The sequence below is a fragment of the Vibrio sp. TRT 21S02 genome, assembly GCF_050113675.1.
Lineage (GTDB): Bacteria > Pseudomonadota > Gammaproteobacteria > Enterobacterales > Vibrionaceae > Vibrio.
Genome location: NZ_JBNJOI010000009.1, coordinates 113,895 through 171,565 on the forward strand (window position 1 = coordinate 113,895; position 57,671 = coordinate 171,565).

Annotated in this window: 53 protein-coding genes (2 of these 53 cut by a window edge); 32 read left to right on the forward strand and 21 right to left on the reverse strand. The window is 42.9% G+C overall.

Annotated features, from left to right (window positions below; all coding sequences use genetic code 11):
• Together ACQEXU_RS13515 and ACQEXU_RS13520 are read left to right on the forward strand one after the other, a co-directional pair.
• Positions 1-32 carry the final stretch of a sterol desaturase family protein gene (locus ACQEXU_RS13515; RefSeq protein WP_427011210.1) on the forward strand. The gene continues 757 nt to the left of window position 1, outside the view, so only the last 32 of its 789 coding nucleotides appear in the window; its start codon lies beyond the left edge, outside the window; its stop codon occupies positions 30-32.
• Positions 33-269: 237 nt separating this feature from the next.
• On the forward strand, positions 270-812 hold the full coding sequence (locus ACQEXU_RS13520) for an NlpC/P60 family protein (protein ID WP_367989100.1): 543 nt from the start codon (positions 270-272) through the stop codon (positions 810-812).
• On the opposite strand, the gene ACQEXU_RS13525 is transcribed toward ACQEXU_RS13520, so the two are convergent.
• Positions 809-1,153, reverse strand: a complete 345-nt coding sequence (locus tag ACQEXU_RS13525; protein WP_367989099.1) for a DUF3802 family protein — start codon at positions 1,151-1,153, stop codon at positions 809-811. The genes ACQEXU_RS13520 and ACQEXU_RS13525 overlap by 4 nt on opposite strands.
• Positions 1,154-1,490: 337 nt before the next feature.
• On the opposite strand from ACQEXU_RS13525, the gene ACQEXU_RS13530 reads away from it, so the two are divergent.
• Together ACQEXU_RS13530 and ACQEXU_RS13535 are read left to right on the forward strand one after the other, a co-directional pair.
• On the forward strand, positions 1,491-2,357 hold the full coding sequence (locus ACQEXU_RS13530; protein WP_367989098.1) for a fructosamine kinase family protein: 867 nt from the start codon (positions 1,491-1,493) through the stop codon (positions 2,355-2,357).
• A 189-nt stretch (positions 2,358-2,546) separates the two neighbouring features.
• On the forward strand, positions 2,547-2,750 hold the full coding sequence (locus ACQEXU_RS13535) for a CPXCG motif-containing cysteine-rich protein (RefSeq protein WP_367989097.1): 204 nt from the start codon (positions 2,547-2,549) through the stop codon (positions 2,748-2,750).
• 47 nt (positions 2,751-2,797) lie between these two features.
• Here ACQEXU_RS13535 and ACQEXU_RS13540 read toward each other — a convergent pair whose 3' ends face one another.
• Entirely contained in the window at positions 2,798-3,412 is a 615-nt protein-coding gene (locus ACQEXU_RS13540; protein WP_427011211.1) for a riboflavin synthase subunit alpha, read from the reverse strand.
• A gap of 134 nt (positions 3,413-3,546) precedes the next feature.
• Between ACQEXU_RS13540 and ACQEXU_RS13545 the strand changes: the two genes are divergently transcribed.
• Entirely contained in the window at positions 3,547-4,920 is a 1,374-nt protein-coding gene (locus tag ACQEXU_RS13545) for an MATE family efflux transporter (protein WP_427011212.1), read from the forward strand.
• Between the two features lie 95 nt (positions 4,921-5,015).
• On the opposite strand, the gene ACQEXU_RS13550 is transcribed toward ACQEXU_RS13545, so the two are convergent.
• The 6 genes from ACQEXU_RS13550 to wecB all read right to left on the reverse strand — a co-directional run bounded on the left by ACQEXU_RS13550 (position 5,016) and on the right by wecB (position 14,302).
• Positions 5,016-5,867, reverse strand: a complete 852-nt coding sequence (locus ACQEXU_RS13550) for a DNA ligase (RefSeq protein ID WP_427011213.1) — start codon at positions 5,865-5,867, stop codon at positions 5,016-5,018.
• Positions 5,868-5,985: 118 nt separating this feature from the next.
• Entirely contained in the window at positions 5,986-6,711 is a 726-nt protein-coding gene (locus ACQEXU_RS13555) for a nitroreductase family protein (protein ID WP_427011214.1), read from the reverse strand.
• Positions 6,712-6,721: 10 nt separating this feature from the next.
• Entirely contained in the window at positions 6,722-7,633 is a 912-nt protein-coding gene (locus tag ACQEXU_RS13560) for a DUF4434 domain-containing protein (protein ID WP_427011215.1), read from the reverse strand.
• Positions 7,555-10,626, reverse strand: coding sequence for an NfrA family protein (locus ACQEXU_RS13565; protein WP_427011216.1), 3,072 nt, complete (start codon positions 10,624-10,626; stop codon positions 7,555-7,557). The genes ACQEXU_RS13560 and ACQEXU_RS13565 overlap by 79 nt, the downstream gene beginning before the upstream one ends.
• Before the next feature lies 1 nt (position 10,627).
• Entirely contained in the window at positions 10,628-12,835 is a 2,208-nt protein-coding gene (locus ACQEXU_RS13570; protein ID WP_427011217.1) for a glycosyl transferase family protein, read from the reverse strand.
• Positions 12,836-13,228: 393 nt separating this feature from the next.
• The gene (wecB, locus tag ACQEXU_RS13575) at positions 13,229-14,302 is read right to left on the reverse strand and encodes a non-hydrolyzing UDP-N-acetylglucosamine 2-epimerase (RefSeq protein WP_427011218.1); all 1,074 of its coding nucleotides are present in this window, start codon (positions 14,300-14,302) and stop codon (positions 13,229-13,231) included.
• Between the two features lie 363 nt (positions 14,303-14,665).
• On the opposite strand from wecB, the gene ACQEXU_RS13580 reads away from it, so the two are divergent.
• The 21 genes from ACQEXU_RS13580 (at position 14,666) to ACQEXU_RS13680 (ending at position 39,195) form a co-directional block, all read left to right on the forward strand.
• Positions 14,666-14,986: an STAS domain-containing protein gene (locus ACQEXU_RS13580; protein WP_367989087.1), complete on the forward strand. Its 321-nt coding sequence runs from the start codon at positions 14,666-14,668 to the stop codon at positions 14,984-14,986.
• A gap of 30 nt (positions 14,987-15,016) precedes the next feature.
• Positions 15,017-15,853 carry an OmpA family protein gene (locus tag ACQEXU_RS13585; RefSeq protein WP_427011219.1) on the forward strand — a complete coding sequence of 279 codons (837 nt, stop codon included), beginning with the start codon at positions 15,017-15,019 and terminating at the stop codon, positions 15,851-15,853.
• Complete coding sequence (locus ACQEXU_RS13590) at positions 15,840-17,933, forward strand: SLBB domain-containing protein (RefSeq protein WP_427011220.1); 2,094 nt, start codon at positions 15,840-15,842, stop codon at positions 17,931-17,933. The genes ACQEXU_RS13585 and ACQEXU_RS13590 overlap by 14 nt, the downstream gene beginning before the upstream one ends.
• Positions 17,933-18,622 carry a chromosome partitioning protein ParA gene (locus tag ACQEXU_RS13595; protein WP_367989173.1) on the forward strand — a complete coding sequence of 230 codons (690 nt, stop codon included), beginning with the start codon at positions 17,933-17,935 and terminating at the stop codon, positions 18,620-18,622. The genes ACQEXU_RS13590 and ACQEXU_RS13595 overlap by 1 nt, the downstream gene beginning before the upstream one ends.
• A gap of 11 nt (positions 18,623-18,633) precedes the next feature.
• Positions 18,634-19,428: a phosphate/phosphite/phosphonate ABC transporter substrate-binding protein gene (locus ACQEXU_RS13600; protein ID WP_427011221.1), complete on the forward strand. Its 795-nt coding sequence runs from the start codon at positions 18,634-18,636 to the stop codon at positions 19,426-19,428.
• Between the two features lie 32 nt (positions 19,429-19,460).
• On the forward strand, positions 19,461-21,761 hold the full coding sequence (locus ACQEXU_RS13605; RefSeq protein ID WP_427011222.1) for an ATP-binding protein: 2,301 nt from the start codon (positions 19,461-19,463) through the stop codon (positions 21,759-21,761).
• Between the two features lie 28 nt (positions 21,762-21,789).
• Complete coding sequence (locus ACQEXU_RS13610; protein WP_427011223.1) at positions 21,790-23,241, forward strand: sigma-54-dependent transcriptional regulator; 1,452 nt, start codon at positions 21,790-21,792, stop codon at positions 23,239-23,241.
• Positions 23,222-24,301, forward strand: a complete 1,080-nt coding sequence (locus tag ACQEXU_RS13615; RefSeq protein ID WP_427011224.1) for a glycosyltransferase family 4 protein — start codon at positions 23,222-23,224, stop codon at positions 24,299-24,301. Before ACQEXU_RS13610 ends, ACQEXU_RS13615 begins: the two co-directional genes overlap by 20 nt.
• A 116-nt stretch (positions 24,302-24,417) precedes the next feature.
• Positions 24,418-25,647: a glycosyltransferase family 4 protein gene (locus ACQEXU_RS13620; protein ID WP_427011225.1), complete on the forward strand. Its 1,230-nt coding sequence runs from the start codon at positions 24,418-24,420 to the stop codon at positions 25,645-25,647.
• Positions 25,648-25,661: 14 nt separating this feature from the next.
• The gene (locus ACQEXU_RS13625; RefSeq protein ID WP_427011226.1) at positions 25,662-26,873 is read left to right on the forward strand and encodes a glycosyltransferase family 4 protein; all 1,212 of its coding nucleotides are present in this window, start codon (positions 25,662-25,664) and stop codon (positions 26,871-26,873) included.
• A complete protein-coding gene (locus ACQEXU_RS13630; protein WP_427011227.1) occupies positions 26,870-28,303 on the forward strand; it encodes a lipopolysaccharide biosynthesis protein in 1,434 nt (477 codons plus the stop codon). Before ACQEXU_RS13625 ends, ACQEXU_RS13630 begins: the two co-directional genes overlap by 4 nt.
• A 4-nt stretch (positions 28,304-28,307) precedes the next feature.
• Entirely contained in the window at positions 28,308-29,711 is a 1,404-nt protein-coding gene (locus tag ACQEXU_RS13635; protein ID WP_427011228.1) for an O-antigen ligase family protein, read from the forward strand.
• A 73-nt stretch (positions 29,712-29,784) separates the two neighbouring features.
• The gene (locus ACQEXU_RS13640; RefSeq protein WP_427011229.1) at positions 29,785-30,528 is read left to right on the forward strand and encodes an acyltransferase; all 744 of its coding nucleotides are present in this window, start codon (positions 29,785-29,787) and stop codon (positions 30,526-30,528) included.
• Between the two features lie 3 nt (positions 30,529-30,531).
• Positions 30,532-31,647, forward strand: a complete 1,116-nt coding sequence (locus ACQEXU_RS13645; protein WP_427011230.1) for a glycosyltransferase — start codon at positions 30,532-30,534, stop codon at positions 31,645-31,647.
• The gene (locus tag ACQEXU_RS13650) at positions 31,644-33,062 is read left to right on the forward strand and encodes a GumC family protein (RefSeq protein WP_427011231.1); all 1,419 of its coding nucleotides are present in this window, start codon (positions 31,644-31,646) and stop codon (positions 33,060-33,062) included. Before ACQEXU_RS13645 ends, ACQEXU_RS13650 begins: the two co-directional genes overlap by 4 nt.
• A gap of 178 nt (positions 33,063-33,240) precedes the next feature.
• Positions 33,241-34,056 carry an ABC transporter ATP-binding protein gene (locus ACQEXU_RS13655; protein WP_427011232.1) on the forward strand — a complete coding sequence of 272 codons (816 nt, stop codon included), beginning with the start codon at positions 33,241-33,243 and terminating at the stop codon, positions 34,054-34,056.
• Complete coding sequence (locus ACQEXU_RS13660) at positions 34,056-35,027, forward strand: ABC transporter substrate-binding protein (RefSeq protein ID WP_427011233.1); 972 nt, start codon at positions 34,056-34,058, stop codon at positions 35,025-35,027. The genes ACQEXU_RS13655 and ACQEXU_RS13660 overlap by 1 nt, the downstream gene beginning before the upstream one ends.
• Before the next feature lie 3 nt (positions 35,028-35,030).
• Positions 35,031-36,038, forward strand: coding sequence for a FecCD family ABC transporter permease (locus ACQEXU_RS13665; protein ID WP_427011234.1), 1,008 nt, complete (start codon positions 35,031-35,033; stop codon positions 36,036-36,038).
• Positions 36,039-36,252: 214 nt separating this feature from the next.
• Entirely contained in the window at positions 36,253-37,359 is a 1,107-nt protein-coding gene (locus tag ACQEXU_RS13670) for a glycosyltransferase (RefSeq protein ID WP_427011235.1), read from the forward strand.
• Complete coding sequence (locus ACQEXU_RS13675) at positions 37,356-38,543, forward strand: glycosyltransferase family 2 protein (protein WP_427011236.1); 1,188 nt, start codon at positions 37,356-37,358, stop codon at positions 38,541-38,543. Before ACQEXU_RS13670 ends, ACQEXU_RS13675 begins: the two co-directional genes overlap by 4 nt.
• A gap of 10 nt (positions 38,544-38,553) precedes the next feature.
• Positions 38,554-39,195: a sugar transferase gene (locus ACQEXU_RS13680; RefSeq protein WP_427011237.1), complete on the forward strand. Its 642-nt coding sequence runs from the start codon at positions 38,554-38,556 to the stop codon at positions 39,193-39,195.
• Positions 39,196-39,232: 37 nt separating this feature from the next.
• Here ACQEXU_RS13680 and ACQEXU_RS13685 read toward each other — a convergent pair whose 3' ends face one another.
• From ACQEXU_RS13685 to ACQEXU_RS13730, 10 genes are all read right to left on the reverse strand, one after another.
• Positions 39,233-39,811, reverse strand: coding sequence for a DUF1294 domain-containing protein (locus tag ACQEXU_RS13685; protein ID WP_427011238.1), 579 nt, complete (start codon positions 39,809-39,811; stop codon positions 39,233-39,235).
• Between the two features lie 119 nt (positions 39,812-39,930).
• Complete coding sequence (locus ACQEXU_RS13690; RefSeq protein WP_427011239.1) at positions 39,931-40,842, reverse strand: dihydrodipicolinate synthase family protein; 912 nt, start codon at positions 40,840-40,842, stop codon at positions 39,931-39,933.
• Entirely contained in the window at positions 40,839-42,536 is a 1,698-nt protein-coding gene (locus ACQEXU_RS13695) for a dihydroxy-acid dehydratase (protein WP_427011240.1), read from the reverse strand. The genes ACQEXU_RS13690 and ACQEXU_RS13695 overlap by 4 nt, the downstream gene beginning before the upstream one ends.
• A 2-nt stretch (positions 42,537-42,538) precedes the next feature.
• Positions 42,539-43,696 (reverse strand): galactonate dehydratase, encoded by a 1,158-nt coding sequence (gene dgoD, locus ACQEXU_RS13700; protein ID WP_367989064.1) that lies wholly within the window; start codon positions 43,694-43,696, stop codon positions 42,539-42,541.
• A gap of 21 nt (positions 43,697-43,717) precedes the next feature.
• The gene (locus ACQEXU_RS13705; RefSeq protein ID WP_427011241.1) at positions 43,718-44,998 is read right to left on the reverse strand and encodes a TRAP transporter large permease; all 1,281 of its coding nucleotides are present in this window, start codon (positions 44,996-44,998) and stop codon (positions 43,718-43,720) included.
• Positions 44,998-45,543 (reverse strand): TRAP transporter small permease, encoded by a 546-nt coding sequence (locus ACQEXU_RS13710; protein ID WP_367989062.1) that lies wholly within the window; start codon positions 45,541-45,543, stop codon positions 44,998-45,000. The genes ACQEXU_RS13705 and ACQEXU_RS13710 overlap by 1 nt, the downstream gene beginning before the upstream one ends.
• A gap of 55 nt (positions 45,544-45,598) precedes the next feature.
• The gene (locus tag ACQEXU_RS13715) at positions 45,599-46,582 is read right to left on the reverse strand and encodes a TRAP transporter substrate-binding protein (RefSeq protein ID WP_427011242.1); all 984 of its coding nucleotides are present in this window, start codon (positions 46,580-46,582) and stop codon (positions 45,599-45,601) included.
• A gap of 23 nt (positions 46,583-46,605) precedes the next feature.
• Positions 46,606-47,247, reverse strand: coding sequence for a 2-dehydro-3-deoxy-6-phosphogalactonate aldolase (locus tag ACQEXU_RS13720; protein WP_427011243.1), 642 nt, complete (start codon positions 47,245-47,247; stop codon positions 46,606-46,608).
• Positions 47,240-48,130, reverse strand: coding sequence for a 2-dehydro-3-deoxygalactonokinase (locus ACQEXU_RS13725; protein ID WP_427011244.1), 891 nt, complete (start codon positions 48,128-48,130; stop codon positions 47,240-47,242). Before ACQEXU_RS13725 ends, ACQEXU_RS13720 begins: the two co-directional genes overlap by 8 nt.
• Before the next feature lie 103 nt (positions 48,131-48,233).
• Entirely contained in the window at positions 48,234-48,950 is a 717-nt protein-coding gene (locus tag ACQEXU_RS13730; RefSeq protein ID WP_367989058.1) for a FadR/GntR family transcriptional regulator, read from the reverse strand.
• Between the two features lie 299 nt (positions 48,951-49,249).
• Here ACQEXU_RS13730 and ACQEXU_RS13735 point away from each other — a divergent pair, with 299 nt between their 5' ends.
• Positions 49,250-50,224: a DUF6929 family protein gene (locus ACQEXU_RS13735; protein WP_427011245.1), complete on the forward strand. Its 975-nt coding sequence runs from the start codon at positions 49,250-49,252 to the stop codon at positions 50,222-50,224.
• Between the two features lie 482 nt (positions 50,225-50,706).
• A complete protein-coding gene (locus ACQEXU_RS13740) occupies positions 50,707-52,161 on the forward strand; it encodes a DUF3360 family protein (RefSeq protein WP_367989056.1) in 1,455 nt (484 codons plus the stop codon).
• A 47-nt stretch (positions 52,162-52,208) separates the two neighbouring features.
• Here ACQEXU_RS13740 and ACQEXU_RS13745 read toward each other — a convergent pair whose 3' ends face one another.
• Positions 52,209-52,784 (reverse strand): GNAT family N-acetyltransferase, encoded by a 576-nt coding sequence (locus ACQEXU_RS13745; protein WP_427011246.1) that lies wholly within the window; start codon positions 52,782-52,784, stop codon positions 52,209-52,211.
• A gap of 169 nt (positions 52,785-52,953) precedes the next feature.
• On the opposite strand from ACQEXU_RS13745, the gene ACQEXU_RS13750 reads away from it, so the two are divergent.
• Positions 52,954-53,355 carry an MbcA/ParS/Xre antitoxin family protein gene (locus ACQEXU_RS13750; RefSeq protein ID WP_427011247.1) on the forward strand — a complete coding sequence of 134 codons (402 nt, stop codon included), beginning with the start codon at positions 52,954-52,956 and terminating at the stop codon, positions 53,353-53,355.
• The gene (locus tag ACQEXU_RS13755) at positions 53,346-54,029 is read left to right on the forward strand and encodes an RES family NAD+ phosphorylase (RefSeq protein ID WP_427011248.1); all 684 of its coding nucleotides are present in this window, start codon (positions 53,346-53,348) and stop codon (positions 54,027-54,029) included. Before ACQEXU_RS13750 ends, ACQEXU_RS13755 begins: the two co-directional genes overlap by 10 nt.
• 4 nt (positions 54,030-54,033) lie before the next feature.
• Here the strand turns inward: ACQEXU_RS13755 and ACQEXU_RS13760 are convergent, their stop codons facing one another.
• Together ACQEXU_RS13760 and ACQEXU_RS13765 are read right to left on the reverse strand one after the other, a co-directional pair.
• On the reverse strand, positions 54,034-55,590 hold the full coding sequence (locus tag ACQEXU_RS13760) for an ATP-binding protein (protein ID WP_427011249.1): 1,557 nt from the start codon (positions 55,588-55,590) through the stop codon (positions 54,034-54,036).
• A gap of 77 nt (positions 55,591-55,667) precedes the next feature.
• Positions 55,668-56,411 carry a substrate-binding periplasmic protein gene (locus ACQEXU_RS13765; RefSeq protein WP_427011250.1) on the reverse strand — a complete coding sequence of 248 codons (744 nt, stop codon included), beginning with the start codon at positions 56,409-56,411 and terminating at the stop codon, positions 55,668-55,670.
• A gap of 212 nt (positions 56,412-56,623) precedes the next feature.
• Here ACQEXU_RS13765 and ACQEXU_RS13770 point away from each other — a divergent pair, with 212 nt between their 5' ends.
• Together ACQEXU_RS13770 and speG are read left to right on the forward strand one after the other, a co-directional pair.
• A complete protein-coding gene (locus ACQEXU_RS13770) occupies positions 56,624-57,154 on the forward strand; it encodes a chorismate mutase (RefSeq protein ID WP_427011251.1) in 531 nt (176 codons plus the stop codon).
• A 156-nt stretch (positions 57,155-57,310) separates the two neighbouring features.
• Positions 57,311-57,671: the 5' portion of a spermidine N1-acetyltransferase gene (gene speG / locus ACQEXU_RS13775; RefSeq protein WP_427011252.1), read on the forward strand. It continues 164 nt past the right edge of the window; 361 of the gene's 525 nt are visible here — the first part of the coding sequence; it begins with the start codon at positions 57,311-57,313; the stop codon falls past the right edge of the window.

The window sequence follows — 57,671 nt, forward strand, 5'->3', positions numbered from 1 at the left end:
AAATGCTGACTCAACCGTTTCGCAATCAATAATCATGAAGATCATTAATAGATTTAAAATTTTATGTATTTGATCTTTATGGTCTTTGTCGCATCTATCAGAAACTATGTATCAAAACGGAAACGAAGTTAAAAGCGTGAGCTCGGCACATGACACTATACGAATATCACATTATGGTTAACGACTACTTGAGTAATTATTATTTGTCATAAAAGCTTGGGTTCGAAAATAAAAATTAAATAGCTTGATAAGCACAGACTGCCAGTTAGATGAAGAAAAATAGATTGAGAATTACCTGCCTTTTTTTATTAGGCACGCTTGCCGGTTGTAGCAGTATTAGCTCAGATGAGCAGGCAAATACGAAAAGTCCTGAGGAAATGCTCGCTCATTTCCAGCAGGCAAGATCGCCTTTACCCCAAGATCAAAGCATAACCAGTAGCTTTCTTCACTTTTTTAAAGGTTGGGAAGGTGTTCCTTACCGCTTCGGGGGAGAAAACAAACGCGGCATTGACTGCTCTGCGTTCGTTCAGCAAGCCTATCGTGAAACGATGAACATGTCTTTACCAAGGACGACCTACTCTCAAGTGAAAGTCGGTAAACAACTAAATTACGATAATGTGAGAAGTGGCGATTTGGTTTTTTTCAGAACATCACGCACAGATCGCCATGTCGGAGTTTATCTCGGCGATAAGCAGTTTATGCACGTGTCTACATCGAAAGGAGTGATAATTTCTAGGTTGGACAACCCATACTGGGCTTCAAAATTCTGGCAGTTTAGGCGGGTAATGATGCACCCGCCTCTCGCTGATTAATCGTATTTCGCGACTGCAGTATCAAATAGATTTTTAACTAAAGCGATATATTCATCTAAGAAAACGATTTGTTCATTCGTAGCGGGCTTACCCCATACGCCCGCTAGCACTTCCCCCAAATCCTCAACAACAGAATCCGCTTCTTTCAATAATTGAAAACGCACGCTGGAGTGCAGTTCCGGATTTTGTTCAAAAATTGCCATGATGTTACTGGCTACCATATCCGTAACTACGTCTTCGACACTTTCTTTACCTGTGTCGCTATCGTCCGCTGCAAACACATCAAGATTGAAAGCTAAATGCTCAATAAGTGCAAGATAGCCATCTGTTTCTACAACCACAGTACCTCTCCATCGAAATTCTGGTTCTTTATTATTACGTCTTCATTAATACTAAGACATATAAAGAAGTTTTCACAAGCAAAGCGAAACGAGTTGTTGTGAATTTCGCCTGTTCGCCACAAATTTGAGTATTTAATGTCCAATATATCAGTTAAACAAATCGTTTGAGGTAAGAAAGATCAACCTTCATGCTTTTTTCTTAGAAAATTGGCGCCGGACCTATTCAATCACGAGCAACTTTTCGTCAATTACTTGAAATCTTTGCACTATACTCCAGAAATCTCTAAATACTTGTCCTACACTAAACACTGTGTCGATTACGGTGACAGGGTGAACTATGTGGCAAGCTATCTCTAAGCAGCTTTCAGAAACACTAATGTTTTCATTCGATATTACTGAGAAGGTCAAGGTACATGGCGGTGATATAAGCAACTGCTATATGATCAGTGATGGCGAGCAACGTTATTTTATCAAGATTAATGAGCGCGACTTTATTTCACGATTTGAAGCTGAAGCCGAGTGCATTAAAGCGTTAAGAAAAAGCTCAACCGTATCCCTTCCCGAACTTGTTCATGTGGGCAAGTCTAAAGAACATTCATTTCTTATTCTCAATTACCTTCCAACAAAGCCAATGGATGATCCAAAACAAAGCTATTTATTTGGTCAACAGTTGGCAAACCTGCATGCTTGGGGTGAGCAGAAAGAGTATGGTTTTGACTTTGATAACTATCTCGGTTCCACACTTCAACCTAATAAGTGGGACAAGAAATGGTCACGCTTTTTTGCAGAGCAGCGTATTGGTTGGCAACTGCAACTGATGCGAGAGAAAGGTATTGAGCTGGTTGATATCAGCGACTTCACGCGCTTAGTTCAAGATCGCTTACAATCGCACACTCCCCGCCCTTCACTGCTTCATGGCGATCTATGGAATGGCAATGTTGCTTGTTCTGCTTTTGGCCCCATTTGTTATGATCCAGCCAGTTATTGGGGAGATAGAGAGTGTGATATTGCGATGACTGAGCTATTTCAAGGTTTTCTTCCTGAATTCTACCAAGGCTACCAAAGTATCTTGCCACTAGATTCGAGCTATGAAGAAAGAAAGGACATTTATAATCTTTACCATGTCTTAAATCACTACAATTTGTTTGGTGGGCATTATCTTGATATGGCAGAACGTGCAGTGAATAAGATTTTGACGATTTGAAACGTCTTAAAAGTTAGAGTGTGTTTGTTTTTTATTCATCTTGTTTATACTTTGTTTCATATTAAAAACGGGCTTAATAAGAAGCCCGTTTTTTTATGTTTACAGTCAAACTTTATACTTAATTCACAACCATTAGTAACTTCGCAATTTATGATTGAAGTATCTCATCAAGGACGTAAGGAGAGAGATATGCGAAATTACACAGAGAAAATGGTGACTTGCCCACATTGTGGACATTCTATTGGGATCACTCTCGACGCCTCAAACGGTAGCCAAGAGTTTTATGATGATTGCCCTGCTTGCTGTAACGCTATTCATCTTAATATGACGGTCAATGAGCAGATGGATTCCATTGAACTTTATATCGATGCAGATGATGAACAAATCTTCTAACGTCCATGTTTGCAGTTATTAAAGCGCGTCCTAGTGACGCGCTTTTTTCATTCTGGTTGCCTTGCGGCCAATACACGCTCAACTGTATCTACAATCGCTTGAGTTTGCGGATCAAATTCAACGTTAATCAAATCACCAACCGCACGTTTACCAAATAAGGTTCGTTGCAATGTTTCTGGAATCAAGTGAACGTTGAAGCGGTTACCTTTTACTTCTCCGATGGTTAGTGAGCAACCATCTAAGCCGATATACCCTTTGGCAAGCACGTACTTGATGGCTTCCTGAGGAACTTCAAACCAAATCGTACGGTTATTCGGAGAATCAATCACATCGACAATAGTCGAGACTAAACTAATATGGCCAGACATGCTGTGCCCGCCAATTTCGTCACCAAACTTAGCCGCACGTTCGATGTTAATATGCTCTCCAACCTGTAAAGCACCAAGGTTAGTCAGCTTGAGCGTTTCTTGCATTAAGTCAAAATCTACCAAGTCTCCGTCAATGTGCGTTACGGTTAAACAGCAACCATTGTGAGCGACTGAAGCCCCAATTTCTAATCCACTTCGCATGGTGTTGTTGAGCCTGATAGTATGCGTTTGAAAGCGCTCTTTCTTATTGATTGCGACCAATTCTGCTGTGCCTTGTACTATTCCCGTAAACATTCTGTTTTTTCCATCATTAAGTCATGGCACTTAGTGTGACATTTCTTTATCATGCGCGACAACATCAGTTAGTTAAAACTTCGTTTTCACCCTGTGTTTTCTATCCTTTTACGCTTCACTTTCTGGAGTACAACGTGCATCGTTATAAAAAAGAAGCTTCTCAGCTGATAAAACTCGCCACCCCGGTACTTATCGCATCGGTGGCGCAAACTGGTATGGGGTTTGTAGATACTGTCATGGCCGGTGGTGTTAGTGCGACTGACATGGCTGCGGTTTCTATTGCCGCGAGCATTTGGCTACCTTCCATCTTATTTGGTGTTGGACTATTAATGGCATTAGTTCCTGTTGTTGCGCAGCTGAATGGCGCTGGTCGAAAACATAAAATTCCATTTCAAATTCAACAAGGTGCCGCACTAGCATTGGTGATTTCTTTACCAACCATTGCCGTATTATTCCAAACGAAAACAATCCTTGGCTTAATGGATGTAGAAGTTCTGATGGCCGAAAAAACCATTGGTTATATGCACGCAGTGATGTTTGCGGTACCTGCATTTTTGTTGTTTCAAACCTTACGTAGTTTCACCGACGGTATGTCACTAACCCAACCAGCAATGGTGATTGGGTTCATCGGTTTAATGATCAATATTCCACTTAACTGGATCTTTGTTTACGGCAAGTTTGGAGCACCTGCTTTGGGTGGTGTGGGTTGTGGCGTTGCTACGGCAATTGTTTACTGGCTAATGTTTTTTATGCTGCTCTTTTATGTGCTCACCTCAAAGCGCTTGGCACATATCAAAGTCTTTGGACAATTCCATCGCCCCGAATTAAAAGCACAAATCAAACTGTTTAAGCTTGGCTTCCCAGTAGCTGCTGCTCTGTTTTTCGAAGTCACCTTATTTGCAGTCGTCGCTCTTCTCGTTGCACCACTTGGTTCATTGGTCGTTGCAGCACACCAAGTTGCTATCAATTTCTCATCTTTGGTGTTTATGTTACCGATGAGTGTGGGTGCGGCTGCAAGTATTCGCGTTGGCCATCGTCTTGGAGAAAACAATGTTGATGGTGCAAGAGTGGCTTCTCGCGTTGCTCTTATGGTCGCATTAGCAATGTCACTATGTACCGCCCTGCTTACTGTTCTCTTCCGTGAACAAGTTTCTTATTTGTATACAGACAACCGAGCCGTGATTGAATTAGCGATGCAATTATTATTGCTAGCGGCAGTCTATCAATGTACAGATGCAATTCAGGTGGTTGCCGCTGGTGCGCTTCGTGGCTACAAGGATATGTCCGCGATTTTTAATCGTACTTTCATTGCGTATTGGATTTTAGGTTTACCTTGCGGCTACATTCTCGGTATGACGGATTGGATTGTAGAACCGATGGGTGCTCATGGTTTCTGGTATGGCTTTATCATTGGTTTATCATCTGCCGCGATCATGCTTGGCTTACGTTTAAGATGGATGCATCGTCAACCCGATGAAGCTCAACTTGCTCTAGCGAGTTTAAAGTAACCAAGATGAAAGGCCAGCAAACTGCTGGCCTTTCATCTTCTTTCATTATGTAAGATAAATTTTTCACTTCAGTTAGAAATATCTCTTCGTTGGTGTTATTCCGGCCGTTCTCGTAGATAACGAGCAAATTTTGGTATGCCATTTTGAGTGTATCCATTGTATCGAAAGGTGATGGTACTACCCAATGGTGGTGGGTTTTGCCGTTGGATGTCAGTAAAACCACTGCCAATGTAAAACTCAAGGCCTGAGTCCAACCTTACTAACAATGCTCCCATCATTCCTTTGTATTTACCCATACCGACTTTATGCCCAATCACCGTCGCTTCCGCATCCTGATGTTTCTTTAGTTTTAATAGATCACTACTTCTCCCCGCTTGATATCGGCTCGTGATCTTTCTTAACATCAACCCTTCTCCTTTTGCACCATCAACACTATCTAAATGGGAAAAGAGTTCTTTTTCTGAAACGATCGGCGTGTGTTCAATGTACTTGATATGATCAGAAGCCGCTTTACTCACAAAGTGGATCAAGTTGTAGTAGCGTTTTTGATAGTCTCCCGCAGCGCCGGGCATATCAAACAGCATGAAATCAATTTTCTTCCAAGAAGCATCCACCGGTTTTTGATCTAGCACGGTTTGTTGCACTAAGTGAAAGTTACCGCGACCAGCCCATAGCTCCCCTTCTAGCGGATGCTGTGGTAATGGTTCGACAAACCATTTTGGTGCCATGATGGGTTTACCGCCGCGCGTGACGAGTTGAGAACCCGTCCATATTGCACGAATACCGTCTAGTTTTTCACTTTTCCAATATTCGGTGACGGCCACTCCCTCTTGATACGTTTTTGCTTTAGCAATAAACGGAGGGAGTAAATCATCGTGAGGTGAATGTGCTTGAGTAACACTTGCAGCCATCATACTGGCTGCGATAAGAGAAAGACGTAACTGCATATAAAATCCATTTCATAGGCTTGCAATTACATTACGTTCACAAATAAGACAGATTCAATAGTTAGACATAACCAATTCGACCTAAATCTTAAAGTACACAGATTTCTTTAACATGGTATTAGTGCTGAAATATCACGCTGTCATTAGCAACTCGATGACGCTCACTGTAAATACCGTCTTGAGCGCGAACACCGCAGCTAATGATCATGCAAATCTGATCACTGCGCTTTAACCCGAGTAACTTCTTAGCTCGTTTCGAATCAAACCCTTCCATCGGGCATGTGTCGTAGCCTTTTTCGCGCATTGCGTACATAAATGTCATCGCTGCTAGGGAGACACTCTTGTGCAAGCATACACGTAGATCTTGTTTACGCACTTCACGAAACATGGGTTTCTTGCGCCCAGCCCATGCGGAAAACAGCTGTCGCATACGACCAAATATGCCCAATGCATCATTTCTATATACGAAAGGAATTAACTTTTCGTAGTATTTCAGCGCACGTTTCGCAGTTGCATCCTCTCGTCCCGTAAAAGCATTACGGATAATAGATGCATTGTAGTTTGCGCGCTGCTTCCAGTTATGTGGTGTCGCGACAAATACAACGAGCTCATTTGCCGTTTTCGCTGCATTTTGTCCCATGCATATGTCGGCCAACGCTGTTCTTTTCTCTTCACTGATCACTCGATGGAACTCCCACATCTGCATATTGCTGCTATTCGGGCTCAGCGTTGCTAGCTCAAGTGCTTGTGCGACGTGCTCATGGTTAAACTCTGCATTGGAATCGTATTTACGTACAGAACGTCTTTCGTGAACCAGCTGTTCAAAAGAAAAAAATGATGTCATTGAGTTTCCGTTATTTGACTAACTTAAGTGGATTGTTATCGGGGAAATACCGAAGGGAGAACAGTATACTACTGTGACAGCTTTGCTGGGTAACAAGTTTCAGAAACGCCTGCTTATTCATCTTCTTGGCTACAAACTGACTTGATTGCTGCTCTTGCACAAAAACTTCCCTAACTAACCCAGTTTCGCATGACAGTGAATTTAAGTAATCGCGTCGCTGCTCATCACTCAAGCTTTGTGTACCGGCACCATCTTGAATGTATAGAGTAATTCCTGCTTGCCTTATTTCTTTAGTCCACTTGCTAATGACATCAGAGTCGTTATTGGCGGCAAGATAAAGCGTGACCATCAAAGGCATCGGGTATTTTTTTACCTGCTGCGCTAATACATTGGTAATTAAGTCACGTTGCTGCTGCGTGACAAAGTCATAGTCGCTCAGTTCAAGTGGTAGGTATAAGCCGTTAATTTTTGGCTGATGTTGATCTATCCACGGCTTCCAACGTTGGTAACTCTTTTCTAACTCTTCAAAATAACGTGTTAAGTATTGCTGTTGCTGCTCAACACTAGCGTGGATCCGCTTAAAATAATTTGGGTCGGAATATAGTCCAAGCCATAACTGGATATCATTGTCGATCAATGTTTCTAGATTTTGAGCTAACCAACCGGATGGACCACCGAAAGTTTCATCACCATATTGAGTCCATTGGACCACAACCTGATTCAGCTCATAGCGCTCCATTGTTTTTGCAATAGAGAGCCAGTCTTGTTGTTTCAGTGTTTTATCTTGATTTAAAGGCTGGTAGAAAGCCCCTGAAGGGCTTTCTGAGTGCTGATTACATCCGCTTAAAATGAAGATGAGAAACGAAGAAGATAGGAGTCGCCATGCCCTTCTAGCGTATTGCTTTCGTTGATATGTTGCCACTCTAACCCCACTTCCGATACGACTGAGTACCCATCGTACGCACTATTAAACCATTCCCAAGTCCAAGAGACCCCTAATCCCAACCGTTTGTCTTTATCCGGTGAGTCGGAATTCTTAATCGAGCTCCATTGACCAAAGCCATATGGGGTGACACGTTGGCGGTGATTGTCAGATATTTTAAAAGTCTCACCGATATTGTAACGGGCAAAGAGAAAGTAGTCTTTCTCTTCATCGATATATTGGGTCGCATCAACATATAAAGAATTGTACAGCCACATGTCTCGATCTGGTTGCCATGCTTTGCTCCAGTCATCTTTAGAAAAAACGTCGGCGCTAAAGCGAACATAACCGCTTGTATCGAAATCACCGTCGTCATTCCATACGTCTTGAACAACACCTGCTTTAAGATAGTAACTCCAATTCTTGAGTGGTTGAAGCTGCATACCAATATCCACTTGGCTGTTAAACCATGACTGGTCTTGCTCCAACAAACCACTATGCAGCGCCGTCGCGGAAAAAGCTAATCCTGGAACCCATGGCTGATCGAAATAATATTTTGCTTCTTCCATGACAAAGTAGTTACCTGTTTGACCAGTGTAGCCAGGAGCGATTCTGCCTGAGCTGTCACCAGCCCAACCTGAAATAGCAAACCGCCATCCCTGCTCAACATCTCGATGAGCACGTTGTAGGTAGTCTTTTTGCGCGATTTCTTTTTCGGTTTCAGGTCTTACGTTAAGTTCATCAATGCCAGCTTCATATAATGTTAACGCTTTAACTCGCTGACCATTATCTGCTGATAAACGCGCGTATTCACTCATAAGATTCACGTCATCACGATAAGCTGGAAACTCATGGGCTTTTTCTAAAAGTTGTACCGCCAGCGTTGGATGAGAATGTGATAATAGATAACCCAACTGAGCACTGATATGGCCGCTGTTATCACTCTTAATAACATCATTGACGTAAGTTGGCAGCTGAGTTGGTTCAGTTTCTAGGTAATAGTTTGCAACTTCTGCCGCGATCTCACCGGATTGTGATTGCGCCAAAGCACGTTGATACCGGTGACTTAGAAGTTCCGAATTATCTAACTGTTCAGCAATTTTAACGCCCAACAACCACCATTGTGCGTTATCAGAATTAATTGCTGCGTCTTGCCATACTTGATTGGCTTCTTGATACTGACCCGATTGATAAAGAGAATCAGCATATAAGTAGTAATCGTAACTGCTTAAATTATCAGCCATTTGCCAATGAGATTGTGCTTTAGTGTGTTGCTGTCCTTGCGCATACCATGTTGCCAGTTGCAAGTGCTCAGCATTTGATATGGTTTCCTGAGCTGCTACAGCCTGTTCGTACATTGACGCCGCAACTAATGGACTACTCTCTCCATAGCAATGTGCTTCAGCTTTTCGGCTGAATGCGTCAGTCGCAAAGTGTGGTTCCAGTACGTTACATGCATCCGCTTGTTGCCAAATGGCAGCGTTGATTTGTGCTTTCTTAGCCAAATGCATATTGAGTCGAGCAATGTCGTTCGGTTGAAATAGCTCTGGCTTTTGCAACACAGCCTCTGCTACGCGGTTGAGTAACTGTTTATTTGCAAAAAAACGTTGTGGCGTCTTGTGCATACCGACATTCGATTGCTCTGCCAATTCTGATGCTTGCTTCTCTTCATCAACTACTGCTTGTTGCAGCAGATACGTAGAACGATCTAAGTATTTGATTTTCTTTGTATGACGATAAACATCAAAATAAGCCTTAGATGCATTAAAATCATCCCCTAGATGACGATAAGCATTCGCAAGCTCAAGCCTTTGAGCAGTATTGGTAGGCTCGGCGAACAGTTCACTCACACCTTGCCAATTACCCTTTGCTTTATAGTGATTGGCTAGAATTTGTTTACGCTGACTCTCAAGGCGCGGTGTTTTAAATCGAGCCGCCTGCAAATTTCGATATGCGCCTAACGATTCAGCCATGATTAACCATGACGATGAGTTTAAATTAGGATTGCATGAGGAAAATTGTTTGAGTGCCAGCGTGCGCTTACCTGAATCAGCCAACGTGATGACCTCTTTCAAGCAGTCGTTCATGACCACTCGCTCTTTTTCTAATCTGCTTAACTGAAGCTCATTAAAACTATTGAGGTAATCGAATGTATGTTGTTGCTCTGAATTAAGTTCTGAACGCTTGGCCAGTTCTTCAAGGGCTGACTTCGCAGCAACTAACTTATTTTCATAGATTAAGTGACTAATGTAAGCCGTTTGAACGTCTTCATAGAGTGCTTCACCTTGCTTGTCTTTAGTTAGAGCAAGTGCCTTGCCGTATTGGCCAAGGTCCAAGTACATATAAGATAAGAAGCGCAAATCTTGCTTTGTCTCTAACTGCTTCGCTCTAAAACCTTCCAGTATGGAAATCGCTTGTGGGAGCTGCTTACTCTCGTATGACGCGTAAGCTTCGAAGCGTAAAGCGTCGATTGATTTATAACGTATCGGCTGAGAGATACTCCATTGCAATGCAGCCCCTTTCCCTTTGACACGTTCAATCATATAAACGTGATTCATAAACCAACGTTTAATTTGTTTTTCAGTCATTCCTTTGGTCAGGATGCTCACTTCATGAGGAGTATACAGTTCCCCAGCTTGAGATTCTTTTTGACGAAGTTCGAGTAAAAGATCACCACGTTCAGACGCGGGGATCTGTTTTAACAGTGCTTCAAGTTCACTATTGGGCTTGTTCGCAAGCAAACTCAGCGTGTAAGCGTATTTAATGAAAGGAACATGATCAGGCACAATGGCCATCGCCTGCTCAATTTCATCTAATGCTTGGAGATATTGTTTATTTTGCTCACGCTCAAACGCTTTATCGACATAGGGGTAGACACGAAAGTGTTGGAAGTCGGATAAATCAGCATAAATATCATTCGGTGTCGCTGCATGAACGTCCATCACCGGATGGATCATAAGCAGAGCAAGCAAATATTTGGCTCGTGTGTTCATGTTAATTCAATTCCGGTTGTTTGATGCATGTTTCTACAAGTTGTTCCAATGGCATTTGTTGCTGTTTTTGTAACATCAATGCTTGTTCTAAGGCGTCACTAGTTACATACCCTCTTTCAACAAGAAATTGCCCTAAACTTACGTCATCCTCTGTTTCAAATGCCAAAATAGCCTGATTCAACACAGCGGGTTCAATTAAGCGTGCTGACAATAAACAAGAACCAAGTTGTGATTGGCTAGCAAAATAGTGGTCGTATAATCTGGCCCATTGCTCAGGAGAAAAAACATTACGCTCAAACTCCGCTTTCAATGCTATTTTGGGATTGAGCAGCTTTCTATCCAAATACCAATAGCGTAGACCTAATGTCACCGAACCGTTGGTTGTGATCACCCACTTTACAGGGCATTTGATGCGTCTTTTGATTGCTGCATGAGCCACCGGGCTAAGGGCGGATTCTTTGCCTAACACAAGTGTTTCACTTTCCATTGCAATAGGAAGCACTGAATATTTCAAAGCCAGTTTCTTTGGCAAAAGACTAACGGTATGACCATCCAATGAAAACGGATCACTTGCTAAAAATTCCGCATCACATTGGTTGGCTATCGCACGGCTTAATTGCTCGTTAGTAATAAGTCCAGATGTGACTAAATGCATGCCAAGGAGCCGATATTTAGGACAGTTAATCACAGCATCATTCAATGTTTTTTCATCTATCCATCCCTTCTCCACTAAAATTTGCCCTAATGGTTTCTTTCGTACCTCTGTGGATACTGAAGGAAAGTCGTGAGTAGTTTTATCCCATGCAACACGACGAGGATCGCCTTGTTGAATGACTTGACGAAGAGCACGCAGGTTAGCGGAAAAGTTAATAATGTTGCCCCAGAAGAGACGAAGAATCGATAACGCTCCTTCTAAGTAACCATAATATTGGCTGACAAAATAAAACCGTTGCGTCAGTCGATTCATTAGCAAGAAAAAATTAAGCGTTAACAGAGCCTTTGTGGTTGGGTCTTCTGAGATTATTGACATAAAACGATAGCTGTCTTCCACAAACAAGCTATATAAAGACAATGCAACCAGTTGGATCAGCAACAGCATTGCAATAAAACCAACCGTGTTATTAATAAGTCCACGACGGTCTCGCCACAAGAAATAGTTCACTTTCCAGTCTTTGGTCCACTTGTGGTTCTTCATTCCCTGAAACACAATACCAATGATCCAGCGGCTTTTCTGTCTTACTGCTGTTGAGTATGTTGTAGGGAAATATTCTCTTACACAAACCACGCTACCTTCACGCAAAGAGACACCTAGCGCTTCCTCTTTCAGCGTTATTTGTTCTTTATCGATAACAGGAAAACGAACGAAAATTTCGTTCATTCCCCATTGTTTCAAGCGAAAACCAATATCGTAATCTTCTGTCAAGGATTGCACATCAAATGGAAGGCCATCACCTTCAACCAGAAGGCGCAAAACGGCACGGCGGCTGAAACAGGTACCCACGCCGGCGCTGGGAACTTGACCTGCTATCGCTTCACGTACAACAACATCTTTACCATGCAACTCGGCAAACTCGTCAGCATAGTGTGCTGGCGTCATTTGATACCATTTTCGGGTATATGGATAAACTGGAAGTTGGATCAGATCTTTGGCAGGAAGTAAGTAGTTGAATAAACGTAGCTCCATTGACGAAAGAACATCTTCGGAGTCATGGAGAATAAAGCCGGAAAATTCGACCTTCGCTTTTTTTTCAAACTCGATAATAGAAGCAATGATGTTATTTAAACAATCTGCTTTGCTCGTTGGCCCTGGACGTGCGCAAACCACTTTATGGACGTTGGGATACCTTGCACAAACTTTTTCTACATCGGCTTGGGTTTCAGGATCATTTGGATAGGTACCGACGAAGACTTGATAGTTTTCGTAATCAAGACGAGAAGCAGCCAGCTCAGCCATTTTGCCGATAACACCATGCTCTTGCCAAGCAGGAACCATGATCGCTAACGGTTGCTCTGTTTTACCATATAGGTCTGCCGCTTGTTTACGGTCGTATTTTTTATAAACCGTATTTCTTCGCCAAAACCGTCTACACCAATAGTAAATATCGATAATGAGGTCATCAAGGCCGCAAATAGCTAATGCAACCATGATGACAAACAGCACATACTTTAAGCCAAATAAGTAAACAACAAATATATCGAAAACGCTCATTGATTGCCCGCTAGTCTAGTTTAATCACCCAACAACAGCACTAAAACCAAGCATCCATTGCTTATAAGCATGAGTGATTACACATTGACAACGCTTTCAACACATCTTGTTGAATCTTTTTGACCCAACGGTATGTCAACTTACTTCACTCAATCATATTTCCATGTAAACTTAGGTTGAATCACCTTATCGTTGATCTAATTACATGAAACGTAAGTTTAGCCACTTCTAAAGAAGCGTCACATTCTGTGATATACACCCAAAGATTACAAGTAATTTTGTGTTTATGTCACAAATTAGAATTAAATTATAATTTAAACCCATATATCAGCATTATTCATAACCACCAACACTGCATCATCAAGCATGATAAAAACCAATTTCATTAGAACATTAGTTTAGCAGTAGCTTTATTTGCTCTACGATTCTGCTTGAAGATTGACCATCGCCATATGGGTTTATGGCTTGAGGATCATTCCCTTCATCCATGAGCGCTAATGCTGAATTTAAAATTCGATTTACATCCGTCGCACCCGCAAGTTGAGATAGCCCCATATTCACAGCTTCTGGCCGTTCAGTCGTTTCACGTAAAACAACCACTTTAGTTCCAAAGGTTGGAGCTTCCTCCTGAATACCGCCAGAGTCGGTCAATACTAACCTTGCTTGAGCCAGTGTTTGTTGAAGCTCCATATAATCCAATGGCTCTACTACTTTGATCGCTTGGCAATCTTTTGCATTTGATAGTACGGCCTCTTTAACCACTGGATTCGGGTGTGTGGCTAGTACAAATTCCAATTCCGGTTTCTGTGCACTTAACGCTTTAATTGCTGAGCAAATCGTAGGGATCGACGCCCAGTTCTCGCGACGATGAGCGGTCACAAGTACTGTGTTAGTCTCTTGTTTGATGATCTTTCCGCTATCAAGTAAATACTGCTGCGCATCAACCGCGGTATTTCCAGTAACCAAAATATGTTCGTGTGGTATCCCTTCACGCAACAGTGCATCTCGTGCCGCTTTTGTAGGCGCGAAGTGCAAGTTCGCTATTTGAGCGACCAAGGTACGATTAGATTCTTCAGGGAAAGGATGTTGCATATTGCCCGAACGCAGTCCTGCTTCTACATGCCCAATAAAAGGCACTTGATTGTAAAAAGCGGTCAGCGCACCTGCTAATGTAGAACTTGTATCTCCATGGACCAACACACAATCAAACTTCTTGGCTTGTATGACAGATTCAATATTTTTCATCAAACCAGCCAGCAAATTCGTTAAACCATTCCCTTCAGGTCGAGAAAAAACGTAGTCAGGAGCGATTCCAAATACATCAAATGTTTGTTCTGCCAACGTGTCATGTTGACCTGTGTGACACCATTCAATGGAATACCCTTGAGCTTTGAACTCTTTATAAACTGGCGCCATCTTAATAATTTCTGGACGAGTGCCAGTAACAATCAGTACATCTTTAGCCATTAGCTTTCCTTTTAAAGAATATTATTCTATAAAGACAATTCTTGTGTGCGGGTCTAGGACATAAATACTGTGACAGTGAAAGTTATAATACAAGACCCTGTTTATAAGTTTATTGATTAAACACTCACCATCTCATTAACAATAGCAATAAAATTCAATCAATTAAGATTAAGACTCGCCTTCATTTTTGCGTCTAATTTATGAGTCAATCTTATTAACGTTCACAGATTCATTCTCAATTTGAGAATAACCATCTTTCAAATTGAGAAATCTGCCAACTGAGCATATAAGCACCTGTTATTTGTTCACTTTTCATTTGGCATAGCTCCTGCACTACTTGAGAAAACAAAAAGGAGAAGCGCTATGGAACTTAAACAGATCGAAGCAAGCACCACCATCCTGACTTTAATGATTAATGGAAATTTGGATGCTGATGGTAGCCGTGATGCCCAACCTCATATCGACGATGTCATTGCCAATGATTGCCATCAAGAAATTGAAATCGACTTTAGTAACGTTGAGTTTTTAGATTCTTCAGGTGTGGGCGCACTTGTTTATCTCTACAAGCGCTTGATCGAACGCGAAAGAAATATGCGACTAGAAAATGTGACTGGTCAGCCTTTAGAAATCATCAACTTATTGCGGATCGGACAAGCGATTCCAGTGAACTCCAGAACACACTAATAATAACGATCACTAACAAGGACAGTTGGCATGCGAACTCTATACTACATAGCCCTAATTGCGGCTTCATTTTACCTAGCAGGTTGTGCGAGCCACGCACCGCAAGGGCGTGGTGGCTTAGCAGAACACTATGCAGACGCTAGTTTCTCTCCTGTGATGCCTGATGAGCCATTAGGTCCGGAACACGGTCTGCGGTTTGACTGGAAGTTAGCAAAATTACATCTGGATTCATTAATTCGTGAAGGGGCAAAATGGTGTTTCCCCGCTGCAGTTGTACAAGCAATAGAAAAACAAAATCGCATTGCACGCGAACTTGAAGGTGGATTGTTGCTAGATGCGGCGAACGATCTGGTTATTCAAAGAAAACGCCTCAATCAACTTGAGTTACAGTTGGACTATGTAACATCTCAAGCAAATTGCACTCCGCCAACAAACCAATTTCAGTTAACGCAGCAGTTAGCTGTTATCGACCAGTTGTTTAATCTGCTTAATGTCGATAATCAATTTGCATTTAATTCCACTGAAATTAATCCTAAATATATGGGACACCTTGCCCAATCAGCCCACATTCTTCGTGAGCATCCTACATTGAATTTGAGTGTTACTGGACATGCCGATGCGATTGGTGGTGAAGAGTATAACCAGCAATTAGCGATGGAAAGAGCTAAGCAAGTTAAACGCTACCTTACGATCTTTGGCTTATCACCTAGCCGAATCACGACTCAATCACTTGGTGCTTCACTACCGCTATTCGAAGGGGATTCTGATGCTACCCGCTTAACCAATCGTCGAGTCAGCATTGAAATCATATCTACTCAAGACAATTCAGCGAGCCATTCGCAAGGAGGCTTTTATGAAATGGATTAACCTCATTCTGGTCATCCTTTTTGTTGGCTATGTTAATACAGTAAAAGCCCAAGAAACCAAAGTACAAGTCGGTGATTTGGTGCAAGTCAATTTGCCCGGAGAAGAAGCACTAAATAAAGGGTTTCAAGTGGACAAGCGTGGCCGTATTACTCTGCCGGAAGTTGGGCAAATATACGTTGCAGGTTATGACGAGAACCAGCTCGAAACCAGTGTAAAAGAAGCATTAAGTAAAGTGTTTCGTGACATCACCAATGCCGATGTGTTTATCGCGCAACAACAAATTTTGATTTCCGTACAGGGTTATGTCAATGCACCGGGTGAATACACATTACCAATATCGACTGATATCCAAACCGCGTTGCACGCAGCTGGCGGACTGCGCTCAGGTGCGCAGTTAGACAATATGTTCTTAAAACGTGGCGGACAAAAACAGCGGTTCAATTACAAAGCATTTTTAGATTCCGGTGACGACTCTATGCTGCCAACGCTGCAATCACTCGATACTCTGTTTGTTCCTGCCTCCCCTTTGGTTGGCAATATTGAGCAGCAATTTGATGCTGCGAAGCTTGCCAATTCGGGCGACAGCGCCGACAACCGTCGAGCGATTAAAGTGTTTGGTGAAGTGAATGCACCTGGCTCATTTAGTTATAAGGACAATACTGACCTCGTTGATATTTTGATGCGCTCGGGAGGTGTCACCCGCTATGCCAGTGTTGAACAAATCCGTGTGATAAGTGATAACACACCACAGCTATTTAACTTAAAACAGTACCTCGATAGTGGTGATGAGTCTTTACTGCCCACACTCACTCCGGGCACCACAGTATTTGTACCCAAACAAGAAGAAGAGATTAAATCTGGGGCGAATACCGTCTATATTATGGGGGAAGTTGCACATCCAGGAGCTTACGAAGGTAACAAAGGTGCAACGTTTATGGACATACTTGCGAATGCCGGCGGACCGACACGATTTGCGGAATCACGTCAAATCCGTGTGCTAAAAGCCAATGGCAAAGTGATTCGATTTGATCTCACTGCTTACACTGAAGGGTTGAACGGCACCAAGCCTCCTCAAATAAAGTCGGGTGACGCGATTTTTGTTCCTGAAAAAACAGACATGAATGAAAAGTCGTGGTTAAAAATATCGCCTGATCGCGCCGTCAGCGTGATGGGTGAAGTGGTTCGTCCTGGGCGAATTGAATGGTCGGATGAAATGGATCTGATCGATCTTCTCGCACACGTTGGTGGGCCAACACTCAGGGCTGACACCTCAAAAATTGAAGTTGTAACTCACACTGGAAAAATGGTCGTATTTAATTTGGACGACTTTATTATCAAAGGCGCCCCTTCATCAGAACTTCCTCAAATCAGTGCTGGTTCTATCGTTCGCATTCATGATTTACCACAAGATCCCAGTGACAATAAATCTCAGTGGGTACGCCAAAGCTCAGATGCATCAATTTATGTCTTTGGTCAGGTCAATGCCCCAGGGCGTTATCGGTTTACCAAAGATATGCACTTCCTTGATATTTTATCCGCAGCAGATGGGCCGACAAAAGATGCAGATATACACAATATTCGCATTACTCACCGTGATAAAACGTACTCACAAGTAAGTAAGCTCAACCTGTCGCTGTATTTTGAAACCGGAGATGAAAACTTACTTCCGAATGTCACTATGGGCGACACCATTTACATTCCTGAAAAAAATAAAAATTGGCTTGATCGCTCTAAAGAATCCACGGTTCGTGTTTTAGGTGCCGTCAATAACCCTGGCCGCTACGTTTTTAACGACAACATGACCATTCTCGATATTTTGGCAGAAGCCGGAGGACCAAACGATAGAGCCTATCTTGAAAAGATCTCGATCGTAAATATGTCTTGTTGCCAAGGACAGGCACGCACTTTTGACCTGATAGAATTTAGTAAGACCGCCAATATTTACCATCTGCCTGTGCTTCGTGCTGGCGACACAATCTACATCCCTGATCAAAATGACAGCTTTATGGAAAAAGCACGTGTCGGATTACAGGACATCCTTCGCCTAGCGACAACCATCGTGCTTATAGGAGCGTTATGATGCCGATTCCTGCAACTCACACCGAGATAGAACAAATTTATTTGGCCGCTGAAATGAACCATTGTCGTTCAGTATGCATCACTGGATGTTCAGCCAGTGACGGCGTCACGTCAATCGCAACCGCATTGACTGAACGTTACTTGCTAGCTGGTCATCAAACTTTGCTTGTTGACCTTAATATGCTGCACCCAGCTTTTGAAGAATTAGACATGGTGATTGGGGATACAGAAGAACATTGGGTCGAACACAAAGAAACACATCAGCTTTTTACCGGCTTAACCATACCGACGGATCGTTCGACACAACTTGCGTACAAAGACCCTAACAATCTGCAAAAAGCGGTTCAATTATGGTTAACACGATTTGATCGCGTCATTATCGATACCTCCCCCATACTCAAGATCAACCGCGGCAATATTCCAGCGCAGAGCGTCGCAAGTGCATGTGACAAAACCATTTTGGTCGTTCGTGGTGGCACAACCACCTCCTCGCAATTAACTAAAGCGGTCGAACTTCTCCAATCTGAACGAATTTCATTACTTGGCACCATATTAAATGTCAAAGACCAACCAACACTTGCGCAAGAAATCATTCGCGAATTACGTCGTTTACGGTTAATTCCTCAGAAACTTAGACTTTCGATAGAAAGGCGCTTAACGGCTATCGAAATGCTCTCCCAATCCGCTTAGGAGAATACACAATGAAATGGCTTCTCTTATTACTTATTGCTTTTACTACCCATGTTATGGGGAAAACATTTACCTTTGGTGTTGTTCCACAGCAATCCGCTACCCGCCTTGCACAGCAATGGACGCCAATCACAGATTATCTTTCAAACGCAACGGGACATCAGTTTGTCTTTTCGACAGCAAAAGACATCCCCACGTTCGAAGAGCAGCTTCGCTTAGGCAGTTACGACATTGCCTATATGAACCCCTATCACTACACCACATTCAGTAGTAGCCCGGGCTACAAAGCAATTGCGAAAGCAAAAGATAAACAGATTCATGGCATCATCGTGGTACGAAAAGACAGCGGAATAACATCGTTAGAACAGCTGAAAGATTCTACCCTTGCTTTTCCGTCTCCTGCCGCCTTTGCCGCATCCATCTTAACGCGTGACCACCTCATCAAAGCCGGAGTCGACTTTACACCCAATTATGTTAGTTCGCATGATTCTGTTTATTTATCGGTTGCGCGCGGTTTTTTCCCGGCCGGAGGTGGTGTGATCCGCACATTCAAATCTCTAGATAAAGAAACACGTTCGCAGCTTAAGCCTATTTTTCAGACTGAAGGTTATACACCGCATGCCATTGCGGTTCATCCACGCATGGACGTCGATGTTTTGATGCTCGTTCAGCAGGCACTGACTGAGCTGGCTGATACCAAACAGAACCAAGCAATCCTTGATACGTTAAAAATCAAAGGGTTTGAGTCTGCAACGGATAGCGATTGGCAAGACGTGCGGTCATTGAATATCAACTTACTCAATTAATACGTAGGCACTTGTTTGTCTAGGAGGTCGTTATGTCATTCAGAGCAAAAACCATCATAGGTATTGCGTCAATTGAGATTGTGTTGTTGATGTTATTGGTCTTCAGTGCCATGTCTTTTCTATCTGACGCAAGTGAAAAGCACTTGATTCAACGTGCAAATACCACAGCAAACATGTTCGCTCATGCCACCAAAGATGCGGTGCTCTCTACTGACCTCGCAACGCTGGATGACATGGTCAATGAAATTATGAGTTTGGAAGACTTATTGTATGTTCGGATCACTCGCCAAGGGAAAGACATGGCGTGCGCTGGAGATAAAGACCTACTCGCTAGACAAATGGAAGAAGACCATAACCTTAACGCCGTTTCCGATGGGATATTTGATAAGCGCGTCGACATTGTCAGTGATGGAACCGTCTATGGTCATATCGACATGGGCTTTGGTACGTCGGCCATCAATCAAATGCTCAGTCAGGCAAAGCAATCTATTGTTAGTATCGCGTTCGTTGAAGTTTTTTTGGTCGCCATCTTTTCGCTTTTCCTCGGTTCATACTTAACTAAAAGCTTGATTCGTTTAACTAAAGCGGCGAAAACTGTCAGTGAACGCGGCCCCGGATATCAGTTAAAAGACGACTCAAAAGATGAGCTCGGCGACGTTGCGCGTGCGTTTGACGAAATGTCCGGCAAATTATCAAAAAGTTATCAAGAACTAAAGCAAGCTCGGCAAGAGGCTGAAGATGCCTGTTTAGCTAAAAGTCGTTTCTTAGCATCGATGTCTCATGAAATACGAACACCTATGAATGGCGTTCTAGGCATTATGAATTTACTCGAAGAAACACCATTAAACCGAGAACAAAAACAGCTCATCAAAACAGGAACCGAGTCTGGAAACTTTTTATTGTCGGTGATTAACGACATCCTCGACTTTACTCGCATGGAATCCAGCACCCTACTTTTAGAGTCTAAACCCTTCGATTTTCGCCATTGTGTCGAAAGCGTGGTAGACAGCTTTGGCCCAATAGCAAAACAGCGAGATCTTATCCTCCATTGTTATGTTGATGGTAGTACGCCAAGTGGTGTTATTGGTGACGAAAACCGAGTGAAACAAGTACTGAACAATTTGATTGGAAACGCATTCAAGTTCACCCAACAAGGCGGTATTACGGTCAAAGTCTCAGCTGAAACCCACGGAAATAACTGTCTTATCTCTTGCAGTATTTCTGACACCGGTATTGGCATTAACAGAAATGCGATGGATTATCTTTTTGATGAATTCACCATGGTGGATCAAAGCTACTCACGAACACAAGAAGGTTCTGGGCTTGGGCTCGCGATTTGTAAACGGTTGTGTGAGCTGATGGATGGTGGTGTAGAAGTAACCAGTGAACCTGATATGGGGAGTACATTCACGTTCACAGTTTGCCTTGAAATTGCTGATCAAAGTCTAACGTTATCTGTCCCTAAAATAGCGCATGGTGACTTTATTGGGGCTCGCATTCTAGTAGCAGAAGATAATAAAGCTAATCAATTGGTGATCAAAAACATGTTCAAAAATGCTGGCGTTGATATTGATCTCGTTGGCAATGGTGTTGAAGCTGTGGAGCAAGTTCAGAAATACCAATATGATCTAATTTTCATGGATATCTCTATGCCTTTGATGGATGGCATGGAAGCGTGCCAAACCATCCGCAAGCTTGACGACCCTTCAATTGCAAATACTCCTATCATTGCACTAACAGCACATGCCCTGACAGGTGATAAAGAACAATTCCTCGCATCTGGTATGAACGATTATTTATCAAAACCGGTTCGATTATCACAACTTCTTGAAAAAATGGATCTATTCTTAAATAAACAAGAAGAACTCATCAACATGCATATAGAAACAGAGTCACCAAAGATTGAGTTCTTGGATAATACTAATGATGTAGCTAGTGAGAATAATTCGAATATGGATAAAAATGACCTCGTTGATGAGACTATTTTAGTTCAAATGATTGAAGACACCTGTGCTGCAGTCATTCCTGAATTGATTGAACACTACATTGTAGAGTCTGAAAGCCGGCTAGCTGCGATTAATGTCGCCGTCGACCAACACGATAAAGACAAATTGGAATTTGAAGTACATACATTAGGAAGCTCAGCTCTCGCACTTGGAAACAGAAAGCTGTCGGAGGTCGCAAGAGAAATGGAAGCATTGTGTCTTCAGGGGAAAGAAGAACTCGCTTACCAATTAAAAGATAAACTGCTAACCGTTGCAAACGCGTCGCTCAAAGCCATTGATACAAGAAAACAACAAGGTTTTGTCGAGGCACCAGACTCAAACCGTTAGTCAACGTCAAGATGACAAGGAAACACGTATGAGAGCCAAAGTATTATTAGTAGAAGACTCCACTTCATTAGCCATCTTGTACAAACAATATGTAAAAGATGAACCTTTTGACCTGTTTCATGTTGAGACGGGTCAAGAGGCCATTGCCTTTATAAAACGCAACCTGCCTCAATTGGTTATTTTGGACTTGAAACTACCCGATATGACCGGTGAAGAGATCCTCGAATGGATTGTTGAAAATAACGTACCAACCGCTGTCATAATTGCGACAGCACACGGCTCAGTCGATGTTGCAGTTAATTTATTACAAAATGGTGCGAAGGATTTCCTTGAAAAACCTATCCAAGCCGATCGTTTAAAAACATCCATTAATGTTCACCTTAAACAAGCGCAGCTAGAACACTTGGTTGAAGACATTGAAAACAAGTTTGACCGTAGCCGCTTCCACGGATTTATTGGTGCAAGCCTTCCGATGCAAGGGGTGTATAAAATCATTGATTCTGTCGCCCCAACCAATGCGAGTGTCTTTATCGTTGGTGAAAGTGGCACAGGTAAAGAGGTTTGTGCAGAAGCTATTCATCAAGAAAGCCCTAGAAAAGATAAACCATTCATCGCCATCAACTGTGGCGCTATCCCGAAAGATCTCATGGAAAGCGAGATTTTTGGTCATGTTAAAGGGGCATTTACTGGAGCAACAACTGACCGAAAAGGCGCAGCTTCGCTTGCAAATGGAGGAACATTGTTTCTTGATGAGCTTTGTGAAATGGAACTGGAAATGCAGAAAAAACTGCTCCGTTTTTTGCAAACTGGAACCTTTATGCCACTAGGCGGAACGAAAGAGCTTAAAGTCGATGTTCGCATTATTTGCGCCACCAACCGAGATCCACTTGTTGAAGTCGAAGAAGGACGCTTTAGAGAAGATCTCTATTACCGCGTACATGTTGTGCCCATCAATATGCCGCCACTTCGCGAGCGCGGTAATGATATCACTACTCTAGCAACGCATTTCTTAAAGCTATACGCCAAAGAAGATAACAAGAAATTCAGCAGCATCAGCAAAGATGCTGACATGATTTTAAAACGCTACCATTGGCCCGGTAACGTTCGTCAATTACAAAATATTATACGCAGTATTGTGGTTTTAAATAATGAAGCCAAGCTCTCAGTAACCCATCTACCTGAGGAAATGCTTAACCGCCAAGGGCGCAGTACAACGAAAACACAATCGAGCAATACTGCCGCAACATTTGTTGTTCAAGCCCCTATTCAACCAACGGAGCAACCAACCGTCAGTTCTGCAGAAAAGAGCAATGCACCGATTCGCCCAATGTGGCAAATTGAACGAGAGACGATTCAACGCGCAATCGATTATTGTGATGGCAATGTGTTGAATGCCGCCGTTTTACTCGAACTCAGCCCTTCAACGGTTTATCGTAAAAAACAGGCTTGGGAAGCAGAAGATGAAAGCAATCCAGCCTAATGAAATTTGGTTATTGATAGATAGCCTCACCATGGGAGGCATTGAATCCCATGTGTATGAAATATCTCTGGGGCTTAAACAGTTTAACCACCCAGTCAGAGTCATTTTTATTGCGCGTTATGAAAAGCCTGCACCATTAGAAGAAAAGCTAGACCGAGGTGGAATCCCATACTTGTATCTTAATCAGGAGTTTACAGGGCTTCCACCTTTGCTGAGTTTATTAAAGGCAGTAGAAAAGTATCAACCTAGCCTTATCCACTCCCACGGTTATAAAGCGAGTTTATTAAGTAAGCTGATCCACCTAAAAACACATACCCCGCAAATCTCAACTTTTCACGCCGGTGAAACTCCTAAAGGCAGAGTATGGCTTTATGACCTAATTGACCGTAGCACCGCTTTTATTTCCAACGAAGTTATCGCTGTCAGCTCGCAAATACAAAGCAAGCTTCCTTGCCATTCACTTCGACTCAATAACTTTGTTTCCAACCCAAACCCAACGCTGACCCATGGACTGCAAATCGCATTTGTTGGTCGCTTGAGCCACGAAAAAGCGCCAGATCGATTTATTGATATCGCAAAAGCCTCACCCACTCACAAATTTCATTGTTACGGTGAAGGCCCCATGGAAGCTTCACTACACGTAAGAAAACCCAGCAATTTAGAGTTTCATGGCCATCAATCTGATATGGCACAAGTATGGCCAAATATCAGTGTTCTTATTATCTGTTCCCGTTTCGAAGGTCTCCCTATGGCTGCACTTGAAGCCATGTCTCGCGGCATTATCGTCATGGCAACCTCAGTGGGTGATTTACCCGCCCTTCTTGAAAACCGCATTAATGGCTACCTAGTCGAGCATTGGCGTGAATTAGGAAATGCCATTGAACATTGGTTTATGTTATCGGATTCGAGCAAGAAGATGATGAGAATTCGAGCACTGCATACCTGGCAAAAAAACTACACTGTCGACGCCGTTATTCCACAACTTACTCATATCTATCGTAAACATGCATCAGCAGGTTTCCTCGCTAACACGCTTTCTGATTCTCAAAATGAGAATTAACCTACCTGAGTTCTATTCATAAAAACAAAGCAAATAAAAACAACAAGTTAAATCAATCGATTTATGGCATTCACTTTGCAATCTCTTAGATCAGGCGAACAACAAGGGATGCTCTAATGAACGTAAAACACATCTTATTTGTACATTATGGTGACGACTGGATTCGCGGTAGTGAGCGTTGCCTCATCGATCTCGTATCCACTTTGGATAAACGTCAGTATCAACCTTACGTTTGGACTAACAGTCCTGCATTACATGCTGAAATCAAAAAACTAGGTGTTCACAGTGAGTTATCGCAGTTCCCCATTCTCTTTGGTTGGAAAGCGCCTCGTTACGATTTTTCGGGATGGCGTTCATTAATCCGTAACGCGAAAGATTACATTGAACGCGCTGACATCGATCTTGTTCATGTTAACAGTGCAGCGCCTTGTCAATGGATGTGTAGAGCAGCAAAAAGTATGTCCATACCCCTTGTGACCCAGTTACATTCCGATTATCCAACCAGAGATCGAATCACACTAGGAATACACTCATCTCCTCATATTATTGCAGTAAGTGACGCCGTCACTGACCATTTAATTGAAGATGGTTATCCATTAGAACGATTATCTGTGATTCGAAATGGCTTGGATATCCAGCGTTTAGCACATCAAGATTCCGTCCCGGCCAAACGGACATTGGATATCTGCAATAACAGCTACTTATTTGCTACTGTCGGTTCACTAATCCATAGAAAAGGGATTGATCGCCTACTCTCCGCACTTCGTCACGTCACGTTAGAATACCCTCATGCACATCTATTAATTATCGGTGATGGCCCGCTGAGGAAAAAGCTGGAGCAGCAAGCCGAAGCGTTACACCTTGGTCAACACGTTCATTTTGTTGGTGAACAAGAGCATGTGTTGGGTTGGCTTAAAAACTGCGACTGTTTCATTAGTGGTGCGCGGGAAGAAGCATTTGGATTGGTAGTAACGGAAGCCGCTCTAGCTGGCTTACCTATTATCGCCCCCAACCAAGGTGGAATCCCAGAGATTATCGAACACATGCGCACGGGTATTCTATACAAAAATACTGGCATCAAACCTATGGTTGAAGCCATGCGTGCCGTGGTAAAAAACCGCAGTGCTGCTCGAGCTATGGGGGTAAGAGCAAAAGCGCATATTCAGAACCATTACACCATTGAGATGAACGCTCGCAACATTGAAAGCGTTTACTGCAAGTTACTCGCAGGACATGGTGCGCGTAGTTTATCTGTGTGGCGAAGCCTAAGACCTCTCAAAACCTATTTGGCACGACAAATTCACTCCTCGCTACCGAATTCAGCGTTGTCAAAAGAGTCAATCTAAATGGGAGGTGATGTATGATTAATTCGAAGACTATACACGGCTTAATCTATGACCCCATCAGTTTTACTGGCGGGTCGAAAATTGCCACTTCAGATGCACTGGCACTTTGCGATAGCAAACGCTGTCAGTTCACTGTCATTACCAGTGATCCAACCTTTTGGCAAAACAGTTCTCTTGCGGTAACACACTCTCTTAAGGTAGTACGTTTACCCGAAATAAAGTCCCTTAAAAAGAAACAGCATGGACTTGGTTATTGGTTAAAGCAGGGTTTTCAAGCCTTAACTCTGCTGATTCAACTGGGCTTAATTCAAAAAACTGATTTTGCCATTGGCGCTTCTGGTCCAGGTGTCGACATGCCACTTTACTTGCTAAAGCGAGTGTTCAATTTAAAGGTTATTCAGTTCATTCATGGTCCTGTTGGAGCGTCACGATCTATCGGGCATAGCCTTTTGGTTGCTGATCAGGTTTTCTATCTTAAATCAGCGCGTGCAACCATGGAAAATGCACTGCAACGGTATTATCGCCATCATGAGACTTCTACCAACGCAGTACAAAGTCAGATCCAGCAATTTTTTGACCGTACAACCACAAGCTCTTTTGACAACGGCATCTCTGATCAACGCTGGCCTTCACCTTCGGTCACTGAAGAGCCAGTCTTATTTTGGTGCGCTTCACTACTCAAATGGAAAGGTCTTGATACCTTCCTTGATGCGGTAAAACAAACGCGCAAGTTAAAATATCTGGAAGCGAATGTTTGCTTTATTCGTCCAAAAGACATTTCCTTACCCGTTAGTACTGCCCCGATTAATCTTAAAGGCGTCAATTGGTACGAGCAGCCTAACGATCTCGACAAGATCCGAGCCCAAAGCAGTATTTTTGTCTCCACCAGCACCAATGAACCTTTTGGGTTATCTATCCTTGAAGCGCTTGCCGCTGGCCATGCTGTAATAATCCCTGATGACGGTGCTTATTGGGACCAAGTTCTGACACATAACAAGAATTGTATTAAATACAAAGCTGGCGATATGCACGCACTGTGTGACGCAATTTTACTTGCCGCATGTGATGCAAACTTACGATTAACGTTACGCAAAAATGCTATTGAGTTTTCTCAAAAATATCGCTCAGCGCAGTGCTACTCACAAATCGCACACACTATCGATTCTCTCGTCACTAAAGAGACCGTCACATTGATGGCAAGTTCTCACAATAAAGGTGATGCATGAAACTGCCCAAACGCTTTCAGCCGTTAACGAATATGTCGGTGTATGCCGTAAGCTTGTTCATTACAAAAGGCATTTCACTGCTTATGCTGCCATTAATGGCGAATTATCTGACACCCGCTCAACTAGGTGAGTTAGAACTGTTGGCCAGCACCAGTGTTTTTGCATGCTTACTGGTTGGAATGGCAATGCATGAAAACCTGTATCGTTTTGCAGGGGCAGAAAAAGAACACAACAAGCAGTTTTCCATCGTCAGTGAGATTTACAGTGTCAGCCTCATTGTTTCGCTGATATTCGTGACAATACTGACGTTGATGGCCGTCAGCACATATCAATACATTCCTTTTTTATCACCTACCCAGCTTATTCTTTTACTGACGGTCGTTGCCATTGAAAGTGCATTAGCAATCAGCCTTGGTTGGCTCAGATTAAAAGACAAAGCGACACTGTTTTTTCAGATCAGTGTATCAACTGTGGTATTGCAAATTGCATTGGTTATACCTGTGTTGTTCTGGTTTGCTGATGTCACTCTTATCTTTGCCACTGGCGTATTCAGTGCTCTGGTTCGTTTTGTGATCCTACATAAGATCAATGGCTTTACGTTGATCTGGCCGAGCAACATCCAATGGAAAAAATATCTCGCTTATTCGACGCCCATTATGCTGTCTGGCATCGTTGCCTTTAGTCTTAATGGTGCCGAACGTTGGTTTATTGCACTTTCATCAGACATCGAAACCTTGGGGCTCTATGCCATTGCAGCCAAATTCTCATTAGCGATGTGCATTCTAATGCAACCATTTGGAATGTGGTGGATGCCAAAGCGTTTCCACTACCTAGACAATGTTGGATTAGCCGAAACCACACGCATCAATCAATATGGTTTCGTTTACCTCTGCATTTTGGCAGTCAGCGTGGCTTGGATCAGTAAGCTGTTCATCCTAATGGTGTTACCTGAGATTTACGTGGGCGCAGCTGAGTTAGTGGCAGCCACCATCACAATCGCATTATGTAAAGAGCTGGCAGAACTGACCAATATTGGCATCTTATACTCACGCAAAACGCGATTATTATTGGTCATCAATATCATCAGCATGGCGATAGGATTGGTTCTAATCTATCTGCTTCACTCATTCCATATCTGGGGAGTATTGTTCGGTGTAGGCATAGCACAACTGGTTAGATTGTATTTGAGCTGGCATGTGTCTCAGCAACTTATCACGCTACCTTATGATTACATTCACACGTTAAGTTTACTTATCACTACATTCGCTGCGGTTTGGGCAATACACTTGATTGTAAGCCCCATACATTCATTGATTGGCGTTGTAATCGCACCCACTATCATCGGATTAACCGCCTATTGGTTAAGGCTGACGCCAACCATTTCATTAAACCAATACGCTTTTAGCGCGGTTAAGCGTCTATTTGGCTAACACTATGAATAGCCAAGATAGAGCCCCTGCAATCTACTTCGCTATCGCAACTTGCTTGCTCATTTCTGCTGTGTGGTACTTTGTTCCTCATCCAGCCGTTTCTGTTGTGCTGTGTATGGCACCACTTGGCATATTATTCGTACTGAGCCAAACCTTCTGGCTTGTTACGCTGTTTGTCCTTTTCTCATTTTTCCGAATTCACGAAGCTATTCCTGTACTCTTTCCTCTAAAAATACCTTTGCTACTCTCTTTAGGCGCTCTCTCTGCATTAATGTGGCACGCTCTTATTAGCCGGAAACTCCAAATCTATTGGCACCACTCTCTCAGTTGGCTTGCCGCTTTCTGGTTATTGGTGATGATTGGTGTGGTTTTGTCATCCAACCCCGCCCTTGCAATTCAGTCTTTTAAAAACACATATTGGAAGATCATGTTGATGACGCTTGCCATTGTTTGGCTGGTTAATAGTGAAAAAAACTTAAGTAAAGCGTCAGTATCGATTGTATTGACAGGAGTCTTAATTGCAGGCGTTGCCTTGTTTAATTCTGCGAATGGCATTGGGTTGGTAGAAGGTTCACGCGTCACCATCGGCAGGCAGCTCGGTTCCATTCTTGGTGATCCCAATGACTTGTCGCTGGTGCTAATGTTTCCACTGGCGTTTTCGCTCAGCCTTGCTTTTTCAAAAGATTTGGGCTTTTTCATTCGATTACTTGGTGTTATTGCTTCATTGATGTTGGTTGCTGCGGTGATCGCAACACAAAGTCGAGGTGGGTTGCTCGGTTGCCTCTCTGTCTTCGGCATTTTCACCATGACACGGATTAAATCAAAAGCCCTCTTAATCTCATTAGGTGTGATCGCAGGCTTAGCATTATTTGCCATGGCTGGCGTATCTGATCGAGCTTCCGGTGGGGCTGCTGAAGACGGTATCGATCAATCCGCGATGGGACGTCTTTATGCGTGGGGAGCCGCCTATCGAATGGCATTAGACAACCCATTAACTGGGGTTGGGTTAAATAACTTCTATTCCAACTATTTCTATTACAGTACCCATTGGGATGGGTTAAACCATGCGGTACACAGCACTTGGTTCGGTGTATTGGCTGAAACCGGATTCTTGGGGCTATTTGTATTCGTTGCGATGATCATTTCATTAATCAAAACCTCTCGCAATACGATTTCAACATTGCAAAATTCATCACTTGAGCTTTCTCCTTTTGTTGCAGCAACCGCTTACGCCGTTTATGCCGGATTAATTGGCACCATTGTTTCAGGCACTTTCTTAACCCAAGGCTTTACTTGGCCAATTTATATCCTCGCTGCACTGACTGTCGCCGTCGCACGCATCGTTCAAATTGAATCTCAGAATGAGAATCATCGAAATCAAAAAGAAAACAAACCAGTAACTAGTTGATTTTAAATCATTTATCTCTTGGCATAATATGTGAAACCCATTGTTCACCAATAAGAAATTTTCAGGTGATCGTATGTTGGCAACAAAACTAAATCACGTAAAAATCTGGCTCAAAGATAATCCAAACCCAAGCTATCGCAGGCTCTTTTTGATGTTAAAACGCATCAGAGCGTGCGATATCCCAACGCCAAAGTTCTATAACCAGTTTGCGTATGCCGTAGTTAAGACGATTAACAATTTAATCGGTGGATTGACTAGAGTTCTTATCTACACACCCGCGTTTAAAGGCAGACTCAACACCTGTGGACATTCTCTCTATTTGTATGGCGGCCTACCTTTTATTTCCGGCCCTCTTTCGATTCATATGGGGAGCCAGTGTCGTATTTCAGGCCATACCACTTTTAGTGGCCGTACTGCCGCCACGCAACCTGAACTGATTATTGGTGACAATGTCGGGATCGGTTGGCAAACCACAATTGCAGTGGCAGGCAAAGTCATCTTATGCGACAACGTTCGTATCGGAGGTCGTGCTTTCTTATTTGGCTATTCAGGCCATTCTCTAGACCCCAAACTTCGTGCTGAAGGTATTGGAGATGACGATGGACATATCGGAGACATCATTTTAGAGCGTGATGTCTGGCTGGGTACCAATGTGACCGTTCGTCAAGGTGTCACCATCGGTCATGGCACAGTGGTAGCAGCAGGCAGCGTTGTCACTAAAAGCTTACCTCCTATGGTGATCGCGGCTGGTAATCCCGCCCGTGTATTAAAAGAACTCAATAGCAACACTTACGACATACGTCATATGGAGGGCTAAGCCATGCGTGATTTAATTGTTTTTGGAGAAGATTTTGGCGGACTGCCATCGAGTACTCAACATATCGTTAAGTACTTAGCAAAAGAGCGAAAAGTATTGTGGGTAAACTCAATAGGATTAAGACAGCCTCGTCTATGTTGGAAAGATGCTGCCCGCGCCATGAGTAAACTATGCGGCCTTGGAAAAGGTGGCTATCAACTCAGTACTGTAGCTGAAAAGAGCGATATCCATGTGGTTAATTTAAAAACCATCCCTGCGCCCGCTTCAACGTTTTCACGCCAGTTAGCGAAAAACTTAATGCTTAGTCAGTTAAAACCTTTGGTGGAGCGATATCAATTAGACGCTCCGTTATTATGGATATCACTCCCCACAGCAGCTGACTTGTGTGGGCATCTCGATGAATCTGCAGTTGTTTATTATTGTGGTGATGATTTCTCCTCTCTCGCTGGTGTGGATCACCATGTAGTAGCACAACACGAGCACCTATTAACGTCGCAAGCAGATTTGATCCTTGGTGCCAGTGAAAAAATCTGTCGTAAGTTTCCAGCTTGCAAGACCCATCATTTACCTCATGGTGTCGACTTAGACCTCTTTAGTCGCCCTGCATCACGTGCCAGTGATCTTCCCAACCGAGGAAAACCAGTCGCAGGCTTTTATGGCAGTTTATCGGAATGGCTGGATTACGACATGTTGGAGCAAGTATGCACTCGACGCCCTGATTGGGATTTTGTCTTTATCGGTCCATGCGAACTCAACCAAAACAAGCTTCCTAAGCGTGAAAATGTTTTCTACCTTGGTCCTAAACCTCACCACGAGCTGCCTTGTTATAGCCAACATTGGGATGTTAGCCTTTTGCCGTTTAAAGATAACCCACAGATTCGTGCTTGCAGTCCATTAAAGTTGATGGAATATCTCGCAGCGAGAACCCCTATCATCACAACGGATTTTCCTGCTCTACAGCCCTACAAACAGTATGTAAATCTAATCTCTGACAGTAATGACCTATGTGCCACGCTCACTACGGCCCAGCTTCAACCCAAATTACCGGAAAATATCGTTTCTAATGCAAGCTGGGAGTCTCGAAGTCATTTTGTGAATTGGTTGTTGGAGCTTTTATGAACGAACTTAAATTCAGAATTGTAATTTTGTTGTGTGGCGCGTGGCGACGTCGCTATCTCATTGTGTTACCGGTGTTGATTCTCCCGGTTATGGGTTTTGTGATCAGTAAATTGGTACCGACAACCTACCACGCACACACCAGTATGTTGATTCAAGAAACGGCCAAAATGAACCCGTTTCTGGAAGACTTAGCTGTATCGACCATGCTCAAAGAACGGTTAAATGCCTTAAGTACACTACTTAAAAGTCGCCATGTGTTGAAATCTGTGGCTAAAGAGCGCGGACTGATCAACGACACCATGACCCCAGCTGAAATTGAACGTGTTATCAGTCACATTTCGTCAAATCTAACCATCAGCCAATTGGGCAAAGACTTTCTCAAAATTCAACTTTCAGCACGCCACCCTGAGGGAATGAAAGAACTGTTGGAATCTGTTAGCAATCATTTTATTGAGCAGCTACTAGCACCTGAGCGTTCATCAATTCAAGATTCGCGGGATTTCCTCTCCTTTCATATCGATAAAAGAAGAAACGAATTGGATTTGGCCGAATCAGCATTGGCGGAATACCAAAACCAATACGCTTCAGTTACTCCTGAAATGCAAGGACAAACACTAACTCGACTCGCTGTATTAAAGCAAAGTCTTGCCGAGAAAGAAGCAGAGCTAGCTGGGGTTAAAAAAAGTTTAGGTTCATTAGACCAACAGTTATCCAGAACAAACCCTGTGATCGGTCGTATTGAAGATCAAATCATTGAAATACGTAGCCAACTGACGTTACTACAGGCTAAGTACACAGACCAACATAGTTCTGTTCAAGCCAAAAAGAGAGAATTAACTCGGCTTGAAGATGAAAGAGCCCTTTTAGTGAGCCAAACCCAGCCCAATATGAATACAGACCAATTATGGGATATTGCCAGCAGCAACCTTGGCAACATCAGCGAGATCCAACCACTACTGGTAACTCAGCTGCATAGTTTGCAAACCGTTCGTGGCCAATATGAATCCTTAAGTGAAGAAACCAAGAGCTTGCGTGGCATGATCGAGCAATTAGAAACGCAAACTAAAAGCTTCGGTGATAATGCAAAGCAACTCTTTCGGTTAGAGCGCGAAGTTCAGATCAAACGCCAACTCTTTGATGAATTAATTGAACGTTATGAAATGGCTCAATTGACTGGCTCACTTGGTATTTTTGAGCAGAACAAACGGGTTAAAATCATTGATCTCCCCTACACTCCCAGTGTTCCATCTAATCTGCCTGCCATCATTTTTGTGTTAGCTGGATTTGTTGGCGGCATTGCACTCGGAATTGGTTTAGCCACTTTAGCTGAATTGTTCGATACCTCTGTCCGTCGTCGAGATCAGCTTGAAGAAATAACGGGCGTTCCTGTAATTACAGTGATACCCAAGGTTTAAACATTCAATAAAACAAGGTTGCCTTTGCTAACCGAGTCACTACTCATCTTTTACGACGGTTTGTTATTACAGATTCCGACAATTCAACATAGAGCAGGTTACGCAACTAGAACACTATTGACACAAACATAAGATTGATATGTTATGTTATAACATATCAATTGCAATTCAACATAAAATGGATACTTCATTGCCCCCAATCTTATCGGCTCACCAACTATGCGCTGATAGCCCCTTAAAATGGAGAGCGATTAATAATACAACGTTTACTGTGGCTCATGGTGAATGCATTGCCGTCATTGGCCCTAACGGCAGTGGTAAATCAAGCTTACTCAAAACCATTCTTGGCGAATATCACGCAGTACAAGGTCAGCTCCAACTTAATGGCATTCCAACCGATGATCTGACGCAAAGCCAAAAGGCCAAAATGATCGCTCTGGTTGCGCAGCAGGAACATGTTGATCCTCGTTTGACGGTATTTGAATACGTTTCATTAGGCCGTGTCCCTCATACTTTTTGCTGTGGCCCTAAAGAACATGACCGAGCAGTAAAACAAGCGATTGACGATGTCGGTTTATCACATAAAAGTCACCAATGCGTAGGTGTGTTATCTGGTGGAGAACTGCAACGCGCAAACATTGCGAGAGCGTTTGCACAGGAACCTAAATTACTGCTTCTTGACGAGCCAACCAACCATCTGGATCCGTTAGCGCGGTTTGAATTGCTTGCACTCATCAAGCGTAAAGGTGTTTCTTCGATCGTTGTTTTGCATGACTTGCCTTTAGTGACCTCATTTGCAGACAAAGTACTATTGATGGCCAATCAATCAATGGTCACCTTTGCTCCACCACATCAAGTGATGAATGACCAATTCATCACGCCGACGTTTGGGCTGCGAGTCATCACACTTAATCATCCGCAAATACCCAGAGCGGTACATCATTTTGAAGCCGCCCCCTCTCACCTGAATCTTTCACCTATAGGAGTCTCATAATGAAAAACACTGTATTGCTCTCCCTTATCATCCCCTTTTCAGCTGCAAATGCTGCCAGTACGACTTATCCCATTACTATCGACAATTGCGGTACACCGTTGGTCATTGAAAAACGTCCTTCACGGGCTGTCTTTCAAGACATCAATATGACGGAGATGGCATTTGCACTAGAGCTTCAACAAGACATGATTGGAGTTAGTGGGATCTCTGGATGGTATAAGATGTCCCCTTCATTTAAGAAAACGTTGGGTGACATTCCGGAACTCTCGCCCAAATACCCATCTCTCGAAACCCTTATCGCTGCGAAACCCGATTTCTTCTTTGCTGGTTGGAATTACGGAATGAAAGTCGGTGGCGAAGTCACACCACAAAGCTTAAAGCCTTATGGCATTGATACTTTGATACTTTCCGAAAGCTGCATTCATACTAATAAGTTAAAAAATGGGGCGAGCATGGCTTTGCTTTACGATGACATTCAGAAGCTGGGGATGATCTTTGATAAGCAAGACAGAGCTGATGCGCTAGTACAGGAATGGCAAGCGCGTATTCAGGCGATTAAAGCGCAACACAACCAATCGAATAGCCCGGCCCCAAAGGTATTCTTATTTGATTCCGGCGAAGATAAACCCTTCACCGCCGGCAAGTATGCCATGCCTAATGCCATGATCCGTCAAGCAGGTGGCATCAATGTGACTGGTGATATGGAAACAAGCTGGGGTCGAACATCATGGGAACATGTGGCAAAGCAGAACCCAGATGTGATTATTTTATTGGATTATCAAACGGCACATGGCGCTGATTCACTTAAGACCTTTTTGGAACAACACCCGTTGATGAAGCACACCACGGCAGTTAAATCAGAGCGTTACGTAAAACTACGTTATGAACAGCTTACGCCCGGGCCTGCCAATATCGATGCAATAGAAACGCTTTCTAAAGCGTTTTTCCCTACAAGTGCAAAGGCAGAATAACGCTTGAGTAAGCTATCGAAATACCAATTTGCATGGTTGCTTGGGATAAGCGCCCTACTTTTTGCATTTGCATTCAGTTTAAAATGTGGCGCAGTTTCAATCTCAATAAATGAGGTCTTTGCTGGTTTACGCTCCTTTAACCAAGAAGATGCCAGCATGACCAGTCGCATACTGCTTGAACTACGCCTCCCTAGAGCACTGCTCGCCATCATTGCCGGAGCCGGGCTTGCAACCGTAGGTGCATTACTGCAAACCACGACACGTAATGATCTCGCCGATCCATTTCTATTTGGTTTATCGTCAGGCGCTTCTGTTGGTGCCGTTTTAGTTATTACTTATTTGGGAGATGCTCTGGGTGTTTGGTCGCTACCAGTAGCGGCGTTTTGTGGCGGTATTTTATCGGCATGTTCTGTACTCACCTTGTTTACGCTTCAAAAAAGACGCGGGAACAACAACCTCGTCCTGTGTGGACTAGCAATATCCTTTCTATTCGGTGCGATCACTAGTTTCTTAATCTATTCTGGCGATCAACGGGCAGCGAGTTCTATTTTGTTTTGGACTATGGGAGGCTTAGGCTTGGCCCGTTGGGAGAACCTGATCTTTGCTGCGATAGGACTGCTAAGCATCATCATACTTAGCCTAAGACGCTACAGAGAGTTGGATACCCTCTTAGTTAGTGAACAAACTACCCAATCACTCGGTATTAATGTTCATCGTTTAAGAAGTGAGGTTTTTGTATGCTGCGCATTTTGCACAGCTTGCATTGTGGCACTGACTGGTGTGATTGGGTTCATTGGCTTAATGGTTCCCCATTTGGTGAGACCTTTTTCGGGTATGACACATAAACGTGCACTACCACTGGTTGCATTATGGGGAGGTGTCATACTGTTAGTTGGCGACATTACAAGCCGCACTATTCTCGCACCACAAGAATTGCCTGTTGGGATTGTGACCGCTGCATTGGGCGGTGTATTCGTCTTGTATCTTGTTTGGAAAAAACCAATGCACTAAAAATTTCACTCATTGAAACGCCTTTGAACGGGCGTTCCTTCTCTTGCTAGCTTACCCATTTCTCAGTTTGTCTTTCAAATCCGTTCTCAAATTACGATTCACCCAAAACTTATTTTTATCCATTTGTTTTTATTGATATTTTAAATTGGCACATCCCATGCAGTAAGTCCAAAGCATCACTCAGCTATCGTCAACTGATTAAAGGGATGAAATTATGCGTATTGAGACATCTTCTGCTCCACATCCTACTACGATCCACGTTGTTCAACGTATGGCGCCAGGAGGGCTTGAAAGCCTTGCACTGGACTTACTCAATTTTTCTTCACACCCGGAACATACACTGATCATCAGTTTGGAAGGAACAAAAAATGAAGCAATTAGGCACTGGCCGAAATTAGAACAATATCGGGACCAGCTCATTTTCTTAAATAAGAAACCGGGTGTTCAGCTTTCAACGCTTTTCCAATTAAAAAATATGTTCAAAGAATTGCGTCCTCAAGTGGTGCACACTCACCATATTGGCCCACTGGTCTATGGCGGTATCGCGGCTAAATTTGCCAGCATAAAAACCAGAATACACACAGAGCACGATGGCTGGCACTTAAATAACCCCAAACATGTTCGGCTGCAAAAATGGGTATTGGCGCTAGCGAAACCGACATTAGTCGCCGATGCGTATCAAGTCTTTAATCTTCTCAATGAACAATTTCAATACCCTAAACTCACCACGATTAAAAATGGCATTGACTGCAAAAAATTTATTCCAGGTCTACGCGAAGAAGCACGCACACGATACAACCTTCCGCTTTCTCGGCCAATTATTGGCTGCGCCGGGCGGTTAGAAAAAGTTAAAGGACATGATCTCATGATCAGAGCCCTTGTTAGCATGCCACAACCTATCATGCTTGTTATCGCAGGAGTAGGCGATGAACACCATAACCTGATGCATTTAGCCGAACGACTTGGTATTAGCAACCGAGTTCGGTTTTTGGGGCTTGTTTCTGATATGCCCAGTTTCTACCACTCTCTTGATCTCTTTTGCCTCCCTTCACGTTCCGAAGGCTTTCCACTTGCGCCTTTAGAAGCACAAGCATGTGGGATTCCTACAGCAGTCACCGATGTCGGTGCCAGTTCAGAAACCTTGTGCCCCCATACTGGTGTTTTGATCCCACCTAGAAGCCCTTCTCTAATGGCCGCGATCTTGGAAGAGGCAATTGGAAGAATTCACACCGTGTCACCGCGCGATTTTGTACTAAACAACAATGAAATACGTCAAATGGTCAAAGCTTACGAAGCCATTGCTGCGGAGGATGCCGCATGATGGAAATTCTATTGATTATTATCTGCTTAGTGAGTGGTTCTCTTATCATTTACCACCATGTGGGTTATCCCATTTTGCTACGCTGGTATTCGTCCAGACATCCGAATAAAACATTCAATGATGTCTGCCGTGGTTATCGCAGTGGAAAGGTTGACCGCACGCGCCCTTCCATCACGATTCTAGTACCAGCATACAATGAAGAGCGCTGGATTGCAGATAAAATCCGTAACCTTGCATCCCTTGATTATCCCCGTAATAAACTGGATATCATTATCGCGTGTGATGGATGCAGTGATAAGACGGCTGAAATCGCGAGAAACACGATTCAGGAAGCCATTTGCTGCGATACTCATTTCGAAGTTCGTGAGTTTGAGCATAACCGAGGGAAAGTGGCGGTCATTAATGCGCAAATGCTAACAATTTCTAGTGATATAACCGCGCTGAGTGATGTTTCTGCGCTGGTCTCAATTGATGCCCTTTTGATCGCTGAACAACATTTCCATGATGAAAAAGTGGGTGTGGTAAACGGCCATTATTGCTTTATTGGCGACCAAACAACAACTGAAGCAAAATACTGGCACTATCAAAGCCAAGTCAAACAAAATGAGGCTGCTCTCGGCTCAACATTAGGCGCACATGGCGCATTCTATTTACTTCGTTCTCATCTTTTCACGCCATTGGCAGAAAATACTATTAACGATGACTTTGTCTTACCGATGGAAATCGTAAAACAAGGTTACCGCGCTGAATATGACGCACGAATGGCAGCAGTAGAACTGGAAACCACGAGTCAAGATAATGATTTTAAACGTCGTTTACGCATCTCTGCTGGCAACATGCAACAAGCAATACACCTAGCTAAGTTATTTTTGCCTAGATACCGAGGGGTTGCATTCGCGTTTTTCTCAGGTAAAGGGTTAAGGCTTATGACCCCTTATTTAATGCTGGCTTGCTTGTTCTGTTCGGTAGCCTTAATGGAGCAACCACTCTTTATGGCTGCATTAATGCTGCAAATCATTATCTATGCTACCGCGTTAGTCAGTTTTTTATTCCCCCATGTTTTCAATTATAAAGCATGCCAATTAGTTGCCTATCTAATCGCAGGTCATTACGCCAATCTTATTGGTGGATTGAGATATCTGATGGGATTTGAATCCGGTAAATGGTCACGAGTCAATCGTTAAGGAGCTTACGATGAGTGCAAACAAATCAACCCAAATATCAATCTGGCTTGCCAAAAGGTTATTTGACTTATTCGGTGCAATTTGTGGTTTATTGGTCCTATCTCCATTGCTGCCGTTCATCGCCTTTGCGATTAAAGCGAGTTCAACAGGCCCTGTATTTTATAAACAGCTTCGTGTTGGGAAATCCACTCCAGAAAAAATGATGTTTTTTGAAATCATCAAGTTCCGAACCATGTATCAGGATGCTGAGTCTCGGTCTGGTGCCGTTTGGGCAACAGAGAATGATCCTCGCATCACCCCAGTTGGCCGTTTCTTGCGTAAAACACGTTTGGATGAGATTCCCCAGCTGATTAACGTCGTAAAAGGAGAAATGTCGTTAATTGGTCCACGTCCAGAGCGCCCTGGTTTTTACCATAAATTAGAGACGGCCATCCCCTATTTTGCAGACAGAACCTATGGCGTAATGCCCGGAATCACAGGGCTTGCTCAAGTAAATCAAGGTTATGATACGTGCATAGATGATGTGCGAAGAAAGGTGGGATTTGACCACAGCTACGCATTGTCACTAAGTTCATTGAAAAGCTGGATCATGATGGATCTGGCGATAATCACTAAAACACTGATTGTTATGGTAGATGGTCGAGGTCGTTAACTTAAAACAACGGCGACCATAATGGTCGCCGTTATTATCACAGATAATTCGCTGCAAGCCATTGACCAAATGGCGTAAATAGCAAGGCATAAATTGTGACATTGAGAATGATGCCAATCCACAGTAAGGCTTTAAATGGTTGTTTCTGGGTTTTGTGCCGCGTGATATGCTGCGCAAACAAAGCACCCGGCCAACCACATAAAAATGATGACACTAACAAACGCTTTTCTGTCGTGCGCCATTCGCCTTTCTTAGCGGCCTTCTTATCCAACGCAAACAAAATGTAAGTCACAATACTCATCAACCAGTATGCACCAGCTAACCACATGTTGTTCTTGTCGAGCAAAACAGTTGCCGTAACACACAGTAAAAATATCGCAGCAAAAATCAGCTTAGATGGCATGCCCGCCAAGCCCACCATTGATGCATTAACCGCGTTTACTCTGCCTTCTTCATCTTGCTCTATATCAAACCTAACTTTATCGTTTCGTTGTGGTCTGCAGTGTGTGTTCTTGAACGCTGATGCGTGTACGAATGCTTTGAGGTTACTGTCTGACGCAGTAATAAAGCCAAAGCCTCGTTCGTCATTCCACTCTGTGATCTTACCTTTGTACATCATTTATCCCGGCAAATTTTTAGCTTAAGCCAACGTGCGCACATGATAACAACTTGTCATCAACAAATACTGCACGAATTTGAGAATTTACCGTCTGCTGACTTGGATATCGATGTGACTTATCTTTTAGTTAAATAGCTATCAAACTGAATGAGGAATCGTTCTATGTCATCTCTATCTTCATTGCTTAGCGCAAAATCTGGATGACGACAGTGATCACTCAAAATTATCCCTCTTCGCCTCAATATCATTTTTTCAACAGCGATAATGTACTCACAATGGCTCATCCATTTTGAAATATAAGGCATAAGTTGGTCGTGTAACTCTTTAGCACGAACAAAATCTCCCACAACCCAATGCTCATAAATTGCCAAATACACTTCCACAAATGAGCACCCAGGCATTACCCCCTTGCCGCCATTGTTAAGCATCTCCAACATGTACAAACCTGCATACCCGTTCATCACAACGGCATCTGGTTTAAATGAGAGTAAAGCGCGCGTGTAATCCACTGGTGGGTTACACTCAATTTTGAATACGGCGTTATCATTTCCTTCCGTAATCAAAGTCATTTGTTCAGCAGTAATTGGCACTCCGGTTTCGTTGGGTGCATATTGAACCAACACGGGAATATCGACAGCTTGCAATACTGACTGGATATGGTGGATCACTTGCTCATTGCTAGGATTGAGGAAAAATGGAGGCAATAGCATCAAAGAATCAGCGCCCATTTCTTGGTATTGCCGAGCTTGCTGTACTGCTAACGTGGTCGAATGTTGGGTCACAGAAATACAACTGTATACCGAGGTATCTGCTGTCAGGTTACAAAACACTTGAGCTAATTGATGTTTTTCCGCATCGCTTAATTTATAGAATTCACTAGCGATACCAAATAAGGTCATGCCGTGACAGCCCGTCGTAAGCAAATGTGTAACTAATTGCTTGAAGCTTGTGAGATCAACCCTACCTTCATTATCGAATGGCATTGCTACTATGGGGTTGATACCGAATATCTCATTTGCTTGGATCATTTCAACATTGCTCCTTTTGCAGCGGAAGACACGCGTTGACGATAAAGTTGTAAGAAGCCGGACGGCACCGTTTTATGGAGCGGCGTCCATTGCGATCGCCTTAATTCGATCACATCGTCATCAACCAATAGGTTGATCTCTCTCTTGTCTAGATCCAATGAAATCAAATCCCCATTTTCAACCAGTGCAATTAAGCCGCCTTCATAAGCTTCTGGAGAAATATGCCCAACAAACAAGCCACGATTCGACCCAGAAAAACGCCCGTCAGTGATCAGCGCACAACTCTCCGATAACCCCATTCCCTCAAGAAGCTTCATCGGTTTATACATTTCTGGCAGTCCAGGACCACCCGTAGTTCCTTCATATCGGATCACCACTACCGAGCCAGCTTTAATCTCATTGGCAATGATGGCGTCGATTGCTGTTTGCTCTGAATCAAATACTACTGCCTTACCAGTAAATTGATGCATGCTTTCAGGGACCGCGGCTGGTTTAGCAACAGAACCTAATAAAGACAAGTTACCACGTAACACCCCAACACCTGCTTGATGCATAAAAGGCTCTTTAAGCGACTTAATCAAATTTCGGTTCGTGGAATGCGGCACTTGCTCCAAACAGTCTGCTTTTAATCCTGAAACGGTCAGCGCATCACCATGTAATAAGGGCAGCAACTCTTTTTCTACCGCCGTAATGCCTCCTGCTTCATAAAAATCCACCATATCATACTCAGAAGCGGGATAGATCGCTGCAACAAGTGGTACTTTTCGACTCATCTCATCAAAAACCGTTAAGTCGAGTTCACCTAATCCTGCTTCATAATGAATCGCTTGCAGATGAATAATGGCATTCGTAGACCCACCAGTTGCAAGCAACGTACAAATAGCATTATGAATCGATTTTTGATTGATGATCTGACGCGCATTCAGCCCTTCATGAACCATTTCAACAATGCGTTGGCCGCTTCGATACCCAACCTCTAAGCGTTCGGGGTGAATCGCCGGAATTGTCGATGTTTGTGGCAGGGTCATTCCTAAAGATTCTGATAAGCAACACATGGTGTTTGCAGTACCGTACATTGTGCATGAGCCAATTGTCGGTTCGGCTAAATCTTCTATCTTGCGAAATTCATCTTCATCAATCTGCCCTTGTTTTTTCCAACCAATAGCTTCAGTGACAATATTGCCATCCCAATGTTTGCCTTTGTATTCTGCTGGATACATTGGTCCACCATTAGCTAAAATTGCAGGGATATCTAACCTTGCTGCCGCCATTAACATACCCGGTACAATTTTGTCGCAAGACCCAAGCAATACCATGGCATCAAAGTTATGCGCTCGAACCATAATCTCTATAGAGGCTGCGATAATTTCTCTACCAGCCAAGATATAACGCATACCAAGATGCCCTTCAGCAATACCATCGCATGGTGCGATGGTGCCAAACGTCATCGCGGTGCCACCCGCCTCTTCGATACCTCGAATAACTTCAGCACCAACCACATCAAGATTGGCATGACCTGCCGTTGCATTGGTGTAGCTATTCACCACCGCGATAATAGGCTTTCTCAACGCCTCATCACTGTGCCCCATCGACTTATATAACGCACGCTTAAGCGCTCCGTCGTCTGTTTTCAGGATTTTATTATGGTGTGTCGCACATCCCCCGCACGAACCACACGAGCCGCAATCTGCCATAATTACCACTCCGCAAATGAGCCGTCAGGATGCGTCCAATGTGGGTTTCTCCACTTTGGCTGCTCTAACGCTTTGATATGTTGTTCTCGCATAAATTCTTCATCGATATCGATACCGAGTCCCGGCCCTTCAATATTCAGGCAATACCCTTCTTCAAATGCAAAAACTTCCTTATTTTCTACATAATCAAGCACATCATTGCCCTTGTTATAGTGCATGCCGATGCTCTGCTCCTGAATAATGGCGTTTTGACAGTTCGTATCGATATGAACAGACGATGCAAGGGCAATTGCGCCAAGCGGACAATGTGGCGCTAATGCAACATCATACGCTTCAGCCATGGCAGCAATTTTCTTTAGCTCTGTGATCCCACCACAATGGCAAATATCCGGTTGAATGATATCGACACCACCTTTGTTCAACAGCTCTTTAAAATCCCAACGAGAATGCAAACGTTCCCCTGTTGCAATCGGGATCGCTCCGTATTGGGCTATTTCATGTATGCAATCGAAATGCTCTGAAAGTACGGGTTCTTCAACAAACATTGGTCGCATCGGCTCAAGTTCTTTAAGCATGATTTTCGCCATGGCTTTATGTACCCGACCATGAAAGTCGATACCAATCCCAAAGTCTTTACCCATTGCGTCTCTAAGACTCTGTACCCGCTCCAGCAAAGCATCTACTTTGCTATGATTGTCGATATAGTTGAGCTCTTCAGTACCATTCATTTTGATGGCATTAAAGCCAAGTGCTTTTCGCTCTTTTGCCATTCGAACAACATCATCTGGCCTATCTCCACCAATCCACGAGTAAGTTTGTATTTTGTCGCGACATTTACCACCAAGAAGCTGATAAACAGGAACGCCTAACTCTTTGCCTTTAATGTCCCACAGCGCCTGATCAATTCCAGACAATGCACTCATCATTACTGCGCCACCTCGGTAAAAGGTAGACCGGTGTAAATAGTTCCAGTGCAGTTCGATATCCCTTGGATCTTTGCCAATCAGATACTCCATAAGCTCATCAACACAGGTATGAACGGTGTGGGTACGCCCTTCGAGACAAGGTTCACCCCACCCAACAATACCTTCATCAGTCATTATTTTTAGAAATCCCCAGCGAGGTGCCACAATGAACTTTTCGTAACCAATAATTTTCATAAATCGAAACCTTACACAATTCTATTTAAATAACTCAGGCAAGAAGGTGATGACACCAGGCATAAAGACGAGCGCAATTTGCACCAACAACATGCTGATCAAGAAAGGAACGACAGCGCGTGTTAATTGGACCATGGAAGAGCCGGTAATCCCTTTTGCAACAAACAAATTTACCCCGACAGGTGGTGTAATTAGCGCTAACTCAGTTCCGACAATTAAGATAATGCCGAAATGGAAAGGACTGATCCCAAGCTGGACCAAAATTGGCAAAAACAGTGGTGTATAAATTAAGATTTGAGCTGCTGTTTCGATAAACAAACCGGTAAACATGATCAGCGCAACAAAGATCAACAAGATGATGGTTGGGTTGTCAGTCAATTGAAGAATCGCCTCTCCAATCATTTGCGGTATCATACTTATTGTTAAATACCGAGCAAATGCCGTCGCAAACCCCAAGATAATGATAACGCACCCCGTCGTTAGAGCCGCTCTAGATACCGTAGGTATTAAGTCAGCAATAGTCATCTCTTTATGAATAAAGAAGCTTACAATCAAAGTGTAGATAACGGTGATACAAGCGGCTTCCGTGGCCGTAAACACTCCGGAGTAAATCCCTCCTAAGATGATGACTGGCGTTAGTAGCGCCCACTTGGCTTCTAAAAAGGTCTCTTTAACTTTTGCGAGTGAAAATGCTTCATCTTGCCCTCGATACCCTCGGCGTTTAGCGATAACGTAAACCGCGACAATCAATCCTAAACCAATCATGCCCCCGGGAATAAAGCCTGCTAAGAACATATCACCAATTGAAATTTCTGCTGTGACCGCGTAAATGATCATTGGAATTGATGGCGGGATCAAAATACCTAATGACCCAGCAGAGGCCGTTAACGCCCCAGCAAAATGGCGGTTGTAGCCTTTTTCTATCATTGACGGCACCATCATGGAGCCAATGGCAGCAACGGTCGCAGGTGACGAACCTGATATTGCGGCAAAAAACATACAAGCAACAACAGTCACAATACCCAAGCCGCCAGAAGTTCGGCCGATAAGGCTGGCTGCAAAGTTAACAATGCGACCGGAAAGTCCGCCCCGCTCCATCACAAACCCTGCCATGATGAACATTGGAATCGCCAAGTAAGTAAATGAGTCGAGCGATGTGAAGGCTGTTTGCGCAATAAACGACATTGGAATGTCAGCCAAAAGCAGTGCAAACGCCGTACACATACCGATACTGATGGCAATTGGCATGCCGATAAACAGCAGCAAGCAAAATACCAACATAGAGATCAGGAAAATATCCATTAGCGGTTCTCCTTATCTTGCTTCATTTTATTTAACGCTTCTTCCGCTTCATTTAACGCATATTCATGTTCTAATTTGCCAGTTGCTCGACGATAGACGCGCTGGAGTAACCGCAAGGCCATGAGGTAAAAGGTAACGGGCACGATGGCGTAAACCCAGCCAGCTTGCCATTCAAGTGCTGGCGTTGTTTGCTCAATAGCTAGCGCATCAACGGAGATCTCTAAGCCGTAATAACCAATCCACACCATAAAAGCAGCGAACGATAAGTCGATACACGAATCGAGAATTTTTTTTCGTGTTCCCTTCACGAAACCATCAATCACTTCCACACGTACATGGGCACCTCTTATGATGGCGAGGCTCGCCGCAAAATACACCAGCGCAATAAAGACATAACGCGAGAGCTCTTCGGTCCATGACAGCGAAAAATTAAAAACGAATCGAAATAAAATCTGTAAAAAGCATAGAACAATCAAGGCAATAAAAAGGACGGTACTAATGTACTCCTCAAAATTGTCCCAGAATGATTTGTTGTTCTCATCCATATAGACACCACATTTATAAAACAGGGCCGCATTGCACGGCCCAACAATCCCGTATTTAGTTGAGTTTAGCGACTTCTTCTGTCAGCTTTTTATAGAGTTCAGGATCAATTTTGTCGGCATACTTTTGAACGACAGGCGCGACTTTTTGTAGCATTTCTGCTTTCACTTCTGGAGCCAGTGGTGTGTAAGTTAAGCCCGCCTCAATCATACTTTGCAGCGATTTCTCATCTTGTGCTTTGACCGACACACGCATGTGTTCTATCGCCATTCGCGCAGCTTCTTGCATTGTCTTTTGTTCTTTTGCAGTTAGCCCGTCATAAAACTTTTTACCAACAACAAAGACAACCCATGAGTAAACGTGTCCAGTGTCTGAAACGTATTTCTGTACCTCGTACAAGCGTTGTGAATAAATGTTGGTATAAGGGTTTTCCTGTCCGTCCACCACGCCTTGTTGCAATGATGAAAACAGCTCTGAGAATGCCATTGGTGTCGGGTTTGCACCTAACGCACGGAACGCATCAAGGTGCGCCTTGTTCTGCATAGTGCGAAGTTTTAAACCATCAAAATCTGCTAACTTTTCAATGGGGCGAGAGTTATTGGTTACATGACGAAAACCAAAGTTGCCATAACCTAAACCCACATACCCAGCTTTCGCCAATTTAGAAGACAACTCTTGACCCCAAGCACCATCGACAACTTGATTTGCAATATCTTCAGTAGGGAAAATGAACGGTAAGGTTAAAATGTTGAATTCCTTTACGATATTGCCAAGTACAGCAGGAGAAGGGAGATTCATCTGCACCGCATTGAACTTGATCTGCTCAAGCGCTTCTTGGTCATTTCCCAGCTGGTTACTTGGGTAAATAGTCACGTCAATATCAGTGTTATCTTCCAGATGTTTTTCAAATTTCTGCATCGCAGCGTATTCAAAATGGGACTCTGGAACACCGATACCAATGCGCATATTTTTGGCTTGAACTTGCATAGACATAGCCATTAAAGGAACGCTCATTAGTGCAGCAATCTTATGTAATTTCATAGGTTTACCTTTTTTGTTTCACATTATATAGACATCCAACTGTCACGGTACGCGTGTGCGCGCTTTCTAATTTGTGAGAGGTTTAACCCCTTCTTATATAAACCAGAGCCTAAGCCAAAACCATTTGCGCCCGCTTGAACATAAGCACGCATTTGCTCTGGATTTGCATCAATACCACCTGTAGGACAACAAATTACCTCAGGAGGTAATACAGACCGAATGGCCTTTAAGCCGTTCGGCTGAATCAGTTCTGCCGGGAAAAGTTTGAGCGCTGAGGCGCCACACTCTAGCGCTGTAAATGCTTCTGTAGGTGTTTGAATTCCTGAAAAGATCACGCAGTCGTGTTCTCTCGCTTTTCTGATCACATCAGGATTCATATTCGGCGTAACAATTAATTTCGCCCCTGTTTCAATGACAGGAAGCAGTTTTTCAATGCTGGTAACCGTCCCCGCACCAACCACAGCTTGGTCGCCAAACTTGTCAACGACGAGACTTATGCTTTTAAGTGCTTGCGGTGAGTTCAGTGGAATTTCGATATAACGAAAGCCAACATCCAATAACTCTTCCGTTACTGCGATCACTTCTTCAGGTTCAATCCCCCTCAAGATGGCGATAAGAGGAAGCTCATTAAACCAACTACATTGTTCCAGTTTGTTGTTATTCATTAACGCCACCGTGTAGAAAAATATGTGTCATTCCTGCTAAAAAGCATTCGTCACCATCGATAATTTCGTGCTCGAGATCCAAATGCGTCAGTGCAAGAGAATAGTGAGTTGCGAGTCGCTTTGACCCGATGAGATAAGCTTTCTCACCTGATTCTGTTTGAGAAAACTCGTGGCCAATCAATAAACCGGATAGATAGCTCTCCACATGGGTTTCATCAATTGTGCGAAACAGCCGCGAGGTTCGCGCACTAAATAGAATATGATTAAGCGGATGCTGATACCCAGTAGTGACACCAGTTACAAATGCTTCTTTGTCGAAAAGCTGTTTCGGTAACGCTCTACCCAAAATGCTGTGTTCAACTAACAATGAGTACAACTCTCCGGTCATTACGGTTGAAAAGCGGCTTAGCCTTCCATTAACACAATGAGCATGCTTACTATGGGTTCCATAAAGTACAGCAAAAAAATCACTTTTCAGTTTGTCTTGCAGGCCAACAAGTTGTACTTCTTCACCTCGCATCACATCAGCGATGCCAAATTTATTCACACATGTCACCCCGCATACAATCCCTGCGGTCCCGCCGTTTTTTAGGTCCACCAGTTCGATATCTTTCGCTAAGCTTTTCGCATCAACAGGCACAGACACATAAGGCACCTCACGCCAACCTTGTTGCGAGCCGACCATGCCAGCCATCAGTACAGGTAGCGGGCCATATTCTTCAGTCCAATGGCGAGTTAACTGCTCAAACACATCGGGATATTCTTCTGGAGTGATCGAAAGCAACCCTTTTTCAGCGCTAATTCTGTCAAGACAGTCCCCTTCCGACGTCATTAGAAATGCCCTGAAGTTTGTTGTGCCCCAATCCACGGCGATCCAGTTCATTGTTAACCTCTTTCAGATGTATTACATAAATAAGAGACTTGTAATACAAGTAATTCGTGTAAATAGCAGGTGACCTCAACATCATGGGTATACCTGCATGTGATTATTTAATGAATTCTGTACCCGATTGGCTTTTAACCGTTTTCTCTATTGCTCCTAGAACAATATCGCGCATTGTTTCTCTTGCTAGCTCAGGGTTACGCATCCTAACTGCATCCATAACACGATAATGCTGCTGCAAGGCGGGTTTGCTTAACGTGACGTTTTGTTCCAACGTTTCAGCAAACGACACTTTCATAGCTGTTGTGAGCGCATCCCCTAACGATATGAGAAATGGGTTTTGAGTGGCAAACAACAGCTGCTTATGAAAATCAATATCCCCTGAATTAATTCTTTCTCGGTCGTTATCATCTAACCCTGTCGCCATTCGGTTGTAACTTCTTTCGAGTGCAGCCAGATTTTCGCCCGTTGCCTTTAGCGCAGCTAATGCCGCAGCATTTGGTTCAACCATCAAACGAACTTCAAGCAAATATGGGATATATGTCGCTGCAGCGCGATATTCAGACACCCACCTTAGTACATCATGATCAAGCCAATTCCACTTATCTGGAGTATTAGCCACGCTACCCACTTTTGGCATTATTGTAATAAGGCCTTTACTGGCGATGGTTTGTAATGCACTTCGTATCGAAGTTCTTGATACACCAAGACTTTGCGCCAGTTCATTCTCTCCTTTAAGGTTCATCCCTGCGGGCGTATTCTCTTTTAATATGTCGTAAACAATTTTATTAACAGCCAACGTTGATTTTGAGCTTGTCATTTGTTGTATTCATCTCCTTACATCTTGTATTACATGTTAGAGCAAAAAATAACCACTTTTTGTGATCAAATTTACAAATTCCACTACTGACTGATAAATCAGTACTAAACAAAAATACCTATAAACCATCTCATTTGATTTTTCATGCTAGTAACCTCTTGTAAACATAGATAAAACTTTCATGAAAACGGTTAGTATTATTCTTCGATCAAGCTCAAATTTAGTAAAACATCTCTATTGCCGTTACCGTCTGCCATGCTAATTTCCGAATGCATTTAATTACATATAAGGAAATTTAAATGAACCGTAATGTATTAGCACTTTGTGTTGGAGCCGTGCTTTCTTGTTCAACAGCTGTCCACGCAGCGACGCTGGATTTTTCTCAACCGACTCTAAACAAAGGTTTGCCTTCTGCTTCTGGTGTTGTTGTCACTGACAATCAGATTTTTGCAGTTGGTGATGATTCTCCTTGGCTATACCAACTTGATAATGACTTCAAGATTGAGCAAAAGCAGATGATCAAGCACTACCCTGTCCGTGACAATGGTCGTATTGTGAAAAAGGTGAAACCAGATTTCGAAGCGTTAGATAACATTGAAGTTAACGGCCGCGATTCATTCGTTATGTTGGGTTCAGGCAGCAAAGAGGATGTACGTGAATGGGCTTTTGTGATCAGCCACGATGGTCTGGTTAGAACCGAACGCTCTTTAAAAGCACTTTATAAAAACTTACGTACGGCGGCTGGATATAACGCCGATCAAGAGATCAACATCGAAGGTTTAGCAACCTCTGAAGATTCTGCCTTTGTCATTAACCGCGGCAACGGTGGCTCAAATGTAATTTTCGACATTCCATTGGAAGGTTTTCAAGCTTATCTAGCAGGCCAAACAGACCAGCTGAAAGGCATCAAGGCTTACCATGTTACGCTCCCTGTCGTAAAAGGCTTTGAAGCAGGTTTATCCGGTGCTGAATATTGGGATGAAGCAGACAGTCTGCTGCTAACCGCTTCTATCGAAGCAACAGGTGATGCTTATAACGATGGTGAAATTCTTGGCAGCTTTGTGGGTAAAGTAAAACTCAGTGATCTAGATGCAAGTAAAACACTTGATTTGACTGATAATTTAATCCCGCTTCTGAAAGATAACAAACGTGTTATCACCAAAGTTGAGTCCATCGCTATTCAGAAACAAGACTCACATTCAGTAAAAGGTGTATTAGCAAGCGATAATGATGACGGAACGAGTGAGTTCTTCTCATTTAGCTTTAAAAAATAATCTACACACCAATAAGTCCACAATTATTGTGGGCTTATTTTTTAAATTTCAGAAATGAAATTAATCACACATAAACCTAATTACATATCGTTATAAGTTATTCAGCGTTCTTCTATTAATCGACCTGACATAACTAAATCACCCCCTATATACAGCGAAATTTAAGCCGCCTACACGCAAGAGAGTTTTATCAATAAAAACAACAAGTTAAGGATGCTTGGTTATTCTTTCATTCCTCACATAATATTTAAATAGAGTAAATATTCTTTAGAAATCATTTTATTCCTAATCAAATAAATAATTCATACAAATGCATTTAACTGTGTTTCATATTAAATCTAAATAAAAATGTGCGGTAGATCGACTTAATTAAAGTTTTTAATCGTGTCAATTTTCAATACTGATTCATATCAATAATGTTCATTATTCACTTCAGTAATAATAAATATATCATCAGTACATATTATAATTACGGAGTAACAATGAACCAAGTTGACGAAATGGACTACCAGGCTCGCCGCCGCAAGGCGAACGAGTTTTCAACACGATCGGAATACTTAGAGCATGAATTATCAATCTTAAAGTTAAAGCGTTGGAGTATCCATTTACCTAAACGTGACTACGGCATTGAAATAGAAGACTGGGTACCTGCGATTGCCGCAACCATTGGTAAAGTGGTTATGGTCACGGCCATGGTCGCAGCCTTTGCAGCACAATTTGGACTTTCCCCTGAGTTTGTTGCGGAAAACGTACGTTTTGAATTGCTCATTGCTGGCCTGCTTTTTGTTATCTTTTTCTCAGCAATCTTAAACCCACTCACCAACCTCGCCGGTACCCACGGCCCTATGATCCCATTGATCCCTCTTGTTGCCGCCGCTGGTGGCCATCCACTTGCCTTGGGAATCATGGTCGGTGTTTTTGGTCTCATTCTCAGCGCAACGAAAGGCGGTTCAAAACTGGTAAAGCTAACAGGTGAAGGTGTCCGTGGCGGCCTTTTAATTTACTTGGGTGCCGTGGGCCTGATTAGCCAGTTGAGCAAGTTTGAATCGTGGTCTGTTGCCTCCGGGATGGAGTCAGTCTCCTTTGTTGTTATCTCTGCGACCATTGTTATCTATGCGTACCTTGCAAAGATCGAGAAACGCTGGCTAGCGATACCGCTCTGCTCACTTGTCGCAGGTATCGTTTCTTACATGATGGGCGTGCCGTTTGAATTCACGACAGAACCAGGCTTACCCAATATGAGCCCATTCTACTGGTGGGGCGAAGACACTGGCTGGCAACTTGGATGGCCGGACTTAGAACACTACATTGCCGTTATTCCGTTCGCAATCTTAGCTGTTGCAATGTGGTCACCTGATTTCTTAGGTCACCGTGTATTCCAAGAACTGAACTACCCGAAAAGTGCAAAAGGTGCATTGATGGATGTTGATGACACCATGACTGTTTGTTCAGTTCGTCAGATCATTGGTGCAGGACTTGGTGGGGGTAACCTTGCTTCTTCGTGGGGTACTTACATGATCCCTGCTGCCATCGCAAAACGCCCTATTCCGGGCGGCGCACTATTAACCGGTGTGTTGTGTATCTTCGCTGCAGTACTTGGCTATCCTATGGACTTAGCAATGTGGGAACCAGTTTTACGTGTTGCGTTGCTCGTCGGTGTTTTCCTACCATTGCTTGAAGCTGGTATGCAAATGGTCCGTAATGCACGTAACTCGCAAAGTGCCGGTATCTGTATGTTTGCGTGTGCATTGGTAAACCCAGTATTTGGGTGGGCCATCACCATGCTACTCGATAATACGGGCCTTATTGGCAACAACGAACGCAGTGCGGCTCTATCACGTACTGACAAATTGGGCATCCCACTTGCCGCCGTTATTGTATGTGTCGGTGCACTGGCTGTGGTTGGTCAGTTGCCGGGTATCCCAGCGCTACTTTAATAAACATCAGAGCCCGCATTTTACTGCGGGCTTTCTTTTTCAATCGACTACCATAAAGCTGGATTTTGGAAAGCTTTTACGCAAGAAGGAGTGCCTTTAATCAATTCCAATCCATTATCGGTAAGTAAATTGGCTTGCCATCCATGAGGATAAGCTAACTTATAAGGTGCTGGATATGCCTCTTCGCTGACAGGTAGAAAGCCAGATTTAGAATAGAAACTAGGATCACCATAAGTAAATATCAGCTTAACTCCCATTTCTTTCATCTGAGTTAAACCAAATTGGATTAATCCTTGTCCTACTCCTTTACCTTGATATTCCGTTAGAACGGCAACGGGAGCCATCAAGAAAGGTTTCTCTCCATTTTCATATTCAAGCTGCGTAAATAAAATAGACGCTACAATTTTATCTTCTTCTTTCGCAATGCACGCTAGCAATTCGCTTTTGGCTGTTGTTGTTATCAAATCTAACGCTAATTGACCAATAAGTTTACCTTCACCTTCGCCTTCAGAATCTGAAAACGTTGAAGTAAATAACGTTTTAATTTCTTCTGCATCATGCAGATCGCCTATTAAAAAACGCATTATTCCTTTCCTATTCACTTTTATATTCTTGGTAAGCATACCCGATAATTCTTACCATCATCCTGTGCAGCTCCCGTAAGAATTGATGGTAAGACAATAGTTAGGCAAAAGGAAAGCTTGTTAATTTTATGAGGAGATAATTCCTAATGATTTACAAATGTCCAATTATAGACTAAATTAACAATTAACTCCCAAATAGGATTCAAATATGAGCCTTGCACAAGATACCGGTTACAACCCTAAAGCTGTCGCAATGGTCGGCTTTAAAACAGCGGACAATATTCTTGCATCTTGGGGGTGTAGCGCACAACAAAGCCAAAATATTCTTAAGTTATCTAAATCGTCTTACCATAAATTTAAGGCGAACCCAGAAACAACAAAACTTAGCGATGATCAGCTTGAGCGAGTGAGTTATATTTTGAACATTCATCAAGCCTTACGAATTGTGTTCAGCAATCCTGCCAACGTCGATGGTTTTATGACGATGAAGAACCACAACGACTTTTTCGCAGGCAGAACGCCGCTCGAAATTATTACCAGTGGCAAGTTTGCTGATCTCTATGAAGTAGCACGTCGTATCGATGCTTTGCGAGGTGGTTTGTGGGGTTAAAAAATAAAAAAAGTACGCTGACAAGTCATCGATTGGTGAATACCAAATACCCACCAATCGATTTATTTGAATCCGTGGCTAACCCAGAAGACTTTGAAATACTCTACGCAATTCAAGCCTTAACGAACCCAAGATTACGAGACGAAGTTGGCGATATTGCGTTGATTGATCCTAACGACATTCCTTACCAGTGCGAACGTGGCAGAAGCTATGCGGTGGGTCCATTTACCCATATCAATCCAAACGGTGGACGATTTAATGATGGCTTTTTTGGTGCGTTATATGTCGCCGATACAGAACAAACCGCGGTTCAGGAAGTAAAACACCATCAACAAAAATACTGGGCAAATGTTGAAGGGCTTGCCTATGACCGTTTTTTGTTCAGGAGCTTAGTTGTCACTCATTGCCCTAACCCAGTGCATCTGGTTCAACCTAATGACAAAAGTATTTTAGACCCCAACCATTACAGCGCCTCACAACAGTTAGCAAAAGATCTAAAGAAAGATGGCTTTCAAGCGGTGCAATACCCGTCTGTTCGTCATCAAGGTGGTATGTGCTGGGCTTTATTTACACCAAAACCCGTACAAGATGTCATTCAAGGTCATCTCGTCGAAATGATATGGAATGGCGAACAAATTGCTGAAATCAACGAAGTAAAAAACATCGAAAGCTGATCTTTTACCCGTTGGCTTCAGCTAAGGGGACAACGTCTAATGGAACCGTAATAATAAAGCGAGCGCCAACTGTATTCTCATCACAACACTCGATTTTTCCATGCAATAGTTGGGATACCGTGTTGTAGATGATGTTTGCGCCTAGTCCTGTCCCCCCAATCCCCCGCTTTGTCGTGACAAACGGCTCAAACACCCTTCCCTTAACATCTTCAGGGATCCCTTTACCCGTGTCTCGATAGTCAATGATTAAGTCTGCATCGTGTTTATAGATATTGATCAATATACGTCGTTCTTTGTCCCAATTTTCAAAGCCGTGGTTCAAGCTGTTGCTCACCATGTTAGTGAAAATCTGAATATAGGCACTTGGGTAACTTTCAATCGCAAGCTTGTCATCACACTTAACTTCAACTTCAGCATAATGTTTACTTAGCTCATGTGACAGCGAAAGCATGAGCTTATCAAGGTGCTCTTTTATGAAAAACTTGCTGATGGAGCGATCGCTTTGGTCTACCGCCACTTGTTTAAAACTTGAAACCAGTAGTGCTGACTTTTGTAAATTAGAAACAAGCAACTCAACCGATTTAGAAATGTTGCTCATCGATTCAGTAAATGTCGATTCCTGTAATTCCCCGGCTTCATAGTTTCTTAAGATCTGTTCTACTTCTGAAGAGACAAATGAGCTCGATGTTATGCAGATACCAAGCGGCGTATTTATCTCATGAGCAACGCCTGTCACCAAAGCCCCAAGCGAAGCCATTTTTTCACTTTCGATCATACTGGCTTGTGTCGCTTTCAATTCAAGTAAGGTGTCTTCAAGCTTTTGGGTTCGTTCTTTGACCATCACCTCAAGGTCTTCTTTAAACCGTGTTTCTTGCTCTAGCAATACCTGTTTGTCATCTAGGGCTCGCGCCAATTGCTTTTGTGACTCCACAACAATCGCATAAGATGAAGACAGCTCTAAACACATTCTGTTGACTGTTGCGATCATGAAGTCTATTTCATCATCATTTGTAGCCGTTCTTTTGATGATCATCGGCGGGTTATTTTGTTGAAACTGGAATTCTTTTAGGTACTTACGCATTTCGTTTAATGGCTGTGTCACCAACGAATTAACCAAGTAGATGATGAAGCCCGCTACAATGAAGGTTTTCAGCCCATTGGACAATAAAATCAACAACGCTTTATCAATCAAGTTGTTGTAAATCAACCATAAATCGGACTGAACAATAAGCTTACCTATGGTGATGTATTTTTGGTCAATGTATGCATGCTTTAATGATAATGATTGTTGAAGGATATGCTCTTCTTGCTTAACACCCAGTTCCCAATTCTCACCACTAGAACTTTCAATACGCACATAACTGATGTCAGGGATGCTAATAATGCCATTGATTTGAGATTCAATTAGGTCACTATTTAGCACCCATAAACTTGTTTCTAATGCGTCTTTATAAGAAGTAAAGATATATTTCTGGCTGACCTGAATGCTTTCTTTGGCCACCACATAATCTGAGTACAGCTGAAACGCCGTGATGAATATGGTGACAAACGAACTGAACATGACAATTCTGATCGTTAACCGGCTATTGATCGACTGAGAACTCATCATCTCTTTGACTTCCCAAAATCACGGCAGATTTAGCGGTATTTATCCAGCAACATAGTTAATGTGCCGTCTTGCCACATTTCATCGAGATTTTGCTTGATCAATTGGATGTATTTTTGATCACGACCGACAACATAAATGGTGTTTTTAAGTGGGAAAATTTCATGGAATACAAGCCCTTCCATGTTTTTTACCCCAGCACGGCGCGCGTAGTAATACGCCATACTTCTATCTAACAAAATTACCTGAGTTCTATCTTTCATCAACATATCGAACTGTGCTTGCTGATTTTCGATCTCTTTATACCCTTCCCAGTCCGATAACTCTTGATTATAAAACGTCGTGAAAGGCTCCTTGAGATGTTGCTTTGCGTTGTTGAAACCAACAATATATTTTCCTTTTAAATCAGAAACATTTTCGATCTTTAATTGACTCGAGACTTTAGAGACAGCGACATTATCAAACTCAAAAACCTTACCGTAGGAATAGTCAACTCGGAAAGTTAACGGTGTTCCAATAAAAATGTCCAATTCACTAAAGGTATTTAACGGATCTTGATCAAATTGCTTGCTTGGGAATTTATAGTTAGATATTTCATACCCTGATCGCCCCAAAGCTTCACCAACGATATCGACAAGGATGCCGGAATCACCAATCACAAACGGTGGGATACCCACCACAAATCCAACATTGACCACCTTTTCATTGGCGTGTGTAGTGCTTGTAAAAAGCAGCGCAAAAAACACCATGGCACTGAGTAAGATTCTCCGGAACATAGAACTCCCCTTAAATTAGATACATAGCGCGCAATTATTTTTTTGTACTAGCCAACATGCGAAATGTTAATTTTGTAAATAGTATAGGAGAGAATAACGATATTCCCCAGTGAGCATAGCCATCGAAAGTACTAGACCAAAGTTTTATATGAGAAACTAGTTGAGTATGATGTAATCCTGACTTGTGTAACCAAAAATTCTATGAGGACACCATGCTCCACCGAATATTCATCACCCTACTCACCCTGCTCACATTCAACGCATATTCAGCTCCAACACCAGATGCACTGTTTTCCACCATAAACGAACGTTTAAGTTTTATGGAGGATGTCGCTTTGTATAAAGCAAATCATGGTAAAGCGATTGAGGATATCAAACGTGAAGAAGTGGTGATTGAAAATGCAAGTATCGCTGCAGAAAAAGTTGGCTTGGATAAACAAAGTGTTGTCGGCTTCTTTCAAGCACAAATCTCGGCAGCTAAAGCAATTCAGTATCGTTACCGCGCAGATTTACTGACATCACCAGAAACTCGTACTCCACGTGACTTACAAACGGTAGTGAGGCCCGAGCTCATCAAACTAGGTAAGCAAATTAACCATGAATTGGCTGACTTTCTAAAACAAGGCGGCAAGCTTACTGCGCAGGATAACGCCAAGTTTTCTGCCACAATTCGCTCTCCCTATTTAACACAAGCCGATAAACAAGCCCTGTTTAACGCACTCACCCAGATTCAACTTCAATAACCTACCATTTGAGGTGCAAACTCAATCGTAGACAGAACAAATCTTTGAAGGCTGTGCCACACATTTGTCATAGTTAACTCGTTAAAATCAGTCAGAAATTGAACCTAAAGTGACAAGTTTACGCTTTAATTTTCTTATATATTTGGGGAGTCAATTATGACAAATAACTTGAAAGTTCGAGCCCTAGAACGCTCGGATCTACATTTCATTCATGATTTAAATAACAACCGAAATGTGATGACTTATTGGTTTGAAGAACCTTATGAATCTTATGGAGAGCTACAAGAGTTATACCAAAAGCACATTCATGATGATGCTGAGCGTCGCTTTGTTGTTGAAGCGCAAGATGGTGAACTGATCGGACTGGTCGAGTTAATCGAAATTAATTACATACACCGCAGTGCAGAATTTCAAATTATTATTGCACCTGAATTTCAAGGTCGGGGTTATGCAGAACAAGTCATCAACCACGCCCTTGACTATTCATTTAACATCTTAAATCTACACAAAATATATT

What these genes read in the sequence shown, in the direction of transcription:
- ACQEXU_RS13760 (WP_427011249.1), bottom strand. Translation starts at nt 55,590, where the DNA reads ATGTTCAGTTCGTTTGTCACCATATTCATCACGGCGTTTCAGCTGTAC.
- ACQEXU_RS13710 (WP_367989062.1), bottom strand. Translation starts at nt 45,543, where the DNA reads ATGGATGAGAACAACAAATCATTCTGGGACAATTTTGAGGAGTACATT.
- ACQEXU_RS13530 (WP_367989098.1), top strand. Translation starts at nt 1,491, where the DNA reads ATGTGGCAAGCTATCTCTAAGCAGCTTTCAGAAACACTAATGTTTTCA.
- ACQEXU_RS13720 (WP_427011243.1), bottom strand. Translation starts at nt 47,247, where the DNA reads ATGAATAACAACAAACTGGAACAATGTAGTTGGTTTAATGAGCTTCCT.
- ACQEXU_RS13740 (WP_367989056.1), top strand. Translation starts at nt 50,707, where the DNA reads ATGAACCAAGTTGACGAAATGGACTACCAGGCTCGCCGCCGCAAGGCG.
- ACQEXU_RS13625 (WP_427011226.1), top strand. Translation starts at nt 25,662, where the DNA reads ATGATTAATTCGAAGACTATACACGGCTTAATCTATGACCCCATCAGT.
- ACQEXU_RS13685 (WP_427011238.1), bottom strand. Translation starts at nt 39,811, where the DNA reads ATGTACAAAGGTAAGATCACAGAGTGGAATGACGAACGAGGCTTTGGC.
- ACQEXU_RS13770 (WP_427011251.1), top strand. Translation starts at nt 56,624, where the DNA reads ATGCTCCACCGAATATTCATCACCCTACTCACCCTGCTCACATTCAAC.
- ACQEXU_RS13680 (WP_427011237.1), top strand. Translation starts at nt 38,554, where the DNA reads ATGAGTGCAAACAAATCAACCCAAATATCAATCTGGCTTGCCAAAAGG.
- ACQEXU_RS13565 (WP_427011216.1), bottom strand. Translation starts at nt 10,626, where the DNA reads ATGAACACACGAGCCAAATATTTGCTTGCTCTGCTTATGATCCATCCG.
- ACQEXU_RS13600 (WP_427011221.1), top strand. Translation starts at nt 18,634, where the DNA reads ATGAAATGGCTTCTCTTATTACTTATTGCTTTTACTACCCATGTTATG.
- ACQEXU_RS13735 (WP_427011245.1), top strand. Translation starts at nt 49,250, where the DNA reads ATGAACCGTAATGTATTAGCACTTTGTGTTGGAGCCGTGCTTTCTTGT.
- ACQEXU_RS13765 (WP_427011250.1), bottom strand. Translation starts at nt 56,411, where the DNA reads ATGTTCCGGAGAATCTTACTCAGTGCCATGGTGTTTTTTGCGCTGCTT.
- ACQEXU_RS13595 (WP_367989173.1), top strand. Translation starts at nt 17,933, where the DNA reads ATGCCGATTCCTGCAACTCACACCGAGATAGAACAAATTTATTTGGCC.
- ACQEXU_RS13610 (WP_427011223.1), top strand. Translation starts at nt 21,790, where the DNA reads ATGAGAGCCAAAGTATTATTAGTAGAAGACTCCACTTCATTAGCCATC.
- ACQEXU_RS13540 (WP_427011211.1), bottom strand. Translation starts at nt 3,412, where the DNA reads ATGTTTACGGGAATAGTACAAGGCACAGCAGAATTGGTCGCAATCAAT.
- ACQEXU_RS13620 (WP_427011225.1), top strand. Translation starts at nt 24,418, where the DNA reads ATGAACGTAAAACACATCTTATTTGTACATTATGGTGACGACTGGATT.
- ACQEXU_RS13555 (WP_427011214.1), bottom strand. Translation starts at nt 6,711, where the DNA reads ATGACATCATTTTTTTCTTTTGAACAGCTGGTTCACGAAAGACGTTCT.
- ACQEXU_RS13585 (WP_427011219.1), top strand. Translation starts at nt 15,017, where the DNA reads ATGCGAACTCTATACTACATAGCCCTAATTGCGGCTTCATTTTACCTA.
- ACQEXU_RS13580 (WP_367989087.1), top strand. Translation starts at nt 14,666, where the DNA reads ATGGAACTTAAACAGATCGAAGCAAGCACCACCATCCTGACTTTAATG.
- ACQEXU_RS13745 (WP_427011246.1), bottom strand. Translation starts at nt 52,784, where the DNA reads ATGCTTACCAAGAATATAAAAGTGAATAGGAAAGGAATAATGCGTTTT.
- ACQEXU_RS13645 (WP_427011230.1), top strand. Translation starts at nt 30,532, where the DNA reads ATGCGTGATTTAATTGTTTTTGGAGAAGATTTTGGCGGACTGCCATCG.
- ACQEXU_RS13590 (WP_427011220.1), top strand. Translation starts at nt 15,840, where the DNA reads ATGAAATGGATTAACCTCATTCTGGTCATCCTTTTTGTTGGCTATGTT.
- ACQEXU_RS13660 (WP_427011233.1), top strand. Translation starts at nt 34,056, where the DNA reads ATGAAAAACACTGTATTGCTCTCCCTTATCATCCCCTTTTCAGCTGCA.
- dgoD (WP_367989064.1), bottom strand. Translation starts at nt 43,696, where the DNA reads ATGAAAATTATTGGTTACGAAAAGTTCATTGTGGCACCTCGCTGGGGA.
- wecB (WP_427011218.1), bottom strand. Translation starts at nt 14,302, where the DNA reads ATGGCTAAAGATGTACTGATTGTTACTGGCACTCGTCCAGAAATTATT.
- ACQEXU_RS13535 (WP_367989097.1), top strand. Translation starts at nt 2,547, where the DNA reads ATGCGAAATTACACAGAGAAAATGGTGACTTGCCCACATTGTGGACAT.
- ACQEXU_RS13750 (WP_427011247.1), top strand. Translation starts at nt 52,954, where the DNA reads ATGAGCCTTGCACAAGATACCGGTTACAACCCTAAAGCTGTCGCAATG.
- ACQEXU_RS13650 (WP_427011231.1), top strand. Translation starts at nt 31,644, where the DNA reads ATGAACGAACTTAAATTCAGAATTGTAATTTTGTTGTGTGGCGCGTGG.
- ACQEXU_RS13550 (WP_427011213.1), bottom strand. Translation starts at nt 5,867, where the DNA reads ATGCAGTTACGTCTTTCTCTTATCGCAGCCAGTATGATGGCTGCAAGT.
- ACQEXU_RS13730 (WP_367989058.1), bottom strand. Translation starts at nt 48,950, where the DNA reads ATGACAAGCTCAAAATCAACGTTGGCTGTTAATAAAATTGTTTACGAC.
- ACQEXU_RS13635 (WP_427011228.1), top strand. Translation starts at nt 28,308, where the DNA reads ATGAATAGCCAAGATAGAGCCCCTGCAATCTACTTCGCTATCGCAACT.
- ACQEXU_RS13670 (WP_427011235.1), top strand. Translation starts at nt 36,253, where the DNA reads ATGCGTATTGAGACATCTTCTGCTCCACATCCTACTACGATCCACGTT.
- ACQEXU_RS13655 (WP_427011232.1), top strand. Translation starts at nt 33,241, where the DNA reads ATGGATACTTCATTGCCCCCAATCTTATCGGCTCACCAACTATGCGCT.
- ACQEXU_RS13640 (WP_427011229.1), top strand. Translation starts at nt 29,785, where the DNA reads ATGTTGGCAACAAAACTAAATCACGTAAAAATCTGGCTCAAAGATAAT.
- ACQEXU_RS13690 (WP_427011239.1), bottom strand. Translation starts at nt 40,842, where the DNA reads ATGATCCAAGCAAATGAGATATTCGGTATCAACCCCATAGTAGCAATG.
- ACQEXU_RS13705 (WP_427011241.1), bottom strand. Translation starts at nt 44,998, where the DNA reads ATGGATATTTTCCTGATCTCTATGTTGGTATTTTGCTTGCTGCTGTTT.
- ACQEXU_RS13570 (WP_427011217.1), bottom strand. Translation starts at nt 12,835, where the DNA reads ATGAGCGTTTTCGATATATTTGTTGTTTACTTATTTGGCTTAAAGTAT.
- ACQEXU_RS13675 (WP_427011236.1), top strand. Translation starts at nt 37,356, where the DNA reads ATGATGGAAATTCTATTGATTATTATCTGCTTAGTGAGTGGTTCTCTT.
- ACQEXU_RS13630 (WP_427011227.1), top strand. Translation starts at nt 26,870, where the DNA reads ATGAAACTGCCCAAACGCTTTCAGCCGTTAACGAATATGTCGGTGTAT.
- ACQEXU_RS13715 (WP_427011242.1), bottom strand. Translation starts at nt 46,582, where the DNA reads ATGAAATTACATAAGATTGCTGCACTAATGAGCGTTCCTTTAATGGCT.
- ACQEXU_RS13520 (WP_367989100.1), top strand. Translation starts at nt 270, where the DNA reads ATGAAGAAAAATAGATTGAGAATTACCTGCCTTTTTTTATTAGGCACG.
- ACQEXU_RS13695 (WP_427011240.1), bottom strand. Translation starts at nt 42,536, where the DNA reads ATGGCAGATTGCGGCTCGTGTGGTTCGTGCGGGGGATGTGCGACACAC.
- ACQEXU_RS13615 (WP_427011224.1), top strand. Translation starts at nt 23,222, where the DNA reads ATGAAAGCAATCCAGCCTAATGAAATTTGGTTATTGATAGATAGCCTC.
- ACQEXU_RS13605 (WP_427011222.1), top strand. Translation starts at nt 19,461, where the DNA reads ATGTCATTCAGAGCAAAAACCATCATAGGTATTGCGTCAATTGAGATT.
- ACQEXU_RS13725 (WP_427011244.1), bottom strand. Translation starts at nt 48,130, where the DNA reads ATGAACTGGATCGCCGTGGATTGGGGCACAACAAACTTCAGGGCATTT.